54 protein-coding genes, 4 tRNA genes and 1 pseudogene (1 of these 59 cut by a window edge) are annotated in these 54,619 nt (G+C 67.1%); 27 read left to right on the top strand and 32 right to left on the bottom strand.

Annotated elements, in window-relative coordinates; translation table 11 throughout:
- The 7 genes and pseudogenes from AB7P10_RS05460 to AB7P10_RS05490 form a co-directional block, all read right to left on the bottom strand.
- A pseudogene (locus AB7P10_RS05460) lies at positions 1-1,049 on the bottom strand (ABC transporter permease); the annotation flags it as partial.
- A gap of 12 nt (positions 1,050-1,061) precedes the next feature.
- Entirely contained in the window at positions 1,062-2,279 is a 1,218-nt protein-coding gene (locus tag AB7P10_RS05465) for an ABC transporter substrate-binding protein (protein WP_428292832.1), read from the bottom strand.
- Between the two features lie 36 nt (positions 2,280-2,315).
- Complete coding sequence (locus AB7P10_RS05470; protein ID WP_428292833.1) at positions 2,316-2,807, bottom strand: DoxX family protein; 492 nt, start codon at positions 2,805-2,807, stop codon at positions 2,316-2,318.
- Positions 2,804-3,703: a putative DNA-binding domain-containing protein gene (locus AB7P10_RS05475; RefSeq protein ID WP_428292834.1), complete on the bottom strand. Its 900-nt coding sequence runs from the start codon at positions 3,701-3,703 to the stop codon at positions 2,804-2,806. Before AB7P10_RS05475 ends, AB7P10_RS05470 begins: the two co-directional genes overlap by 4 nt.
- Positions 3,700-4,593, bottom strand: coding sequence for a DUF692 domain-containing protein (locus tag AB7P10_RS05480; RefSeq protein ID WP_428292835.1), 894 nt, complete (start codon positions 4,591-4,593; stop codon positions 3,700-3,702). Before AB7P10_RS05480 ends, AB7P10_RS05475 begins: the two co-directional genes overlap by 4 nt.
- Positions 4,594-4,621: 28 nt before the next feature.
- Positions 4,622-4,903, bottom strand: a complete 282-nt coding sequence (locus AB7P10_RS05485; protein WP_428292836.1) for a DUF2282 domain-containing protein — start codon at positions 4,901-4,903, stop codon at positions 4,622-4,624.
- 145 nt (positions 4,904-5,048) lie between these two features.
- Complete coding sequence (locus AB7P10_RS05490; RefSeq protein WP_428292837.1) at positions 5,049-5,597, bottom strand: peroxiredoxin family protein; 549 nt, start codon at positions 5,595-5,597, stop codon at positions 5,049-5,051.
- 59 nt (positions 5,598-5,656) lie between these two features.
- On the opposite strand from AB7P10_RS05490, the gene AB7P10_RS05495 reads away from it, so the two are divergent.
- Entirely contained in the window at positions 5,657-6,241 is a 585-nt protein-coding gene (locus AB7P10_RS05495; protein WP_428292838.1) for a sigma-70 family RNA polymerase sigma factor, read from the top strand.
- Positions 6,238-6,447 (top strand): zf-HC2 domain-containing protein, encoded by a 210-nt coding sequence (locus AB7P10_RS05500; protein ID WP_428292839.1) that lies wholly within the window; start codon positions 6,238-6,240, stop codon positions 6,445-6,447. The genes AB7P10_RS05495 and AB7P10_RS05500 overlap by 4 nt, the downstream gene beginning before the upstream one ends.
- Positions 6,448-6,451: 4 nt before the next feature.
- Here the strand turns inward: AB7P10_RS05500 and ftsY are convergent, their stop codons facing one another.
- Positions 6,452-7,570 carry a signal recognition particle-docking protein FtsY gene (ftsY, locus tag AB7P10_RS05505; RefSeq protein ID WP_428292840.1) on the bottom strand — a complete coding sequence of 373 codons (1,119 nt, stop codon included), beginning with the start codon at positions 7,568-7,570 and terminating at the stop codon, positions 6,452-6,454.
- Positions 7,571-7,599: 29 nt separating this feature from the next.
- Between ftsY and AB7P10_RS05510 the strand changes: the two genes are divergently transcribed.
- Genes AB7P10_RS05510 through AB7P10_RS05530 form a run of 5 tightly spaced genes read left to right on the top strand, consistent with a single transcriptional unit; the run spans position 7,600 to position 11,926 of the window.
- Entirely contained in the window at positions 7,600-9,051 is a 1,452-nt protein-coding gene (locus AB7P10_RS05510) for a M16 family metallopeptidase (RefSeq protein WP_428292841.1), read from the top strand.
- Complete coding sequence (locus AB7P10_RS05515; protein WP_428292842.1) at positions 9,048-10,406, top strand: M16 family metallopeptidase; 1,359 nt, start codon at positions 9,048-9,050, stop codon at positions 10,404-10,406. The genes AB7P10_RS05510 and AB7P10_RS05515 overlap by 4 nt, the downstream gene beginning before the upstream one ends.
- 38 nt (positions 10,407-10,444) lie before the next feature.
- Positions 10,445-11,062 (top strand): 16S rRNA (guanine(966)-N(2))-methyltransferase RsmD, encoded by a 618-nt coding sequence (gene rsmD / locus AB7P10_RS05520; RefSeq protein WP_428292843.1) that lies wholly within the window; start codon positions 10,445-10,447, stop codon positions 11,060-11,062.
- Positions 11,063-11,098: 36 nt separating this feature from the next.
- Positions 11,099-11,617, top strand: a complete 519-nt coding sequence (gene coaD, locus AB7P10_RS05525) for a pantetheine-phosphate adenylyltransferase (protein WP_428292844.1) — start codon at positions 11,099-11,101, stop codon at positions 11,615-11,617.
- Positions 11,618-11,629: 12 nt separating this feature from the next.
- Positions 11,630-11,926 (top strand): YfhL family 4Fe-4S dicluster ferredoxin, encoded by a 297-nt coding sequence (locus tag AB7P10_RS05530; RefSeq protein WP_428292845.1) that lies wholly within the window; start codon positions 11,630-11,632, stop codon positions 11,924-11,926.
- On the opposite strand, the gene pth is transcribed toward AB7P10_RS05530, so the two are convergent.
- The 7 genes from pth to AB7P10_RS05565 form a co-directional block, all read right to left on the bottom strand.
- Positions 11,878-12,537, bottom strand: a complete 660-nt coding sequence (gene pth / locus AB7P10_RS05535; RefSeq protein ID WP_428292846.1) for an aminoacyl-tRNA hydrolase — start codon at positions 12,535-12,537, stop codon at positions 11,878-11,880. The genes AB7P10_RS05530 and pth overlap by 49 nt on opposite strands.
- Positions 12,538-12,617: 80 nt before the next feature.
- The gene (locus AB7P10_RS05540) at positions 12,618-13,253 is read right to left on the bottom strand and encodes a 50S ribosomal protein L25/general stress protein Ctc (protein ID WP_428292847.1); all 636 of its coding nucleotides are present in this window, start codon (positions 13,251-13,253) and stop codon (positions 12,618-12,620) included.
- Between the two features lie 102 nt (positions 13,254-13,355).
- Complete coding sequence (locus tag AB7P10_RS05545; protein WP_428292848.1) at positions 13,356-14,330, bottom strand: ribose-phosphate pyrophosphokinase; 975 nt, start codon at positions 14,328-14,330, stop codon at positions 13,356-13,358.
- Positions 14,331-14,427: 97 nt separating this feature from the next.
- Positions 14,428-14,504, bottom strand: a tRNA-Gln gene (locus AB7P10_RS05550).
- Between the two features lie 93 nt (positions 14,505-14,597).
- Positions 14,598-15,476 carry a 4-(cytidine 5'-diphospho)-2-C-methyl-D-erythritol kinase gene (ispE, locus tag AB7P10_RS05555; protein WP_428293088.1) on the bottom strand — a complete coding sequence of 293 codons (879 nt, stop codon included), beginning with the start codon at positions 15,474-15,476 and terminating at the stop codon, positions 14,598-14,600.
- Between the two features lie 14 nt (positions 15,477-15,490).
- The gene (locus AB7P10_RS05560) at positions 15,491-15,991 is read right to left on the bottom strand and encodes a lipoprotein insertase outer membrane protein LolB (RefSeq protein ID WP_428292849.1); all 501 of its coding nucleotides are present in this window, start codon (positions 15,989-15,991) and stop codon (positions 15,491-15,493) included.
- On the bottom strand, positions 15,988-17,775 hold the full coding sequence (locus AB7P10_RS05565; protein WP_428292850.1) for a tetratricopeptide repeat protein: 1,788 nt from the start codon (positions 17,773-17,775) through the stop codon (positions 15,988-15,990). Before AB7P10_RS05565 ends, AB7P10_RS05560 begins: the two co-directional genes overlap by 4 nt.
- 92 nt (positions 17,776-17,867) lie before the next feature.
- Here AB7P10_RS05565 and mutM point away from each other — a divergent pair, with 92 nt between their 5' ends.
- From mutM to mutY, 3 genes are all read left to right on the top strand, one after another.
- Complete coding sequence (gene mutM, locus AB7P10_RS05570; RefSeq protein ID WP_428292851.1) at positions 17,868-18,683, top strand: bifunctional DNA-formamidopyrimidine glycosylase/DNA-(apurinic or apyrimidinic site) lyase; 816 nt, start codon at positions 17,868-17,870, stop codon at positions 18,681-18,683.
- A gap of 112 nt (positions 18,684-18,795) precedes the next feature.
- Positions 18,796-20,742 carry a dynamin family protein gene (locus AB7P10_RS05575; RefSeq protein ID WP_428292852.1) on the top strand — a complete coding sequence of 649 codons (1,947 nt, stop codon included), beginning with the start codon at positions 18,796-18,798 and terminating at the stop codon, positions 20,740-20,742.
- Positions 20,739-21,839 carry an A/G-specific adenine glycosylase gene (gene mutY, locus AB7P10_RS05580; protein WP_428292853.1) on the top strand — a complete coding sequence of 367 codons (1,101 nt, stop codon included), beginning with the start codon at positions 20,739-20,741 and terminating at the stop codon, positions 21,837-21,839. Before AB7P10_RS05575 ends, mutY begins: the two co-directional genes overlap by 4 nt.
- Here the strand turns inward: mutY and rapZ are convergent.
- The 3 genes from rapZ to AB7P10_RS05595 are packed head-to-tail and all read right to left on the bottom strand — an operon-like array spanning position 21,836 to position 25,394.
- Positions 21,836-22,762 (bottom strand): RNase adapter RapZ, encoded by a 927-nt coding sequence (gene rapZ, locus AB7P10_RS05585; RefSeq protein WP_428292854.1) that lies wholly within the window; start codon positions 22,760-22,762, stop codon positions 21,836-21,838. The two genes, mutY and rapZ, sit on opposite strands and share 4 nt — an antisense overlap.
- 15 nt (positions 22,763-22,777) lie before the next feature.
- A complete protein-coding gene (gene recN / locus AB7P10_RS05590; protein ID WP_428292855.1) occupies positions 22,778-24,421 on the bottom strand; it encodes a DNA repair protein RecN in 1,644 nt (547 codons plus the stop codon).
- A 55-nt stretch (positions 24,422-24,476) separates the two neighbouring features.
- Entirely contained in the window at positions 24,477-25,394 is a 918-nt protein-coding gene (locus tag AB7P10_RS05595; protein ID WP_428292856.1) for an NAD kinase, read from the bottom strand.
- A gap of 94 nt (positions 25,395-25,488) precedes the next feature.
- Here AB7P10_RS05595 and hrcA point away from each other — a divergent pair, with 94 nt between their 5' ends.
- The 4 genes from hrcA to greB all read left to right on the top strand — a co-directional run bounded on the left by hrcA (position 25,489) and on the right by greB (position 27,375).
- Positions 25,489-26,508, top strand: coding sequence for a heat-inducible transcriptional repressor HrcA (gene hrcA, locus AB7P10_RS05600; protein WP_428292857.1), 1,020 nt, complete (start codon positions 25,489-25,491; stop codon positions 26,506-26,508).
- 48 nt (positions 26,509-26,556) lie between these two features.
- Positions 26,557-26,633 (top strand) — tRNA-Ile (locus tag AB7P10_RS05605).
- Positions 26,634-26,660: 27 nt separating this feature from the next.
- Positions 26,661-26,737: transfer RNA gene (locus AB7P10_RS05610), tRNA-Arg, on the top strand.
- A 62-nt stretch (positions 26,738-26,799) separates the two neighbouring features.
- Positions 26,800-27,375, top strand: coding sequence for a transcription elongation factor GreB (gene greB, locus AB7P10_RS05615; protein ID WP_428292858.1), 576 nt, complete (start codon positions 26,800-26,802; stop codon positions 27,373-27,375).
- 9 nt (positions 27,376-27,384) lie between these two features.
- On the opposite strand, the gene AB7P10_RS05620 is transcribed toward greB, so the two are convergent.
- The 4 genes from AB7P10_RS05620 to AB7P10_RS05635 form a co-directional block, all read right to left on the bottom strand.
- Positions 27,385-29,631, bottom strand: coding sequence for a RelA/SpoT family protein (locus AB7P10_RS05620; RefSeq protein ID WP_428293089.1), 2,247 nt, complete (start codon positions 29,629-29,631; stop codon positions 27,385-27,387).
- Between the two features lie 148 nt (positions 29,632-29,779).
- On the bottom strand, positions 29,780-29,983 hold the full coding sequence (gene rpoZ, locus AB7P10_RS05625; RefSeq protein WP_297652149.1) for a DNA-directed RNA polymerase subunit omega: 204 nt from the start codon (positions 29,981-29,983) through the stop codon (positions 29,780-29,782).
- A 29-nt stretch (positions 29,984-30,012) separates the two neighbouring features.
- Positions 30,013-30,633, bottom strand: coding sequence for a guanylate kinase (gene gmk, locus AB7P10_RS05630; RefSeq protein WP_428292859.1), 621 nt, complete (start codon positions 30,631-30,633; stop codon positions 30,013-30,015).
- A 2-nt stretch (positions 30,634-30,635) separates the two neighbouring features.
- On the bottom strand, positions 30,636-31,571 hold the full coding sequence (locus tag AB7P10_RS05635) for a YicC/YloC family endoribonuclease (RefSeq protein ID WP_428292860.1): 936 nt from the start codon (positions 31,569-31,571) through the stop codon (positions 30,636-30,638).
- A gap of 62 nt (positions 31,572-31,633) precedes the next feature.
- Here AB7P10_RS05635 and AB7P10_RS05640 point away from each other — a divergent pair, with 62 nt between their 5' ends.
- From AB7P10_RS05640 to hemW, 5 genes are read left to right on the top strand one after another with little or no spacing between them, the layout of a single operon-like run.
- The gene (locus AB7P10_RS05640) at positions 31,634-32,641 is read left to right on the top strand and encodes a serine/threonine protein kinase (RefSeq protein ID WP_066268004.1); all 1,008 of its coding nucleotides are present in this window, start codon (positions 31,634-31,636) and stop codon (positions 32,639-32,641) included.
- A complete protein-coding gene (locus AB7P10_RS05645) occupies positions 32,638-33,537 on the top strand; it encodes a PP2C family protein-serine/threonine phosphatase (protein ID WP_428292861.1) in 900 nt (299 codons plus the stop codon). The genes AB7P10_RS05640 and AB7P10_RS05645 overlap by 4 nt, the downstream gene beginning before the upstream one ends.
- Positions 33,538-33,556: 19 nt before the next feature.
- Positions 33,557-34,288 (top strand): ribonuclease PH, encoded by a 732-nt coding sequence (gene rph, locus AB7P10_RS05650; RefSeq protein ID WP_428292862.1) that lies wholly within the window; start codon positions 33,557-33,559, stop codon positions 34,286-34,288.
- 7 nt (positions 34,289-34,295) lie between these two features.
- Positions 34,296-34,919: an RdgB/HAM1 family non-canonical purine NTP pyrophosphatase gene (rdgB, locus tag AB7P10_RS05655; protein WP_428292863.1), complete on the top strand. Its 624-nt coding sequence runs from the start codon at positions 34,296-34,298 to the stop codon at positions 34,917-34,919.
- 20 nt (positions 34,920-34,939) lie between these two features.
- Positions 34,940-36,193, top strand: a complete 1,254-nt coding sequence (hemW, locus tag AB7P10_RS05660; RefSeq protein WP_428293090.1) for a radical SAM family heme chaperone HemW — start codon at positions 34,940-34,942, stop codon at positions 36,191-36,193.
- A gap of 28 nt (positions 36,194-36,221) precedes the next feature.
- Here hemW and AB7P10_RS05665 read toward each other — a convergent pair whose 3' ends face one another.
- A complete protein-coding gene (locus tag AB7P10_RS05665) occupies positions 36,222-37,604 on the bottom strand; it encodes a heavy metal sensor histidine kinase (protein WP_428292864.1) in 1,383 nt (460 codons plus the stop codon).
- Entirely contained in the window at positions 37,601-38,281 is a 681-nt protein-coding gene (locus AB7P10_RS05670) for a heavy metal response regulator transcription factor (RefSeq protein WP_428292865.1), read from the bottom strand. The genes AB7P10_RS05665 and AB7P10_RS05670 overlap by 4 nt, the downstream gene beginning before the upstream one ends.
- 214 nt (positions 38,282-38,495) lie before the next feature.
- Between AB7P10_RS05670 and AB7P10_RS05675 the strand changes: the two genes are divergently transcribed.
- Positions 38,496-38,963, top strand: coding sequence for a DUF4148 domain-containing protein (locus AB7P10_RS05675; protein WP_428292866.1), 468 nt, complete (start codon positions 38,496-38,498; stop codon positions 38,961-38,963).
- A gap of 166 nt (positions 38,964-39,129) precedes the next feature.
- Here the strand turns inward: AB7P10_RS05675 and AB7P10_RS05680 are convergent.
- The 8 genes from AB7P10_RS05680 to AB7P10_RS05715 all read right to left on the bottom strand — a co-directional run bounded on the left by AB7P10_RS05680 (position 39,130) and on the right by AB7P10_RS05715 (position 44,140).
- A tRNA-Ser gene (locus tag AB7P10_RS05680) sits at positions 39,130-39,217 on the bottom strand.
- A gap of 42 nt (positions 39,218-39,259) precedes the next feature.
- Entirely contained in the window at positions 39,260-39,937 is a 678-nt protein-coding gene (gene ureG, locus AB7P10_RS05685; RefSeq protein WP_428292867.1) for an urease accessory protein UreG, read from the bottom strand.
- Entirely contained in the window at positions 39,934-40,650 is a 717-nt protein-coding gene (locus AB7P10_RS05690; RefSeq protein ID WP_428292868.1) for an urease accessory protein UreF, read from the bottom strand. The genes ureG and AB7P10_RS05690 overlap by 4 nt, the downstream gene beginning before the upstream one ends.
- The gene (gene ureE / locus AB7P10_RS05695; RefSeq protein ID WP_428292869.1) at positions 40,637-41,191 is read right to left on the bottom strand and encodes an urease accessory protein UreE; all 555 of its coding nucleotides are present in this window, start codon (positions 41,189-41,191) and stop codon (positions 40,637-40,639) included. Before ureE ends, AB7P10_RS05690 begins: the two co-directional genes overlap by 14 nt.
- Positions 41,192-41,201: 10 nt before the next feature.
- Positions 41,202-42,920: an urease subunit alpha gene (ureC, locus tag AB7P10_RS05700; RefSeq protein ID WP_428292870.1), complete on the bottom strand. Its 1,719-nt coding sequence runs from the start codon at positions 42,918-42,920 to the stop codon at positions 41,202-41,204.
- A 13-nt stretch (positions 42,921-42,933) separates the two neighbouring features.
- Positions 42,934-43,239, bottom strand: coding sequence for an urease subunit beta (locus AB7P10_RS05705; RefSeq protein WP_428292871.1), 306 nt, complete (start codon positions 43,237-43,239; stop codon positions 42,934-42,936).
- Positions 43,240-43,249: 10 nt separating this feature from the next.
- On the bottom strand, positions 43,250-43,822 hold the full coding sequence (locus tag AB7P10_RS05710) for a HupE/UreJ family protein (RefSeq protein WP_428292872.1): 573 nt from the start codon (positions 43,820-43,822) through the stop codon (positions 43,250-43,252).
- A 15-nt stretch (positions 43,823-43,837) separates the two neighbouring features.
- Positions 43,838-44,140: an urease subunit gamma gene (locus AB7P10_RS05715; protein WP_428292873.1), complete on the bottom strand. Its 303-nt coding sequence runs from the start codon at positions 44,138-44,140 to the stop codon at positions 43,838-43,840.
- 179 nt (positions 44,141-44,319) lie between these two features.
- Between AB7P10_RS05715 and AB7P10_RS05720 the strand changes: the two genes are divergently transcribed.
- From AB7P10_RS05720 to urtE, 7 genes are all read left to right on the top strand, one after another.
- Positions 44,320-47,892 (top strand): hybrid sensor histidine kinase/response regulator, encoded by a 3,573-nt coding sequence (locus tag AB7P10_RS05720; protein WP_428292874.1) that lies wholly within the window; start codon positions 44,320-44,322, stop codon positions 47,890-47,892.
- A complete protein-coding gene (locus AB7P10_RS05725; RefSeq protein ID WP_428292875.1) occupies positions 47,876-48,904 on the top strand; it encodes a response regulator in 1,029 nt (342 codons plus the stop codon). Before AB7P10_RS05720 ends, AB7P10_RS05725 begins: the two co-directional genes overlap by 17 nt.
- Before the next feature lie 152 nt (positions 48,905-49,056).
- Positions 49,057-50,346 carry an urea ABC transporter substrate-binding protein gene (gene urtA, locus AB7P10_RS05730; RefSeq protein ID WP_428292876.1) on the top strand — a complete coding sequence of 430 codons (1,290 nt, stop codon included), beginning with the start codon at positions 49,057-49,059 and terminating at the stop codon, positions 50,344-50,346.
- A gap of 268 nt (positions 50,347-50,614) precedes the next feature.
- Positions 50,615-52,162, top strand: a complete 1,548-nt coding sequence (gene urtB / locus AB7P10_RS05735) for an urea ABC transporter permease subunit UrtB (protein WP_428293091.1) — start codon at positions 50,615-50,617, stop codon at positions 52,160-52,162.
- Complete coding sequence (gene urtC / locus AB7P10_RS05740) at positions 52,159-53,277, top strand: urea ABC transporter permease subunit UrtC (protein WP_428292877.1); 1,119 nt, start codon at positions 52,159-52,161, stop codon at positions 53,275-53,277. Before urtB ends, urtC begins: the two co-directional genes overlap by 4 nt.
- Positions 53,274-54,149 carry an urea ABC transporter ATP-binding protein UrtD gene (gene urtD, locus AB7P10_RS05745; protein WP_428292878.1) on the top strand — a complete coding sequence of 292 codons (876 nt, stop codon included), beginning with the start codon at positions 53,274-53,276 and terminating at the stop codon, positions 54,147-54,149. The genes urtC and urtD overlap by 4 nt, the downstream gene beginning before the upstream one ends.
- A 12-nt stretch (positions 54,150-54,161) precedes the next feature.
- Positions 54,162-54,619 carry the 5' portion of an urea ABC transporter ATP-binding subunit UrtE gene (urtE, locus tag AB7P10_RS05750; RefSeq protein WP_428293092.1) on the top strand. It continues 235 nt past the right edge of the window, so 458 of the gene's 693 nt are visible here — the first part of the coding sequence; the start codon lies at positions 54,162-54,164; its stop codon lies off the right edge, out of view.

Consider the following 54,619-nt stretch of genomic DNA (forward strand, 5'->3'; position numbering starts at 1 on the left):
ACGTTGGACGAGCATCTGCATGCCACCTGATGCCAGGCCGCCAGCGTCCAGGACTGCGGCCAGATGGCGGGAAAGGCCCACACGCCGCTGACGCTGCCCAGCGCCAGCGCCAGCAGCACCGCGACGTACAGGCCGCCGAGCAGCCACAGCCCCGCGGACACCGTGGCCGGTGCCGCGCGGCGCGCATCGCCCCGCCGCCCGCGGCCGTGGGCCAGCGCCCGCTGCGCGGCGCGCTGCAGGGCCAGCCAGAGCACGCTGCAGACCAGCACGGTCAGCGCCAGCCACACGCCTGCGGCGGCACCCCGCGCGTAGGTGGCGGGGTCCACGTCCTGCAGCCACTGCCAAGCGAGCACGGCCAGCGTGGGCGGCGCGGCCGGGCCGATGACCAGGGCCATGTCCACCACCGTGAGGCCATAGGCAAGCACGGCCAGCAGCGGCCAGCGCAGCCGGCGGGCGAGCTGGGGCCAGAGCACCAGCCAGAAGGCGCGCCGTGGCGCATAGCCCAGGGTCTGCGCCAGCGCGTGTTCGGCGCGCCAGCGCTGGCGCACGTCGTCGCGCTGCAGCTGCGTGGCCGCAGTCCAGAGCAGGAAGGGCGTCTCCTTGGCCACCAGCACCAGGATCAGGCCCAGGCCCCAGGGGTCCTGCGTGGTGACCCAGGGCGGCGGGCTCTCGAAGCCGGTGAGCCCGGGCGAGACCAGGCGCAGCAGCCAGCCGCTGGGCGCGATCAGGAACAGCAGGCCGATGGCCAGTGCCGCGTGCGGCGTGGCCAGCATCAGTGGCAGGCCGCGCAGCACCCGGTCCAGACGCTGGCGCACGAAGCCGCTGGCCAGCAACGCCGCCGCGCACCACCAGGCCAGCCCGGTGGACGCCAGACCGGTCCAGAGCGTGAGGGCGAGCGCGTGTCCTACGGACGGTTCTTCCAGCAGCGTTCGCCACGCGCCCGCGTCGCCTCCCGCGCGCAAGGCCTCGGCCGCGGTCCACACCATCGGCGCTGCCGCGAGTGCGAGCAGCGCGGCAGCGCCCAGCCAGCGGAGTCCGGTGACAGACACGGGGCGGCGGGCTCAGGCGCCGTAGCGCTGCGCCCAGGCCTTCTCCAGCGGTTCGACCCAGGAGGCGTGCGGTTCGGGCAAGGTGGGCGCGGGCGCGCTCACCAGCCCCGGTTGTTGCCCGGTGCCGAACAGCGCGCGCTCGGCTGCGGGCAGGCGCGCGAGGTCGAGCACGGTGGGGTCGCCCCAGTGCGCGATGTCGGCCTTGCGCGCCTGCGCCGCCGGCGAGAGCAGGAAGTTGGCCACGACCTGCGCGCCGGCCTTGGCGCGCGCGTTGTACGGAATGGCCACGAAGTGCGTGTTGCCGATCGTGCCTTTCTCGAACTGCCAGCTCATCACCGTGGCGGGCAGGCGTTTGGCCGCGATCTCGTTGGCGGCTTCGTTCGGGTTGAAGGTGATGGCCAGCAGCAGCTCGCCATCGGCCATCATCTGGCGCACGGCGGCGGCGTTCTGCGGGAACTGTTTGCCGGCACGCCACAGGTGCGGGCGCAGGGCATCGAGGAAAGGCCAGAGCGCGGCGGTCTGCGCGGCGAAGGCGGCATCGGTGACCGGCTTCGCGAGCGCGGCGCGGTCGGGGGCGAACTCGACCAGTGCCTGCTTGACGAAGGTGGTGCCGTGGAAGTCGGGCAGGCGCGGGTAGGTGATGCGCCCGGGCTGGCGGCGCGCCAGCGCCAGCAGCGCCTGCATGCTTTGCGGCCGCTCGGGCAGGCGCTGGCTGTCGGCGAACAGGGTGAACTGCGCCATGCCCCAGGGCGACTCCATGCCTTCGGTGGGCACGGAGAAATCTTTGAGCGTGGTGGGCTTGCCCACGGTGTCGACCCAACGGAAGTTCGGCAGTGCCTCGGCCCAGGGACCGAACAGCAGGCCCTCGCGTTTCATGGCGGCGAAGTTCTCGCCGTTGATCCACACCAGGTCCACGGTGCCTTCGTTCGCGCCCCGGCCTGTGGCCTTCTCGGCGCGCACGCGCTTGACCACGTCGGCGGTGTCGGTGATCTTGACGTGCTGCAGGGTGATGCCGTGCGCCGTCTTCACCTGCTGCGCCACCCACTGCAGGTAGGCGTTGGTCTGCTCGCTGCCGGCCCAGGCGTTCCAGTACACCGTCTGGCCGCGCGCGGCTTTTTCGAGGTCGGCCCAGCCCGCTGGCGTCTGGGCCCAGGCCTTCGGCAGGGCGGCGCCGGCAGCGGCGGCCAGCAGCAGGTGGCGTCGCGAGAGGTGCGTGGTTTCGGGCGGCAAGGCGTGTCTCCAGGAAGTCGCAGCGGAAAGACAAGCTTAGTTCATGGCCATGCCGCCTGCATGCGAGCGCTTGAGGCGCGGATGGATCCAGGCGCAGTCGATCGACCACCGGCCCACGCCGTAGATCGCCAGACCTGCGAGCAATACGCCCCAGGTGATGTGCTGCTGCAGCGCGGCGGGCGCGATCTCGGCGAGGCTGATCACCGCGACGACATTCACCACCGACAGGCTCAGCGCCGCGAAACGGCCGGCGAGGCCGAACAGCAGCAGCACGGGCAACACCAGCTCACCCGCCGTGCCGGCCACCGCCGCGACCTGGGGCGAGAGCAGGGGCACGCGGTATTCCTCGGTGAACAGCAGGATCGTGGTGTCCCAGTCGCGCACCTTGGTCAGGCCGGCGAGGAAGAAGGCCTGTGCGAGGTAGAGGCGCGCGGCCATTGCGGCGGCGGGCTGCGCGAGGTCCAGCGCGCGGGTGACGAGGTTCCAGAGCGCGAGGCCGCGCTGCAGCAGGGTGGTGGGTGGGTTCATGGGGCTTCCTCGATGGTTGGGGTGTGTGAGGGGGCAAGGGCGTCGACCACGCCGACGACCAGACCCTGCTGCACCGCGTGGGCCAGCCAGGTGGAGAGGTCGAAGCTGTCGTCGCACGCGGTGGCCTGGGTCAGCGCGTCGGGCACGGGCCAGCCCTGCAGCAGCGCGCCGAGCCAGCGGGCCTCGGCGGCGGTGCAGCCGGCCACGCAGGGGCGCAGGCCCTGGCGCCAGACCACGGCGGATTCGCCCACGCCATTGCGCAGGCGGTCGGCCGCTGCGTCCAGATCAGGCTGGCCTTCGCGGTGTGCCGTCACCAGGCTGGCGATGGGCCATGCGCTGGTGAAGACGGCGGCGCCGGGGGCGAGCGCGAGCGTGAGCCCTTGCGGGTCTTCGTTCGCCAGGCGCGCAAAACTGCCCGCGTCGGTCTGCGCATCGGACGCACCGCTGGCCCCGTGCAGCGCCCATTCGACGCGCGCCACGTCGGCCAGCCAGGGCAGGTGGGCGAGTTGTTCCTCGTGTTCCAGGCAACTGGCGAACGCCCCCCCCCAATGGGCGAGATCGCCGCGCACCGGTGGCTGGCGGTGCCAGAGCTGGCGGGCCAGCGGTGCCAGGTTCTGTTCGCCCAGCATGGCGGTGATCACCGGGTAGGCGGCCTGCAGGGTGCGTTCGGCCAGCGCATGGCCATTGGACTGGTAGGCCGCGAGGCCGCGACCGTTGTGGGGCACGAGCCAGGTGTCCAGCGCCTGACGCGCTCGCGCCGCGCCGTCGCTGCCCGGTCGCTGGAACAGTGTGTCCAGCAGGGCCTGTTGCTGCAGGGCGAGCGTGTTCACTGGAGTGCACTCGCCCTGCGCGCTGCGGTGCGAGCTGGCTCGGGAACGGCCCGGCGCTGCGCTCATGCGGTCTCCTCCTCGCGCAGGGCAGCACCGGCATGGGTGCGCGCACTGGCGGCTTCGTCCAGCAGCACGTCCAGGTCGGGCACGTCGGTGTCCCATTCGATCAGCGTGGGCACGTCGCCGTAGCGCCGCAGCGCGTGGCGGTAGAGCGCCCAGACTTCGCTGCACACGCGGCTGCCGTGGTCGTCGATCACGATGTCGCCGCAGTGCGCGTGCCCGGCCAGATGCAGTTCGGCGACCGCGTCGGGCGCGATCGCGTCGAGCCAGCGGCGGCAGCCATCGAGCGGATCGGCCAGGCCGTCATTGAGTGCGTTCACGTAGACGTTGTTCACGTCCACCAGCAGGTGGCAGCCGGTGCGGCGGGCCAGTGCGTTGAGGAAGTCGGGTTCGTCCACGTCGGCGCCCTGCCAGCGCAGGTAGGCCGAGAGGTTCTCCACCGCGATGGGGCGGCGCAGCCGGTCCTGCACCTGTTGCACATTGCTGCACATCGCATCCAGCGCGGCGCGGGTGAATGGCGAGGGCAGCAGGTCGGACGCATGGACGGCCTGCGCGCCGGGCAGCACACCGCGCGCAAAGCTGGCATGGTCGCTGACCCGCACGGGTTCGATCTCCTGCACCAGCGCGGCCAGCTGGTCGAGGTGCCAGGGGTCGATGCCGCTGGCCGAGCCCAGCGACAGGCCGACCCCGTGCAGGCTCACCGGGTAGTGTTCGCGCCCGGCGCGCAGCACGGCGCGCGCGGCGCCGCCGGGGGCGAAGAAGTTTTCGGAGTGGACCTCGATGAAGTCCAGTGCCGGCCGCTGTTCGAGCAGCGCGGCGTAATGGGGATGCCGCCAGCCAATGCCCGTGGCACAGGCTTGAATCGCCATGGGCGCGGGCAGGGTGGTGGCGGTCATGGGGGCGTCTGTGCGCGTGAAGGACCGATCAGGACTTCTTCATGCCCATCTTGGCTTCTTCCATCGTCATGCCCTTCATGTCCTTGCAGGTGCCGGCGGGCACGTACTTCCATTCGCCCTTGTCGTTGTCGACCTTGGACTGGCCGGCGCACGAGTGGGTGCCCGCGAGGTTGGCGCAATCGTTCTGGCCGGCCTTGGCGATGCCGAAGCATTTTTCCTTGGCGGCGTTCTGTGCGAAGGCGGGGGACGACAACAGGGCCAGCGACATCAGCGAGGTGGCGGCGGCGGCGATCATGGTGCGTTGGTTCATGGAAATGCTCCTGGTGGATTGAACAAATTGACGGTAGGAAAGGAACAACCAGTTGCGCCGCTCGGGTTCCGGGCTTGCACGGACTGGTTGGGCGTTGGTCAGGCGGGCATCGGCTTTCTTACGCGATGTCGAGAAATTTTTTTGCTCACAGCAGGTCGGCGATGCGGTCCCAGGCTTGTGGGGGTACGCGTCCGTGGTGGCTCTCGACCACACGCCCGGACTTGTCCAGCAGGAACACTGCGGGCAACTGCCCGGGTGGGCCAAAGCTGTTGCGATGCTGGCTGTCACCCGTCCACAGGGAGGTGAAGCGCTGCGATTCGGGGACGGTGAGCTGGACGAGCCGGTGGTGCGTTTCGATGGCCGCTCGGTCGCGATCGGTGCTCACTCCCACCAGTTCGAAGGGCCGACCCTGCCAACCCTTGAGGTTGGCGCGCAACTCGGGCATCTTGTCGCGACACACTGCGCAGTCAGTGGACCAGAACAGCACCATCACGACCTTGCCACGCAGCGCGGCAAGATCGAAAGGCCGGCCGTCCAGCGTGGTGCCGCGCAGCTCGGGTGCCACCACAGCGGTCGTGTCGATCATGTCGGACGCCGCCCTGGCGAAGCCGGGTGGACCGCTCAGCGCCAGGGCGCAACAGAGCGCGAGCATGGCGGCACCGCCACGGTTGAAATGCGAACGACATGGGGACATGGGAACCTCCTGTGGTGCCGTTCGTCGACACCATGCCCGTTTCATTACACTCAGCCCCCATGTCCCAGCCCGCCGCCGCCCCGTTCGAACAGCAAGTGGCCGATCTGCGCGCGTACCTGCTCAAGTTCGCACGCCTGCAACTGCGCAACGACGCCTGGGCCGAGGACGCGGTGTCCGAAACGATGCTGGCCGCGCTCTCCAAACCGCAGGGGTTCCAGCAGCGCTCGCAACTCAAGACATGGCTGGTGGGCATCCTCAAGCACAAGATCATCGACGCGCTGCGGCACCATGGCCGCGAGGTCTGCGCGTCCAGCGGGTCGCCTGACGAACAGGCCGACCCGCTGGACGACATGGCGTTCCGTGCCAACGGGCACCATGCCGAGAAACCGGCCGACTGGGGCAACCCGGAGCAGGACCTCCACAGCCGCCAGTTCTTCGAGGTGCTCGAGGCATGCACCGACCGCCTGCCCGCGGTGCAGGCCCGCCTGTTCCTGATGCGCGAGTGGCTGGAACTCTCCAGCGAGGACATCTGTAAGGAACTGTCGCTGACACCGACCAATCTCTACGTTCAATTGCACCGCGCTCGCCTGAGACTGCGCGAGTGCCTGGAACTCAACTGGTTTGCCCGCCCGAAAACGCCATGAAAGTCGCCTACCCGCTTCGCCGCACCTGCAAGGAGGTCAGCGCCCTGCTGATCGCCCGGGAAGACCGCGCGTTGCCGCTGCTGGAGCGCGCGGCCCTGCGGGTGCATATGGCGATGTGCCAGGCCTGCCCGCGCTTCGAGCGCCAGCTGCTGACCATGCGCAACGCCATGCGGCAGTGGCGCGGCTACACCGAAACCGGCGAGTAGGCTCTCAGGCCAGCAGCGCTTGCGCGAACTCGCGCGCGTCGAAAGTCTCGAGGTCCTCGAGCTTTTCACCCACCCCGATGAAGTAGACCGGCACCGGCTTCTCGCGCGCGATGGCGCACAGCACGCCGCCCTTGGCTGTGCCGTCGAGCTTGGTGATGACGAGGCCGGTGAGCTGCAGGGCCTCGTCGAAGGCCTTGACCTGCGCGAGCGCGTTCTGGCCGGTGTTGCCATCAATCACCAGCAGCACCTCATGCGGCGGCAGCGATGCCCCCACGCTCCCCGCTTCGCGTGGTTCGCTGCCCCCCAAGGGGGCTGTGTCACCTTGGGGCGGCCCGGCGGTGCCACGTGCCTGCGTGTCTCCTGCTTTCTGAATCGTGCGCTTGATCTTGCGCAACTCATCCATCAGGTGCAGCTGCGTGGGCAGGCGCCCGGCGGTGTCGACCAGCACCACGTCGCGCCCACGCGCCTTGCCGGCGGTCACGGCGTCGAAGCTCACCGCCGCCGGGTCACCGCCCTGCTGGGTGATGATGTCCACCGTGTTGCGGTCGGCCCAGACCGCGAGCTGCTCGCGCGCGGCGGCGCGGAACGTGTCGGCCGCGGCCAGCAGCACGGTGGCACCGCCATCCGCCAGGTGGCGGGTGAGCTTGCCGATGGAGGTGGTCTTGCCCGCGCCGTTGACCCCGGCGACCATGATCACGGTGGGTTTGTGTTCCCCGATCACCAGCGGCTTCTGCAGCGGCGTCAGCAGGTCGGCGATGGCGTCGGCCAGCAGGCCCTTGACGGCGGCGGGCTCGGTGGTCCTGCTTTCTTTCACGCGGCGCTTGAGATCGGCCAGCAGGTGGGTGGTGGCCTTCACGCCGGTGTCGGCCATCAACAGGGCGGATTCGAGTTCCTCGTACAGCGCGTCGTCGATCTGCGTGCCGGTGAACACCGTGGCGATGCCGCTGCCGGTCTTGCGCAAACCGCTCCTGAGCTTGTCCAGCCAGCCCTGGCGGGCGGTGGGAGGTGTGGCCTGCGCCGGGGCCGGACCGGCTGGCACCGCTTCGGGCGCGGGAGCCTGCAAGGCAGCAGGCTGGGCGGGGGCGGGTGGGGCGGAGGTTTTTTTTCGGAAGAACGAGAACATTGTTCAATCTCTAGAATCCATCGCATTCTATGAAACGCCCCTTGCGCCCTGCCGGCATGCGCCGCGCCCTGCCCCTGCTGCTGGCCCTGGCGTTGCTCGGATGCGCCGCACCGGGCCGTACACCCCCACAGCCCGTTGCCCATTCCCAGGGGGCAGGAGACACCGCCTACAGCCAGCTAGCGCGCGTTTTCACGCTCTCCAACGGCATGACGCTGATCGTGCGGCCCGACCACCGCGCGCCCACGGTGGCGCACATGGTGTGGGTGCGCGTGGGCTCGATGGACGAAGTGGACGGCACCTCGGGCGTGGCGCACGCGCTCGAGCACATGATGTTCAAGGGCACACCCGACCTCAAGCCCGGCGAGTTCTCGCGCCGCATCGCCGCGCTGGGCGGGCGCGACAACGCCTTCACGTCCCGCGATGCCACGGCCTACCACCAGCAGGTACCGGCCCACCAGCTCGAAGCCGTGATGCAACTGGAGGCCGACCGCTTCGCGCGCAACCAGTGGGCCGACGAGGAGTTCCGGCGCGAGATCGAGGTGATCAAGGAAGAGCGTCGCCAGCGCACCGAGGAGTCGCCGCGCGCGCGCATGTTCGAGGCGCTCAATGCCATGGTCTTCCAGGCCAGTCCGTACCGGCGACCGGTCATTGGCTGGATGAGCGACATCGAGTCCATGACGCCCGACGACGCGCGCGCATTCTTCCAGCGCTGGTACGTGCCGGCCAATGCCGCCATCGTGATCGCGGGCGACGTGGACGTGGCGCAGGCGAGAGCCCTGGCCGAGAAGCACTTTGGCCGCATTCCCGCGCGCGCCGTGCCTGATCGCAAGCCGCGCGAGGAGCCGCCGCAGCACGGCCCGCGCCGCCTCGAGTACCGTGCGGTGACCGACCAGGCCATGGTGGCACTGGCCTACAAGGTGCCGAAGTGGCGCGGCGCCGACGTCGACAGCGATGCCGATCGCGATGCCCTGGCCCTGGCGGTGCTCTCGGCCGTGCTCGACGGCTACGGCGGTGCGCGGCTGGGGCGGGCGCTGGTCCAGGGCTCGGGTGGTGGTGGCAAGCGCATCGCCGACAGCGCGAGTGCCTCGTATGGCCTCTTGGGGCGAGGACCGCAACTGTTCACACTCAGCGCCGTGCCCGCGCGCGGTGTGTCGCCGGAAATGGCCGCGGCCGCGCTGAAATCCGAAGTCGAGCGCATCGGCCGCGAAGGCGTCAGCGAGGTCGAGTTGCAGCGCGTGAAGACGCAATGGATGGCCAGCGAGGTCTACAAGCTCGACTCGGTATTCGGCCAGGCGCGCGAACTCGGCAACTACTGGATCAACGGCATGGCCCCGGACACGGGCGAACGCCTGATGGAACGGCTGCGCGCGGTCACTCCCGCGCAGGTGCAGTCGGTGGCGCGGCGCTACTTTGGTGATGGGCAGCTCAACACCGGGGTGTTGGTGCCTGAGTCGCCTCGCCGTGACGGAGGCGCCCCATGAACCAGCGCATGTCCTGGCGGTTCCGTGCACCACCGATGGCGTGGGGGCTGTTGCTGCTGGCCGCGCTGATGCTGCCAGCGCAGGCGCGGGCGGCCATACCCATCGAACACTGGATGCATGCCAGCGGTGCGCGGGTTTACCTCGTGTCCAGTCCATCGATCCCGATGCTCGATGTGCAGATGGACTTCGATGGCGGCAGCCGCCGCGATTCCGCGCCGCAGGCCGGTCTGGCGAGTGCCACGGCGGGACTGCTCTCGGGCGGGGTCCGGGCGCAGGGCGATCTGCCCGCGCTGGACGAGAACGCGCTCAGCGAGGCCTGGCTGGATCTCGGTGCCCAATTCGGCGCCCAGGCCAGCACCGACCGTTTCAGTGTCAGCCTGCGCACCCTGACCGAACCCGATCTGCTGGAACGGGCGGTGGCGCTGGCGGCGCGCCAGCTGGCCGCGCCGGCCTGGCCCGCGCGCGTGTGGCAACGCGACCGCGAACGCATGCTGGCGGCGCTCAGGGAAGCCGACAACCGCCCCGGCACGATCGCGAGCAGGCGTTTTGCCCGCGCGGTGTATGGCGACCACCCTTATGGCTACCAGACCGCCGCCGCCTGCCTCCTTGCCATGGTGGTGGCCGACATGCTGGCCTTCTTCCGGCGCCACGTGGTGGCGTGTCGCGCACTGGTGGTGCTGGTCGGCGCGATCGATCGCGCCCGCGCCACCCGCATCGTCGACCGGCTGGTGTCGGCGGTGGCGCCCCATGGTTGCGCTCTGTTGCCCGCTGTGCGGGACGTACAGCCGCTCGCACAAGCGATTGACGAACGCATTCCGTTCGCGGCCGCGCAGGCCCAGGTGTTGATCGGTCAGCCCGGCGTTGCGCGCGACGACCCCGATTTTTTTCCCCTGTTCGTGGGCAACTACATCCTGGGTGGCGGCGGCTTTGTCTCGCGCCTGACCACCGAGGTGCGCGAGAAGCGCGGTCTGAGCTACAGCGTGTACAGCTACTTTTCGCCCGGTCGGCACGCCGGCGCGTTCCAGATCGGCCTGACCACCCGTCCCGACCAGGCGGCGCAGGCGGTGGACGTCTCGCGCGGCGTGCTGCGCCGCTTCGTCGAACAGGGGCCGACCGAGGCAGAACTGCGCGCGGCCAGGGAATTTCTCGTCAACGGTTTCGCACTGCGCATCGACAGCAACCGCAAGCTGCTCGACAACGTGGCCAACATCGCCTGGAATGGCCTGCCACTCGACTATCTCGACACCTGGAGGCAGCGGGTGGAGCAGGTTAGCGTGGCCGACATCCGCCGCGCGTTCGCGCGTGTGCTGCAGCCTGATCGCATGGTCACCGTGGTGGTGGGCGCGCAACCCTGAGCGCGGCGCGGTCACACCGCTCGCGTAAGCTCTCCGCCATGAAGAAGACTGCTGCTGCCTCCGCTGTCCGCGCCACCGTCCGTGCCCCGCACGAGGTGCGCATCATTGGAGGCCTCTGGAAACGCACGAAGCTGCCCGTGGCCGACCGGCCTGGCCTGCGCCCGACTCCCTCTCGTGTGCGCGAAACGCTCTTCAACTGGCTGGGCCAGGATCTCGCGGGCTGGCGCTGCATCGACGCCTTTGCGGGCACGGGCGCACTGGGCCTCGAGGCGGCCTCGCGCGGCGCCACCGAGGTGGTGCTGGTCGAACAGGACAGTGCCTTGCTGGCGAATCTCAGCCGCATCACCACCCAGCTCAAGGCCACCGCCGTGCGCGTGGAGCGCGGCGACGGCGTGGCAGCGCTGCGCCAGCGCGCCGGGCAGGGCTGGGACGGGGTGTTCCTGGACCCTCCATTTGGCGAGGGTCAGAACGAATCCCTGTATTTCGCGGCGCTGGCCGCTGCGCGGCAGGCGGTGCGCGAGGGCGGCCTCATCTATCTCGAAGCGCCCCGGATGTGGGGCGATGACGAACTGGCCCGGCTCGGCCTGCAATTGCATCGCCAGGGCAAGGCGGGTGCGGTGGCCTTTCACCTGTTGCGGCCATTGCCCGCACAGTGAGGCGAGCCTGCGAGGCCCTCGCGCATAATCTTGCGCATGAGTTCAGCCCTTGCCACATCTGGCGCCACGGGCCGCCTGGCGGTCTACAGCGGCACCTTCGACCCCATCACTCTGGGTCACGAGGACGTGACGCGCCGCGCCGCGCAGCTGTTCGACGAGGTGGTCATCGCGGTGGCGATCGCGCACCACAAGAAGACCCGCTTCACGCTGCAGGAGCGGCTGGACATGGTGGCCGAGGTCGCCGCGCGCATGCCGGGGCGCGTGCGCGTGCTGCCCTTCGAAGGGCTCATCATGGACTTCTGTCGCCAGCAGGGCGCCTGTGCCGTGGTGCGCGGCATTCGCAACATCACCGACTTTGACTACGAGGCCCAGATGGCGGCGATGAACCGCAAGCTGCATCCGGCGGTGGAGACAGTGTTCCTGTTGCCGCAGGCCGAGTTGCAGTGCATTTCCAGCACGCTGGTGCGGGAGATCTCGCAGCTCGGTGGCGATGTCTCGCAAATGGTGAGCGCACCCGTGGCGGCGCGGCTGGCGCCCAGACCTTTGCAAGCCTAGGGGGCGGCACTCATGGCCTTGCTGATCACCGACGAATGCATCAACTGCGACGTGTGCGAGCCCGAGTGCCCGAATCAGGCCATCCACATGGGCGAGGAGTTCTACGAGATCGATCCGGCGCGCTGCACCGAGTGCGTGGGGCATTTCGACGAGCCGCAGTGTGTGCAGGTTTGCCCGGTGAACTGCATCCCGATCAACCCGGAACACATCGAGTCGCGCGAAACGCTGTGGCAGAAGTACCAGCGCTTGCAGAAGGATGCTCAGGCTTTGTCCACGGGGGGTGAGGCGCCGCCGCCTGCCTCGACCTGAGTCGCCAGGCCGGCGGGCCTGGGGGGCTTCGGCCGCGGGGGCTTGCTGGTGTGGATCAGTGCCGTCGCCTTGTCCATCTCGCCCGCGATCAGGTGTGGCAAGGCCCTGAGTGAGCGGTCCAGCGCCTGCGCGATCGCGATGCGGTCGTCCGGCGACGGTTTCTTCAGCACCCAGTTCGCGACTTCGTTCTTGTTGCCGGGGTGCCCGATGCCCACGCGCAGGCGCCAGTAGCCCGCGCTGCCGAGCTGGGCGTGGATGTCGCGCAAGCCGTTGTGCCCCGCGTGGCCACCGCCGCGCTTGAGCTTGACCTCGCCGGGGGGCAGGTCGAGTTCGTCGTGCACCACCAGCACTTCTTCCGGGGCGATCTTGAAGAACCGGGCGACCGACGCCACCGACTTGCCAGACAGATTCATGAAAGTCTGCGGTTCGACCAGCCACACGCTCTGCCCCGCCACACTGGCGCGTGCGACCAGGCCGAAATGGCCACGTTCCATCTGCAGCGATACCTTGAGCTGGCGAGCGGCCTCGTCCACCCACCAGAAGCCGGCGTTGTGGCGCGTGTGTTCGTAGTCCGGCCCCGGGTTGCCCAGGCCGGCGATGAGCTTGATCATGGCTGGAATTATCGGCGCAGCGATGGAAAACAGAACGGCCCGCACTGGGCGGGCCGTTGCTCAGGAACATGGGGGCGAGATTACTTCTTGCCCTTGCCCTTGGCGGCCTTTTTGTCGTCCGCTGGTGCGGCGGCCACGGGTGCGGCCACCACTTCTTCCACCGGCTCGACCACAGTGGCCACGGTGAGGTTCTTGCGACCGTGCGTCACGAGCTTCACGCCCTTGGCCAGCTTGATGTCGCCGGTGTGCACGGTGGCGCCCTTGACGACTTCACCCAGGTCGACCTCGATGTGCTCGGGCAGTTGCGTGGCCAGGCACTCGATCTCGATGTCGTTCATCACGTGGCTGATCACGCACTTGTCGACCTTCACGGCAGGCGAGTTCTCGGCATTGACGAAGTGCAGCGGCACCTTCTTGCGCAGCCGGGTTTTTTCGTCCACGCGCTGGAAGTCCACGTGCAGCACTTGCGGCTTGTACGGGTGGTATTGCACGTCGCGCAGCAACACCTTTTGCACCTTGCCTGCCAGTTCCATGTCGAGGATGGACGAGTGGAACGCTTCCTTCTTCAGGGCGTGCCACAGGGCGTTGTGATCGAGTTCGATCGTGGTGGCCGGCGTGTCACCACCGAAAACGATACCGGGCGCGCGACCGGTGTTGCGCAGACGGCGGCTCGCACCCGTTCCCTGCTTGGCGCGCTCAAAAGCGACAAATTGCATGACATTCTCCAATGGAGGGGTTCCGCGACCAGAACGCCTCTGTTTCAAAAGAGCGGCCCCCACCATGGAGGCCGCCCGCTTTTTGCTGCCTTCAGTGTCTTCTCAGAAGAGGTTGTCCTGATCGGCAAACAAACTCATGACCGACTCACCCGACGCAATGCGCGCGATGGTTTCGGCCATCAGCGGTGCCACGGAGAGCTGGCGAATCTTGGAACAGGCCTGAGCGGCCTGCGACAGGGGGATCGTATTCGTCACCACCACCTCGTCCAGGGCGCTGCCCTTGGCGATGCGTTCGATGGCCGGGCCCGAGAAGATCGGATGCGTGCAGTAGGCATACACATTCTTCGCGCCACGTTCCTTGAGCACCTCGGCGGCTTTGACCAGCGTGCCGGCGGTGTCGATCATGTCGTCCATGATCACGCAGTTGCGGCCTTCGATGTCGCCGATCACGTGCATCACTTCCGACACGTTGGCCTTGGGGCGGCGCTTGTCGATGATGGCCATGTCGCAGTTGAGCTGCTTGGCCAGTGCGCGGGCGCGCACCACGCCACCCACGTCGGGCGAGACGATGAGTACGTCGGGGTAGTTCTTCTGGCGCAGATCGCCCAGCAGCACCGGCGAGGCGTAAATGTTGTCGACCGGGATATCGAAGAAACCCTGGATCTGGTCGGCGTGCAGGTCCATCGTCAGCACGCGGTTCACACCCACAGTCTGCAGCATGTTGGCCACCACCTTGGCACTGATCGGCACGCGGCTCGAGCGCGGGCGGCGGTCCTGGCGGGCGTAGCCAAAGTACGGGATGACGGCGGAGATGCGTTCGGCCGAGGCACGCTTGAGCGCGTCAACCATGATGAGCAGCTCCATCAGGTTTTCGTTGGTCGGCGAGCAGGTGGACTGCAGCACGAACACATGGCGCGCGCGCACGTTCTGCGTGATCTCGACCGTGACTTCGCCATCGGAGAAGCGGCCCACATTGGCCGCGCCGAGCTGCGTGCCCAGGTGCTGCGCGATTTCGGAGGCCAGTACCGGGTTGGCATTGCCGGTGAAGATCATGAAATCCGGGGGCTGAACTTGCATGGTGGTTCCAGCGGTAAGAACGACGGCCCCAGGGGATCACCGTCAATAAAAAGGCCATCCGGGATGGCCGTTCCGGTACGTGTTTCGGTTGAACGGGTGGCAGGGGAGGAAGGACTCGAACCCTCGCATGCTGGAATCAAAATCCAGTGCCTTTACCAACTTGGCGACTCCCCTACGCAGGTCAACTGTGCGGCGCGAAGCCAGACAACCAACCCAAAAAACGTCGCTGGTTGCACAACCACTGCCCCGGGCTGCGCACCGCCGATTCTAATCGGGGCACCAGTCGAGCAATGGATGGGCATCCATGTTGCTGCATTCGCGAATCAGCCAGTCGCCAGGGGCGCCCGTCAGATTCGTTGCATGCGGCAGTTGCGCAAATACCGCGGTACCCGAACCGGTCATGCGCCCCTGCAATCCCAGGCCATCGAGCCACCGGATGCATTGCCCCATTTCGGGGCACAGCGCCTGCGCCACGGGCTGAAGGTCGTTGTGTCCGAAGGCCAGAATCTTCTGGAGATCGAGCGCCGCGCCCTCACGCGAGTCGTTTGCAGCAAAGCCTTGGATTGTAGCAGTTTTTGTGTCCCGCTTGAGCTCTTGTGCACTGAAGATGCGTTGCGTGGAAGCGCCGGCCGGCGGCTTGACCACGACGAAGCGCGCAGGCGGCAGGGACACCGGGGTGAGCCGTTCGCCCACGCCTTCCACCCAGGCATTGCGCCCTCCGATGAAGAACGGCACGTCGGCACCGAGTTGCAGGCCGATGGCAGCCAGTTGCGCACGGTTCAGGCCCAGACCCCACAAGCGGTTGAGCGCCAGCAAGGTGCTGGCTGCGTCGGAGGAGCCGCCGCCCATGCCGGCCTCGGCCGGCAGGCGCTTCTCCAGACCGATGTGCACGCCGAGACGGCAGCCGGTGGCCTGCTGCAGTGCGCGCGCCGCGCGCACCGCGAGATCGTCGGCCGGCAAGGGGCAGGGCGTGAGGTCCTCGCGGCTGACGCCACCATCCTTGCGACATTCAAAATGCAACTGATCGCACCAGTCGATCAGCATGAAGACCGACTGCAGCAGGTGGTAGCCGTCGGTGCGTCGGCCCGTGATGTGCAGGAACAGGTTGAGCTTGGCCGGGGCGGGTACGTCCAGCAGGCGGTGCAGGGGGGTGGCCCGCGTCATGGCTGAAAGATCACGCGCAGTTCGGCGGTGGGCAGGGGTGAGGAGCGCCGTGCCGTGATGCGCCCTTGGGGCTGCCTCGACAGATCGGCCTGCCAGCCGGGTACGTCACCTTGCTCCCCGCGCAGCCAGCCGAACAGCGCGGCCACGGGAACCGCCGTACCGCTGAGTTCGGTGGTGAGTTCGTCCAGGCTGCCGCGGCGTGTGATCTGGCTGCCCTGGCGCAACTCGGCACTGCCGGGCGTCCAGACCACGGTGGCCAGGGTGTTGCCCAGGGGAGAGCTCAGTTGCAGCTCGCCCGCCGAGGGTGCGCCGCGCAAATCGAAGGTGGATGAAAAAGACTGAGGCGGGGTGCTGTCCACTTGCAGCGACAGGCGGCCGCTCCAGACCGCCTCGCCGCCGGGCTCCATCGGGTGGCGCGTGGCGCAGGCCGCGAGCAGCAAGGCCGTTACCAAGACGCAGCCCATGCTGCGCAGGCCGCGCCAGGCAGGCGGGTTCATGGCTGGACTTGCAGGCGCTTCAAGGTTCCCTGCAGGGTTTCGTTGTCGGCCGAGAGCAGCAGGCCTTCACGCCAGATCTTCAGGGCCTGTTCGCGTTGACCCGTGACCCAGAGAACCTCGCCGAGATGCGCGGCAATTTCCGGATCGGGCCGCTTGCCGTAGGCAGCTTGCAGGATGGCCAGCGCCTGCGCGGTGTTGCCCATGCGGAATTCCACCCAGCCCAGACTGTCCTGGATGTAGGCATCGCCCGGTGCCAGGGATACCGCCTTTTCGATGAGTTCCTTGGCCTCGGGCAGGCGCTGATTGCGATCGGCCAGCGAATAGCCCAGGGCGTTGTAGGCGTGGTGGTGGTCAGGATTTGTGGCAATGAGCTGGCGCAGCAACCGTTCCATGTCCGCCAGCTTGCCGGCCTTCTCGGCCATCATGGCCTGGTCGTAGATCAGGTCCGTGTCCTGCGGGAAGCGGGCGGCGGCTTCGCTGTACACCTCGTAGGACTGCTGCCAGTTCTTGAAATCCCGCAGCAACTGGGCCTCGGCCACGAGCTTGAGGCGGGCGTCCTCGGGGCGGCGCTCGGGCTGGCTGCGCAGCAGCTCGCGGGCCCGGGCCATCTGACCCTGTCGAGCCAGAAGTGAGGCACGTCGCATCTGGGCAGCCAGGATGTCGTCCACGTTCTCGATGCGGTCCAGCCAGGCGTTGGCTGTCTGGAAGTCCTGCTGTTGTTCCGCAATCTGGGCCATCAGCAGATAGGCTTGCGTGAGGCCACGGGCCGAGCGTTCATCGCCGGCCTGGCGCGCCAGTGCCATGTACTTCTGCAGCGACGCACTCGCCTGCGGCAGGGCGTTTTCCTGCAACTGCAGCGAACCCAGCAGCAGCCAGGGCTCGGGCTGTTCCGGTTGGCGCGTGCTGAGGGACTCGAGTTGGGTGCGCGCATCGCTGTTGCGTTGCAGGTCGACCAGGATGCGGGCATAGGCCAGCGCCACTGCGGTGCTGTTGGGCGACGGTGTGCCGCTGCCAGCCTGCAATTGCTGGCGCACCAGCGCTTCCGCGCCGGTCTGACCGCGCTCCATCAGTTCCAGGGCCAGCAACGCGGGGAAGGGCGAAGCCGGGTCGATGATGTGCCCTTCGCGCGCCGCAGCCAGCGCCTGCGTCAACCGGCCCTGGGCGAGTTCCATGCGACCGAGGGTGGTCCATGCCGCCGCCGCGTGAAAAGGCTGTTTGAGCGAGGGCTCCAGGGCCTCGCGCACCACCTGGGCGGCGAGTGCCTTGTCGGTCACCCGCCCATAGGTTTGCGGAATGGCGTTGATGGTGTCGTTGCGTTCGATCACCGGACTGGCCTGCAGGATGGCCTGAAGCACGGGTGCCGTCTCAGCGACGCGGTTGAGCGCCAGCAGGATCTGCAGCACAAAGCGGTTGGCTTGCGCGCTGGAAGGCAGCTCCTGGGCCCAGGCACGCGCCGCGGTCAGAGCCGCCTCGCCCGAGCGTGCCTGCAGGGCCACGTCGACCGCACGGCGGTAGAGGTCAGCGTCCTTGCGTTTGCGAGCGGCGTCGAGCAGCAGCGAGTACCCGGCGCCCGGTTCGCCGCCCACCACGTTGATCTCACCCAGCAGCAACTGGTAGAAAAGCGATGCGTTCAGGTCGGAGTTCACCACCGCCGGTTCGCTGGCGGTAGGGAGGGCCGCAGGAGCAGTGCCAGTGCTGAGGGTGGTGGGGGCGACGGACTGCGCGCACGCGCCAAAGGCCAGGCCCAGCACAACAATGATCGCGGAGCGCTGCAAGGTGTTCATCGGGTCATGATAATGGCTGAGGTTGTCGGGCATTGCCGTGTGATCCGAAGACCGCACCGCCGTTCCGGCACCGCGCAGGAAATTCACCCCACATGCCCGAATTGCCCGAAGTCGAAGTTACCCGGCGCAGCTTTGCTGGTCGCATAGCAGGCGCGCAGGTGCTCTGCGTGACCTTGGGCAAACCGCTGCGTTGGCCGCTGGGCTGTGAGCCCGCTGCGCTGGCTGGGCGTCGGGTGATTTCAGTGGCGCGGCGCGGCAAGTATCTTCTGATACATCTGGATCAAGGTCTGCTGCTCGTGCATCTGGGCATGTCGGGCAGTCTGCAGTTCGCGCCCGACCTGGAACCGCGTGGCAAGCACGACCATTTCGAACTGCAGACCAGCCAGGGCGTGTTGCGCCTGCACGACCCGAGGCGCTTCGGTGCCGTGGTGCACGCGCGTTCTCTGGATGACGCAAGCGCGATCAAGCTGCTGGGCGGTCTGGGGGTGGAGCCCCTGGAGGCCGGTTTCGACCCGCTGGGGTTCCACCGCGCGCTGCGCCTTCGACGTGCCGCCATCAAGCAGGTGCTGTTGATTGGTGACATCGTGGTGGGCGTGGGCAATATCTACGCCTCGGAAGCGCTGTTCATGGCTGGCATACATCCCGCGCTGCGGGCCGACCGCCTGAGCAAACCCCGCGCCACGCGTTTGCATGGAGCCATCGTCTCGGTCTTGCAGCGGGCGGTGTCGCTCGGGGGCAGCACGTTGCGCGACTTTTCGAGTGCCGAGGGGCAGAGCGGTTACTTTCAGCTTGATGCCATGGTCTATGGACGCGAAGGCCTGCCGTGCAGGGTCTGCGGTACGACGGTCAAGGCCATGCGGCAGGGACAGCGGTCCACCTTCTTCTGCCCGACATGTCAGAAAAAATGATGCGCTGACCGGCCGTACAAGCCTGCTGCCGCCCGGCTGTCGGGCTCAAACACCGGTCGGCTTTCTCCCGCGTGCCGATGCTATATTGACCGATTCTCAGAGAATCAGGCCCATGAGCTTCAATCAGGAATTTGATCAGCACGGTGTGTGGCGCAAACAGTTCGCCTTGCGTCTGAAGCTGTTGTCTGAGTGGCTGACCGATCACGACCTGATGGAGTCCGGTGTGCGCGAGCGGCTGGACCAGCTCCATGCGCAGGTCAAGAACGACAAGATCACAGTGGCATTCGTGGCCGAGTTCTCGCGTGGCAAGTCGGAGCTGATCAATGCGGTGTTTTTTGCGGGCTATGGTCGCCGCATCATGCCGGCCAGCGCCGGACGCACCACCATGTGTCCGACCGAGCTGGGTTACGACGCTGAAGTCCCTCCGTGCTTGCGCCTGCTGCCGATCGAGACCCGCTTGCAGCCGCAGTCTTTGCTGGACTGGCGCAACGCGCCGGACAAATGGGAGCGCGTCGACCTGGACGTGAACAACCCCAAACAGCTGGCGCGCGCCATCGAGAAAGTGGCCGAAGTGCGCCGCGTCTCGCAAGCCGAGGCCGCGGCGCTGGGTTTCTGGCACGACGAAGTGCCCGAGGACAACCCCTTGCCCGGTCCCGATGGACTGATCGAAGTGCCGAAATGGCGCCATGCCCTGATCAATATGGCCCACCCCCTGCTCAAGCAGGGCCTGGTGATTCTGGATACGCCAGGGCTCAACGCCATCGGCGCCGAGCCCGAGCTCACGGTCAGCCTGCTGCCCCAGGCCCATGCGGTGGTGTTCATCCTGGCGGCAGACACCGGGGTGACCAAGTCCGACCTGACGATCTGGCGCCAGCACCTGTCCGTGCTAGGCGAAGGGCGCGAGTCGCGCCTGGTGGTGCTCAACAAGATCGACACCATGTGGGATGCGCTGAGTTCGCCCGAGCAGGTGCAGTTGCAGATTGCCTCGCAGCGCACGGATTCGGCCGAGATCCTGGGCCTGTCGCCGCGGCAGGTGCTGGCGGTGTCGGCGCAGAAGGGCCTGCTGGCCAAGGTGCACCGCGACAAGAAGCTGCTGGCGGCGAGCAACCTGATGGAGCTGGAAACCGCGCTCGGCGAGGACCTGCTGGGCCAGCGCCGCAAGATCCTCGGTGCGGCGGTGGCCAATGGCATCCAGGCACTGCGCACGGAAACCGGCCGCATGGTGCACACGCGGGCGCGCGACCTGGTCGAACAGATCCAGGAACTTGAAGGCCTGCGTGGCAAGAACACCGGTGTGATCAAGCAGATGCGGTTGCGCATCGAGCAGGAGCAGGCCGACTTCGACGCCAGCGGCGCCAAGATCCAGGCCGTGCGCTCGGTGCACCTGCGCCTGCTCAAAGACCTCTTCGCCATGCTCAGCGCCTCGCATCTGAAGGCCGAGGTGGCGACACTGGGCAAGGCGTTGAAACAGCCCGGCATCAAGCTCGGCGTGCGCCGTGCCTACGACCACACCTTTGACCGGCTGCGCACCGACCTCGCGAAGGCGGATCGCATGGCAGGCGATATCCAGTCCATGCTGGAAGGCAGTTTCAAGAACCTCAATGCCGAATACGGTTTCTCCCTGCAGGCACCCACGCCGCCCCGGTTGGGCCAGTACGCCAGGGATCTCGACCTCATCGAGAAGAGCCACCTGCAATACCTCAGCCTTGGCAATGCGCTGCGACTGGCACAGCCCGAATTCGCCGAACGCCTGGCGCGCGCGCTCATGAGCCGGCTTCGGGTGGTTTACGACACGGCGGTCAACGAGGTGGAACTCTGGAACAAGTCCGCGGCCGCTCAGCTCGACGCGCAGCTGCGCGAGCGCCGTCGCAACTTCAGTCGCCGCATCGAGGCGGTTTCGCGTATCCAGCAGGCCGCCGGAGGCCTGGATGAGCGCATTCGCGAACTGCAGGCACACCAGGCGGAACTCAATCAACTGGATGCCAAACTGGCCGAACTGACCGACCACCTGCTTGCCGCTCCCGAGGAAGAGTCCGCCGACGAAGCCCTGGCGGCATGAGTCGCGCGGGCGGGTCGTTGGGGACCGCCGGTGGCCTGGTGGTGCCGGATGCGTTCGCTCCCTTGCTCATCGAGTGGCAGCGCCGGGCCGGCCGCAGCGGCTTGCCCTGGCAACACACGCGCGATCCGTATCGCGTGTGGTTGTCCGAGGTCATGCTCCAGCAGACCCAGGTCAGCACCGTGCTGTCCTACTACCCGCGTTTCCTGGCACGATTCCCCGATGTCACCAGTTTGGCCAGAGCCACCGCCGACGAGGTGATGGCCTTGTGGAGCGGCCTGGGCTACTACAGCCGGGCGCGCAACCTGCACCGTTGCGCGCGGGTGGTGGTGAGCGACCATGGTGGCGCATTCCCCACGACGGCCGAGCAACTGCAGACCCTGCCGGGTATTGGCGCTTCCACGGCTGCGGCCATCGCGGCCTTCTGCCACGGTGAACGTGTCTCGATCCTCGATGGCAACGTGCGGCGGGTACTGTCCCGCCTGCTGGCATTCGACGGCGATCTGGCGCAAGCAGGCCCGCAGCGCGAGCTGTGGTCCCTGGCCCAGGCGCTGTTGCCGCAGGCGCCCACGCCCAGCGACATGACGGCTTATACGCAAGGTCTGATGGACCTGGGGGCCACAGTGTGCCTGCGCACCAAACCCACCTGCGAGCGTTGCCCGGTGCACACGGTGTGCCTCGCCCGCGAGTCGGACCAGATGCAGCGGTATCCGGTCAGGACGCGTCGGGTGCCGCGCCGCTTCGAGACCTGGTGGCTGCTGGTGGCGCGTGGCGGGACAGGTGAAGGGCAACGCCACTTCTGGCTGGAGCGCCGCCCACCGGTTGGCATCTGGGCGGGCTTGTACTGCCCACCCGTGTTTGCCGACGAGGCGGCCCTTCTGGACTCACTGGAGGCCCCGATGCGTGAGCGCTTGCAGGCCCTGGAGCCCGTGGCGCACAGCCTGACACACCGCGAACTGCGGTTGCATCCGTTGTTGCTCGATCTGGACGTGGCGGCCCGGACTGGGGGATTGCCGCCCGGGCGGTGGGTGGACGCGGCGGCGTTGACCGCGCACGGCCTTCCCACGCCCGTGCGACAGCTTCTCTCGACCCTGGTCTAGGTCGGGGCGGTGGCGCGGCTGGCCGCCCCGGGCCAGTGTTCGTCTTCGCGATGGCGCACGCGCGTGGACCACTCGTGGGCAAAGGCGCTCGCCAGTCGCTCCACCAGATAGACCGAGCGGTGCTGACCGCCCGTGCAGCCGATGGCCACCGTGACATAGCTGCGGTGGTCGCGCAGCATCTGGGGCAGCCAGTGGCGCAGGAAGGTGGTGATCTGCTGCTCCATCTGCATCACCTCGGCCTGCGCCGCGAGGTATTGCGCCACTGGTGCATCCAGTCCGGTGAGGGGTTTGAGTTCGGGTTCGTAGTGCGGGTTGGGCAGCATGCGAACGTCGAACACGAAATCGGCGTCCATGGGGATGCCACGCTTGAAGGCAAAGGATTCGAACACCAGGGTCATTGGCGCCTGCGTGGCGCCCAGCAGGTCCTTGATCTGGCTGCGCAGGCGTGCGGGCCGGATCAGGCTGGTGTCGAGCACCAGCGCCTGATCGCGCAGTTCCGCCAGCAACTCGCGTTCGTGCTCGATCGCGTCGGTCAGGACCTGGTGCTGATCGTGCGCCTGCCTGAGCGAGAGAGGGTGCAGGCGGCGGGTTTCGGAGAAGCGGCGCACCAGGGTCTCGGTGGTGGCATCGAGGAACACGGTGGAGAGCTGGACGGGGCGGCTGGCGCGCTGCTGCAGTTGCACCAGCCGGCGAGGCAGGCCGGGCAGGGAAGCGGCGCTGCGCACATCCATGGCAATCGCCACTTTGGGGGCGTTGTGGCTTTGCTCCAGCTCGACGAAGGATTCAAGCAGCTCCGGCGGCAGGTTGTCGACGCAATAGAAGCCCACGTCCTCCAGCGCCGTGATGGCAACCGATTTGCCGGACCCGGACATGCCGGTGATGATGACCAGTTGAAGGGGAAGCTCGGCGGCGGGTGTTGTCATCGTCGTGGCACCCGATCAGGCGTCCAGCATCTCGCGGGCGTGGGCCAAGGAAATCTCGGAGCGCTCGCCACCGCCCAGCATGCGTGCGAGTTCGAGCACGCGCGCCTCGGTGGCGATGGCCTCCACCGTGCTCAGGGTCTGGTGGCCAGCGGCCTGCTTGCTCACGAGCAGGTGGTGGTCGGCGCAGGCGGCCACCTGGGGCAGATGCGTCACGGCGAGCACCTGTCGGTCCCGGCCAAGCTGGCGAAGCAACTGACCGACGGTGTGCGCCACCGCGCCACCGATGCCCGCGTCCACCTCGTCGAAGATCAGCGTGGGAGCCTGCCCCAGCCGACTGGTGACGACGGAAATGGCCAGTGCGATGCGCGAGAGTTCACCACCCGACGCAACTTTGCCCACCGGCTTCGGTGTGGTGCCCGCGTGCCCCGCAACACGGAACTCGACCTGTTCCGCTCCATGGGCCTGGGGGTCGTCCAGTGGGAGCAGGGCCACTTCGAACACGCCGCCCTGCATGCCCAGTGTCTGCATGGTGGCGGTGACCGCCCTGGAGAGTTTCGGGGCGGCCTTCTTGCGTTCTTTTGTGATCGTCTGCAGCGCACTCGTGAAGCTCTTCCAGTCAGCTTGCTCGGCGCGCTGCAAGGCTTCGATATCCAGCGCCTGGTCAACCTGGGCGAGTTCGGCCTTCCATTGCACCAGCGTCTCGGCCAGTTCCTCGGGCGTGCGGCGGTAGCGCCGCGCAAGCGAAACCCATTGCGACAGGCGTTGGTCGAGCGCTTCCAGGCCGTCAGGGTCCTGTTCTGCGTGGCGACCGTACTGGTGCAGGTCATGCACGGTGTCCTGCACCTGAGCCAGCGCGGCTTGCAACGCCTCGATCGCACTGGTGAACCGAGGTTCTATGTGGGCCTGGGCTTGCAGCGCCGCAAGCGCGCGATGGATCAGGGCTGCGGCATTGGCTTCATCTTCGTCCAGGGCGTTTGCAGCGCTCTGCGCCGCGTCGAGCAGGGCCTGGGCATTCGCCAGTCGACCGTGTCGCGCATTGAGTTCTTCCCATTCCCCGGGCTGGGGAGCGAGCCTGTCAACTTCGGCAATCTGCCAGGACAGGCGCTCGCTCTCCTGCCGCAGCGTGTTCTGTTTTTCCGTTGCTGCGTCCAGCGCCTTGCGCCGCTGTCGCCATTGCGCCCAGGCCTGCGCGGCCGGCGTGGTGTCAACACTGGCATAGGCGTCGAGCAGGTCGCGCACCGCATCAGCGCGCGTAAGGCTTTGCCAGGCATGTTGTCCGTGGATGTCGACCAGCCCGTCGGCCAAGGACTTGAGCTGGCTCACGGTGGCCGCGCTGCCGTTGATCCAGGCCCGGCTGCGCCCGTCGGTGTCAACGGTGCGGCGCAGCAACAGGTTGTCCTCCATAGGGAATCCTTGCGCTTCCAGCCAGGGCGCGAGCGACGCGGGTGCATCGAACTCCGCTGCGATGTCGCAGCGGGTGGCGCCCTCGCGCACCACGCCACTGTCGGCGCGGGCGCCGAGCGCGAGTTGCAGTGCATCGATCAGGATGGACTTGCCCGCGCCGGTTTCTCCGGTCAGCACGCCGAAGCCGCTGCCAAGTTCCAGGTCCAGGGACTGCACGATGACGAAGTCGCGCAAAACGATGCGTCTGAGGCTCATGAAGTGGGGCGGTGCGGCTGGTGGGGAATGGGCAGGCCGTATTCTGAATGGTCGCTCAGGTGCCTTCGTTCCAGTGCAGCTTCTTGCGCAGGGTGTCGAAGTAGCTCCAGCCCACGGGATGCAGCAGGCGCAGCGCGTGCTCGGAGCGGCGCACCACGATGCGGTCGCCGTGCAGCAAGCTGGTCAGCGACTGCATGTCGAAATTGGCGCTGGCGTCGCGGCCGGAGACGATTTCTACCGCGATCTCGCTGTGCGAGGGGATCACCACCGGCCGGTTGGACAGCGTATGGGGCGCGATCGGCACCATCACCCAGCCACCGATCCCGGGGTGCAGCAGCGGCCCGCCGGCCGAGAGGGCATAGGCAGTGGAGCCTGTGGGCGATGCAATGATCAGGCCGTCGGCACGCTGGTTGGCCACGAAATGGCCGTCCACTTCAACCCGCAGCTCGATCATGCTGGCCACGCCCCCGCGGTTGACCACCACGTCGTTGAGGGCCGTGGCCTCGAACACGCAGCGGCCGTCACGCCAGACCGTGGCGGCCATCAGGGCGCGGGCGTCCTCCGTGAACTCGCCTCGCAGCATGGGGCGCAGCGTGTCGGCGTAGCTGTCGAACGGAATATCTGTGATGAAGCCCAGGCGGCCCTGGTTGATACCGACCAGGGGCACGCCGTAGCGCGCGAGCTGGCGACCAATGCCCAGCATCGTGCCGTCGCCGCCGACCACCAGCGCCAGGTCGCAGGCCCGACCGATCGCGGGCACGTCCAGCGCCGGGTATTGCTGCAGACCTGTGTTGGCCGCGGTGTCCTGCTCCAGCGACACGTCGCAGCCCTCGCCGTTGAGGAACTGGGCGATCTCGTCAACCGCGCTCCGCGCGCCAGGCGCGTGGTACTTGCCCACGATGGCGACATGCGCGAAACGCAGCGGCCGGCTCCAGCGGGAAGGTGCGGACCGGGTGTCTGGGGGCAGGCTCATGCGGAAATTACAACACAGCTTCCCCGTGGCGAATTGCCACAAAACCCTTGCCGTGGACGGCCTGTCGAGGGCCGTACTTCCTTAGAATGAAGCCATGTTGGATGACCGCGCCAAGCTGCTGCTCAAAGCCCTCGTCGAGCGATACATCGCCGACGGCCAGCCCGTGGGGTCGCGCACGCTGGCCAAGGCGGCGGGCATGGAACTGTCGCCGGCCACCATCCGCAACGTCATGAGCGACCTGGAGGAACTGGGGTTGATCGCCAGTCCGCACACGTCGGCCGGACGCATTCCCACGGCACGCGGCTACCGCCTGTTCGTCGACACCATGTTGACCGTGCGGCGCGACAGCATTCCCGCCATGAGCGACATGCCGACACCCGGCATCGAGGCCGGGCAGCCACACCGCGTCATCAGCAATGCGGCGCAGATGCTGTCCAACCTGTCGCAGTTCGTCGGGGTGGTCATGGCGCCGCGACGCGCGTCCGTGTTTCGTCATATCGAGTTCCTCAGCCTGTCCGAGCGGCGCGTGCTGGTGATCATTGTTTCGCCCGATGGTGATGTGCAGAACCGCATCATCCACACCCAGGTCAACTTCACGCAACCGCAACTGCTGGAGGCGGCGAACTTCCTGAATGCGCACTACTCGGGCCTGACCATGGAGGCGGTGCGTGAACGTCTCAGGACCGAAGTCGACGTGCTGCGTGGCGAAATCGCCGACCTGATGAAGGACGCGGTCAACATCGGCGCGGAAGAGGGGGAAGCGCGCGACGAGGTGGTGGTTTCCGGGGAGCGCAACCTGTTGTCGGTGAGCGAGTTCTCCAGCGACATGGGCAACCTGCGCCGCATGTTCGATCTGTTCGAGCAGAAAACGCAATTGATCCGCCTGCTCGATGTGTCGACGCAGGCGGACGGGGTGCGCATCTACATCGGCGGTGAGAGCCAGGTCGTTCCCTACGAGGACCTCTCGGTGGTGACCGCGCCCTACGAGGTGGATGGGCACGTGGTTGGCACACTGGGCGTGATTGGCCCGCAACGCATGTCCTACGAACGCATGATCCAGATCGTGGACGTCACTGCCAAGCTGGTGGGCAACGCGCTGAGCCACCACAAGTAATACGATGGGCCAGTCGCGCGGCCGTCGACCTCTACAATCCTTCGGGTCGGGCCGTTAGCTCAGTTGGTTAGAGCAGAGGACTCATAATCCTTTGGTCGTTGGTTCAAGTCCAACACGGCCTACCAAAAAACCCTGCTACAATGCGAGGCTTCGCGGCTGTAGCTCAGTTGGATAGAGTACTTGGCTACGAACCAAGGGGTCGTGGGTTCGAATCCTGCCAGCCGCACCACTATGAAAACCCTGTAGCCAAAAGCTGCAGGGTTTTTTCTTTCCTGTCGAGGTTCTGCCCCCATGAGCAAGGCATTCACCCGCGAGAGCGACGGGGGCGATGAAGACGACGATGGCATCGCGGCTGCAGCACCCGCGCCGGGCGGCAAGAACTACATCACCCGGGATGGCTACGAGCGCCTGCGTGCCGAGCTGTTCTCGCTCATGGATGAAGAACGGCCGAAGATCGTCGACATCGTGCACTGGGCGGCCAGCAATGGCGACCGTTCGGAGAATGGCGACTATCTCTATGGCAAGAAGCGCCTGCGCGAGATCGACCGCCGCATCCGTTTTCTGACGCGTCGACTCGAAATCGCCGAGGTGGTTGACGCGTCGCTGCACTTTGGCGGCGACCAGGTCTTTTTCGGGGCCACGGTGACTTACGCCGACGACAGCGGCGCGGAGACCACGGTGACGATTCTTGGGGTGGATGAAGCCGACAGCGCCCAGGGGCAGGTGAGCTGGGTGTCTCCGGTGGCGCGCGCGCTGCTCAGGGCCCGTGTGGGTGACGTGGTGCGCCTGGTGGTGCCCGATGGCGTGCAGGAACTGGAGGTGCTGGCGGTGCAGTACCCGATCCCGGCAAGCAGTGCTGATCACTGAACTGAACGTTCAGGGCTTGTAGCGCTGCGCCTTGATCACCGAAGTGGTGCGTTTGAGGCTGCGCAGCACATCGGCCAGGTGCTGCCGGTCTCGCACGGCCACCTGGAAGCGGATGTCGGTCGCGGTCTGCGCGGGCTCGTCGCCCATGTCGACGTGCGTGATGTCCGCCTCGGTCGCGGCGATGCTGGAGGCCACGCGGGCAAGCACCCCTTTGCCATTGGCGACGGTGACTACCACCGTGGTGTCGAACGAGCGCACGGGCTCGTCGGCCCACTCAACTTCCAGGAAGCGTTCGCCATCGCGGTGCAGCAGCCGTTTGCCAACCGGACAATCGTCCGCGTGCACCACCAACCCTTCGCCGCGCCCCAGGTACCCGACGATGCGGTCGCCGGGAATGGGCTTGCAGCACGGGGCGTACTGCACCGACACGCCCTCGCTGCCATCGAGCGTGACCACGCCCTGTGACACGGCCTCGTCGTGTCCGCTGGCGTACCGTTCTGTGCTGATCAACAAAGCGTCCGGCTTGAGACCGGTCTCGGCCAGCAGCACTGCGAGCTTCTTGCCCACCATGCTGGCGATGCGCTTGCCCATCCCGATGTCGGACAACAGTTCGTCTCGGGTCTTGTTGCCCGTGAAGCGCAGGAGCTTCTCCCAGGGTGCCTGGTAGGCACCTTCTTCGGCCGGCAGTGTGGAAATCCCCTCGGAGCGCAGCGCCTGGCTGAGCATGCGTTCTCCCAGTTCGTGCGACTTCTCCTGCGCCACGGTTTTCAGGTGATGCCGGATCTTGGAACGTGCGCGCCCCGTCTTGACGAACGACAGCCAAGCCGGGTTGGGCTCGGCCTGGTCCGCAGTGACGATCTCGACCACGTCGCCATTGGCCAGTTCGGTGCGCAGCGGTCGCTGTTCACCATTGATGCGGGCCGACACCGTGTGGTTGCCAACGTCGCTGTGGATGGCGTAAGCGAAGTCCATGACGGTGGCGCCGCGCGGCAGCGCCATGATCTTGCTCTTGGGTGTGAACACGTAGACCGCATCCGGGAAGAGGTCGATCTTGATGTGATCCCAGAACTCGGCCGCGTCGCGCGTTTCCTGCTGGATGTCCAGCAGGGACTGCAGCCATTGCGTGCCCAGGCGCTGCGACATGTCGCTGTTGGGCTCACTGGCCTTGTAGAGCCAGTGTGCCGCCACGCCGGACTCGGCCACCACGTCCATCGAATGGGTGCGCAACTGGAACTCGATGTTGGTCCCGAAGGGACCTATCAGCGTCGTGTGCAGCGACTGATAGCCATTGACCTTGGGGATGGCCACGTAGTCCCGGAACTTGCCCGGCAGCGGCTTGTAGAGCTGGTGCAGCACCCCCATGCCGGTGTAGCAGTCGGGCAGTTCGGGTACGACGATGCGAAAGCCGTAGATGTCGGTGACCTGGGAAAAGGAAAGGTGCTTGCTGTCCATCTTGCGATAGACCGAATACAGCGTCTTCTCGCGACCCATGATGCGCACGGGCATGTCGTGTCGCACGAACTCGGCCTCAACCTCCCGCTGCACGCGCGCGATCAGGTCGCGGCGGCGGTGGCGCGATTTGTTTAACGCCTTGGACAGCACCTCGTATCTCCAGGGGTGCAGGAATCGGAATGCCAGATCCTGCAGTTCGCGGTAGGTGAAATTCAGGCCCAGGCGGTGCGCGATCGGGGCGTAGATTTCCAGCGTTTCACTGCTGATGCGCTGCCATTTGGAGCGCGGCATGTCACCCATGGTGCGCATGTTGTGGGTGCGATCGGCGAGCTTGATCAGGATGACGCGCACATCCTTGGCCATGGCCAGCAGCATCTTGCGAAATGACTCGGCCTGGTTCTGCTCTCGTGTGTCAAATTCCAGCTTTTCCAGCTTGGTCAATCCGTCCACCAGCTCGGCCACCGGCGCGCCGAAACGCTCCACGAGTTCTTCCTTGGTAACACCACAGTCCTCGATGGCGTCGTGCATCAGCGCAGCCATCAGGGCTTGCGCGTCCAACTTCCATTCAGCGCACTGGGCCGCGACCGCGATCGGATGGGTGATGTAGGGGTCGCCATTCTTTCGCAGCTGACCCAGATGCGCCTCGTCCGCGAAGCGGTAGGCTTGGCGGATGCTCTCGATGTCGGCGGGCCCCAGGTAGTCCAGCTTGCCCAGCAGCGCGGCAAAGCTGGCCGCAGCAGCGCTGGCGGCCGGGTGCGCCTGCTCGGCGGTGGGCTGGAGGGTGCCGTTGTCGGCCTCGGTCATCATCCTAGTACTTTAGCGCGAGACCGCGCATCCTGCTGAATGCGTGCGCAAGCCAGGCACAGCCGGAAGAGAAGCGTTCGCACGCGCAGGGCAAAAAAAAACACCGCCGTGCGGTGTTTTTCTGTTCATGCCGAACGCCTCAAAGGCTTCAGATCGGCACCTTCTTGAGCATCTCCAGGCCGACTTTGCCATCGGCGATCTCGCGCAAGGCGGTCACACCGGGCTTGTTCTTGCTCTCGATCTTGGGCGCATGGCCCTGGCTGAGCATGCGCGCGCGGTAGGTGGCGGCCAGCACGAGCTGGAAGCGGTTGGGAATCTTTTCCAGACAGTCTTCGACGGTGATGCGTGCCATGTGCGGGCCTTCAGGAAGTGAGCGATGGATCAAAGAATGTTGAGCGCCTTGAAGGTATCGCCGCGGGCGATACGCTGGGCGGCAAACTTGAGCCGCTGGGCATGGACGATGGCCTTGAGGTCAAACAGGGCCCGCTCGAACAACTCATTGATTATAACGAAGTCGAACTCCCGGGCATGGGCCATCTCGCTCGCCGCGTTCTGCAACCGCAGCTCAATCACCTCCGCCGAGTCCTCAGCCCGGCGCTCCAGGCGAGATCGCAGCTCCTCCCAGCTGGGGGGCAGGATGAAGATCAGCACGGCATTGGGAAAGATGCGCTTGACCTGGATGGCACCCTGGAAATCGATCTCGAGTACCACGTCCGCTCCCTGGGCCATGCGCTGCTCGATGGCCATCTTGGAGGTGCCGTAACGGTTGCCGTGCACCTTGGCCCATTCCAGGAAGGCCCCCTGGACGACCATCTGGTCGAAGGTTTCATTGCTGACAAAGTAGTACTCGCGGCCATGCAGCTCCTGGCCGCGCGGGGAGCGGGTGGTGTGCGATACCGAGGGCACAACGCGCGAGTCGAGTTCCATCAAGGCCTTGACCAAGCTGGACTTGCCCGCTCCGCTGGGGGCTGCCACGACAAACAGGTTTCCGGGGTATTCCATGCTTACTCTATGTTCTGCACCTGCTCGCGCATCTGTTCGATGAGAACCTTCATGTCCACCGAAATGCGCGTCAGTTCGAGGTTGGATGACTTCGATCCGAGGGTGTTGGCCTCGCGGTGCAGCTCCTGGATCAGGAAGTCCAGGCGTTTGCCGATGTCGCCACCCTTCTTCAGCAGGCGCTCGATCTCGGTCAGGTGGGAGTCGAGCCGCGTGAGCTCCTCGGCCACGTCGATGCGAATGGCGAAGGCCGTGGCTTCGGCCAGCGCGCGGTCTTTCGCCACGTCCGAGGACACCGCGTTGCCCGAGGTCGCCGCTGACGTGCCCACACCAAGCGCTTCGTTCCAGCGATCCAGGAAACGCTGGCGCTGTTGTGCGACCAGCTGGGGTATCAGGGGTTGTGCGTCCTGCGCGAGCCGGCCCAGCTGTCCCAGCCGGTCCTGCAGCATGGTGGAGAGGCGTTTGCCTTCGCGCTCGCGCGCGCCCATCAGGGCATCCAGGGCGGTCTGCGCGGTGGCCACCAGCGAGTCGGTGAGCTCGCCAGGGTTGCCTTGCTGGCGTGCAGTGAGTTGGAGCACGTCGGCCACCGAAAGCGCAGGCGCCCCGGGCAGCCATGCGCGCACGGTGTCCTGAAGACCGGCGAGCTTCTGCAAGTCGGCGGGGCCCGGCGAGCGTGGCACGGTGTCGTTGCGGCCCTCGACCCAGGCGCGCACCTCCACCTTGCCGCGTTTGAGGCGCGCGCCCAGCAACTCACGCAGCGTCGGTTCGGCGCTGCGCAGGTCGTCGGGCAACTTGAAAACGAGGTCGAGAAAACGGCTGTTGACGGAGCGGATTTCGACCCCCACGCCGGCCTGAGGCTCGCGGCTGGACTCGCCGCTGACCGGCGCCGCAGACCCGCCAGAGTGGGCCGTGGCGTAGCCGGTCATGCTGTAAACTGCCATTGAACTTTGCCCCGATGAGGGTGAATGGTCCAAAACGAGGCGTTCCGGAATCCATCCGAATTATGTCAAAGGTCAAACCCGCACCGCTGCCGCCGGACACCGTGATTGGTGGTTACCGCATTGTCCGCAAGCTGGCGGCGGGGGGCTTTGGCGTGGTGTACCTGGCCGTGGACACCGAGGGCCAGCAGGTTGCGGTCAAGGAATACCTGCCTTCGTCGCTCGCCTCGCGCGGCCCTGGTGAGTTGCTGCCGCAGGTGCAACCGGAAAAGCTCTCGCTGTACCGGCTGGGTCTCAAGAGTTTCTTCGAAGAGGGCCGGGCGCTGGCGCAGATCTCCCACCAGTCGGTGGTGAGCGTGCTCAACTTCTTCCGCGAGAACGAGACTGTCTACATGGTCATGAACTTTCTGGAGGGCGCGTCCCTGCAGGAATTCATCATCACCGCGCGGGAACTCAAGAAGCAGAAGGTGTTCCGCGAGTCCACCATCCGCTCGCTCTACGACGAAGTGCTGCGCGGCCTGCGCATCGTGCACCAGCACAAGATGCTGCACCTGGACATCAAGCCGGCCAACATCTTCGTGACGGACGACAACCGCTCGGTGCTGATCGACTTCGGCGCGGCGCGCGAGGTGCTGAGCAAGGAAGGCAACTTCATCCGCCCCATGTACACGCCCGGTTTCGCCGCCCCCGAGATGTACCGGCGCGACTCGTCGATGGGCCCCTGGACGGATATCTACGCCATCGGCGCCTGCATCTACGCGAGCATGCAGGGTTATCCACCGAACGACGCACCGCAGCGGCTGGAGAAGGACAGGCTTTCGCTGGCGCTCTCACGCCTGCGCGGCGTTTACTCCGACAACCTGATCGAGGTGGTCGAGTGGTGCATGTCGCTGGACCCGCTGTCGCGCCCGCAGTCGGTATTCGCACTGCAGAAGGAACTGAGCCGGGAGACCGAGCGCAGCTACACCAAGCTCACCGTGGCCGAGAAGATGCGGCTGCAGTTCGACAATATCGTGTCGGACAACAAGAAATCCCTGCGCAAGTCCACCAACGCCGCGACCAAGTTTCGATGAAGTTCTCGGTCTACCAGATCAGCCGCCAGGGGGGCCGGGAGCGCAACGAAGACCGAATGGGCTATGCCTACACCCGGGAGTCCGGCTTGTTCGTTCTGGCCGATGGCATGGGTGGGCACCCGGAAGGTGCGATGGCCGCGCAACTCGCGCTGCAAACTTTTTCCGCGTATTTCCAGAAAGCCGCGAACCCGACGGTTCGCGAGGTGCCCGAGTTCCTCTCAAGCGCGCTCATGGCCGCGCACCACCAGATCATCCGCTATGCCGCCGAGAAGGGCATGCTCGACACGCCGCGCACCACGCTGGTGGCCGCCGTGATGGAGCGCAACCACGTGCACTGGGTGCACTGCGGCGACTCGCGCCTCTACGTGGTGCGCCATGGCGAGATGCTGACCCGCACGCGCGACCACTCCTACATGGAGCAGCAACAGCACCTGGGCCGCTCCACCGACCACATCAACCGCAACATCCTGTTCACCTGCCTGGGGTCGCCCGCCAAGCCGGTGTTCGACCTCTCCGGCCCGGTGCACCTGTTGCAGGGTGACCGCGTGCTGCTGTGCTCCGACGGTCTGTGGGGCACGGTCAACGACGAGGAGATCACCTCCGAGCTGTCCAAGCGACCGCTGGAGCAGGCGGTGCCCGAACTGGTCGAGATGGCGCTCAAGCGCGGCGGTCCGCGCTGCGACAACGTGACCGTGCTGGCCATGGAATGGGAGACCGCGGACGAATTCCAGTCCACGCGCGTTTCCACCGAGGACATCGACGACGGCGTGTTCGCGTCCACCATCCAGTCGGGCATTCCCGACCCGTCCGTCGAAGACATGGACGATGCCGCAATCGAGAAATCGATTGCCGAGATCAATGCCGCGATCCGCCGCACGGCCGAGCGCAATTCCTGAACTCTCTCCGAGGTTTCCCATGAGCGATACGTCCCGACCCGGCCAACGGGCCGCCGATGCCCTGCGTCCTGTGCGCGTCACGCGCGACTTCACCATCCATGCCGAAGGCTCCGTGCTGATCGAGTTCGGACAGACCCGCGTGCTGTGCACCGCGTCGGTGGAAGAAAAGGTGCCGCCGCACAAGCGCGGCAGCGGCGAGGGCTGGGTGACCGCCGAGTACGGCATGCTGCCGCGCGCCACCCATACCCGCAGCGACCGCGAAGCCGCCAAGGGCAAACAGAGCGGGCGCACGCAGGAGATCCAGCGCCTCATCGGCCGCTCCCTGCGCGCGGTGTTCGATCTCAAGGCCCTGGGCGAGCGCACCATCTCGCTCGATTGCGACGTGCTGCAGGCCGATGGCGGCACGCGCACGGCCAGCATCACCGGTGCGTTCGTGGCAGCGCACGACGCTGTTTCGAAGCTGATGGCCGGCGGCAAGCTGACGGCCACGCCGATCAAGGACCATGTGGCCGCCATCTCGGTCGGCATCCTGGATGGCCGTGCCTTGCTCGACCTCGAATACGTCGAGGACGCTGCCTGTGACACCGACATGAACGTCGTCATGACCGGTGCCGGTCACTTCGTCGAGGTGCAGGGCACCGCAGAAGGCGCGGCCTTCACGCGGCGCGAGATGGACAGCTTGCTCGCGCTGGCGGAAAAAGGCATCGCCGAGCTGGTGCTCTTGCAGAAGCAGGCGCTCGGACTGGCCTGACCCGCGCATGCAACTCGTCCTCGCCTCGAACAACGCAGGCAAGCTTGCCGAGCTGCAGGCCTTGTTCGCGCCGCTGGGTGTGGAGCTGGTGCGCCAGGCTGATCTGGGCATCCCCGAAGCGCCCGAGCCGCACCGCACCTTTGTCGAGAACGCCCTGGCCAAGGCGCGCCACGCCGCGCGCGAGAGCGGCCTTCCCGCGCTGGCCGACGATGCCGGCCTTTGCGTGGAGGCCTTCGGTGGCCTGCCGGGTGTGGACACGGCCTACTATGCGACGCAATTCGGTTACGAGAAGGGCGACGCCAACAACGTGCGTGCCTTGCTGGAGCAGATGGTCGACGTCGCCGACCGCCGCGCCGCGCTGGTCAGCACGCTGGTGGCATTGCGCAGCGCGGACGATCCCGAACCGCTGGTGGCCACGGGCCGCGCGCCCGGTTTGATCACCAGGGAGCCGGTCGGCGACAAGGGCTTCGGTTTCGACCCGGTGATGTACCTGCCCGCGTTCGGAAAAACCTTTGCGCAGTTGCCCACCGAGGTGAAGAACGCCAACAGCCACCGCGGTCGCGCAGCGCGCCAGATGCTGGCGTTGATGCGTGAGCGCTGGTTTGCGCCAGCAGTCGCGGAACCATCATGAGCGAGCGCGAGGGCGTGCCGATGTCCTGGCCGGGCGATTCGCCGGCAAAGGAGGGGCTGGCGGACCCCGCATGGAACGATGTGCGCCAGTGGATGCGTCCGGGGACATTGCAGCTGCAGAGCCTGCCACCGCTGGCGCTCTACGTCCACCTGCCCTGGTGCCTGAAAAAGTGCCCGTATTGCGACTTCAATTCCCATGAATGGACCGCTACGGCCGCGCCGGGGGAAGTCTTGCCCGAAAGCGCCTACCTGGACGCCCTGCGTGCTGATCTTGCGGCCTCGCTGCCGCTGATCTGGGGCCGCACGGTGCACAGCGTGTTTATCGGCGGTGGCACACCGAGCCTGTTCTCCCCAGCCGCAATCGACAAACTGCTGGGCGACGTGCGCGCGATGTTGCGACTGGAGGCCGATGCCGAAATCACGCTCGAGGCCAACCCCGGAACTTTCGAGAAGGACCGCTTCCGCGCCTTCCGCGAGGCCGGCGTGACGCGCCTGTCCATCGGTGTGCAGAGCTTCAACGACGTGCACCTCAAGGCACTGGGCCGCGTGCACGATCGCAGCCAGGCCATGGCCGCGGTGGAGGAGGCGGCGCGGTCCTTCGACACCTTCAATCTTGACCTCATGTACGCCCTGCCGGGGCAGACGCTGGCCGACTGCGAGGCCGACGTGCGCGCCGCGCTGTCGTTTGCGCCACCGCACATCTCCATCTACCACCTCACGCTCGAGCCCAACACGTACTTCGCCAAGTACCCGCCGGCGCTGCCGCCCGAGGACGAGGCATGGGACATGCTGGACCGCATCACGGAAATGACGGATGAGGCCGGGCTGCAGCGCTACGAGGTATCGGCCTACGCGCGCCACGGGCACCGGTGCGCGCACAACCTGAATTACTGGCAGTTCGGTGACTACCTGGGCATCGGGGCCGGCGCGCACAGCAAGCTGAGCTTCGCGCACCGCGTGGCCCGCCAGGTGCGCGTGCGCGAACCGCGCCAGTACATGGAGCGCGCACTCGCGGGCAGCCCCGTGGTGAGTGCGGACGAGGTGCCGCGCAAGGCCCTGCCGTTCGAGTTCATGCTCAATGCCTTGCGCCTTCGGGATGGCTTCACACTGCAGCAGTACATGGAACGCACCGGCCTGCCGCTCTCCAGCATCGAGCCCGCACTGGCACGGGCCGCGCAACAAGGCCTGGTCGCACGCGATGCGGCGCGCGTGTGGCCCACGGCGCGTGGTTTCGATTTCCTGAGCAATCTGCAGGGCCTGTTCCTGCCTGATTGATCGCGAGGAGGCCGTTGGCCTGGAAGGCTCAGGAGATGGCTTGCAGCGTGAAGCCCACGCGCGTGGTGCCGGCGCTGGATTCGGCCATCGGGGCGCCATCGTGCATGCGCGCGATCGCCGCGACGATGGACAGGCCCAATCCATGGTGCGGTTTCTCCATTTCGCAGCGCGCGGCGTCCGCGCGGAAGAACCTGTCGAACAAGCGGGGCAGGTGCTCTGGCTCAATCGACGGCCCGGTGTTCTCGACCCACAGGCGGGCGCCGCCATGGGCCGTGTCCGTGATGCGCACGCAAAGCCGGGAGTTGGCATCGGCGTAGCGGATCGCATTGCCCAGCAGGTTGGAAAGGGCGCGCTTGATCAAGGGTTCGTCCACGGGCAGGCGCGCATCGCCCTCGACGCTCACGCTCAGACTGCGTTCCTCCATGGGCGCCTCGTGGAACTCCACCACCTGCTGCACCAGCTCGGCCAGGCTCACCGGCGCGCCGCGCCGCGCCTTCACGCCGCGGTCGGCCTGCGCGAGGAACAGCATGTCGTTGACGATGGCCGCCATGCGGTGCAGCTCTTCCAGGTTGGAGTGCAGCGTTTCCTCCAGTTCGGTGACGCTGCGTTCGCGGCTGAGTGCCACCTCGGTGTGGCCGATCAGGTTGGCAAGCGGTGTGCGCAGCTCGTGCGCCACGTCGGCATTGAAACCTTCGAGCTGTGCATAGGTGCGCTCGACGCGGTGCATCAGGCCGTTGAACTGGTCGATCAGCGGCTGCAGTTCCTCCACCGGCTCGGCCAGCGACAGCCGCTGCCCCATGCGGCGGGCATCGATGGCCTTGGTCTGTCCGGCCAGGTCCAGCAGCGGCCGCAGGCTGCAGCGCACGCGCCAGAAGGTGCCCCAGCCGACCAGCGCCGCACCCGCGAGCACCGCGCCCACCAGCAGCAGTGCCATGCGTTTGGCGGTTTCAGCATCCCGAGAGCAGTCCAGCACCAGCCGGCCTTGCAGCACCTCGCCACTGGACAAGGGCACATTGAAATCCATGCCGCGGGAACTGGCCTTGGTGACGTCGAAGGTGGTCACGGCGTCGCGGTAGAACGTGCTGCCGTCGGGACGCAGCAACTGCACGAAGGTGCCGGGGCGGCGCTCCGCGATCCAGGCCATCTTGGCCCTGACCTCGTCCTCGCCGCCGTGGGCGTCCGCTTCGCGCGCCACGTCGACCAGGACGGTGGAATAGCTGCGCAGTTCCTCGTCGTGCTTGGCGGAGAACAGCATGGTGGTGGCGCCGTAGATCACGGCCAGCAGCACGCCCAGGCCAATCACGGTCTGGATCGCCAGCAGCAGCGAGAGCCTGCGGCCGATCGAGTACGCGCAGGGCGTTTCCTGCGCACGTTCCGGCGCCAGGGAACCCAGTGCTTCGGCGCTGTTCATGCGCGCTCCTCCAGCACATAGCCCATGCCACGCACGTTGTGCAGCAGCTTGGGCTTGAACGGATCGTCCATCTTCGAGCGAAGACGACGCACGGCGACTTCCACCACGTTGGTGTCGGAGTCGAAGTTCATGTCCCAGACCTGCTCGGCAATCGTGGTGCGAGAGAGGATCTGGCCCTTGCGCCGCGCCAGCAGGGCGAGCAACGAGAACTCCTTGGCGGTGAGATCAAGTCGCTGGCCCGCGCGCCAGGCCTTGCGGCTGAGCAGATCCATCTCCAGGTCGCTCACCGCCATGCGTGTGGTGGCCACTTCGGTGGCTGCCGGGCCGCGGCGCAGCAGGGCCGCCACGCGCGCCAGCAGTTCGGAAAACGCGAAGGGCTTGACGAGGTAATCGTCGGCACCCGACTGCAGCCCTTGCACGCGGTCTTCGACGCGGTCTCGTGCCGTGAGCATCAGCACCGGCGTGTTGCGCTTCTCGCGCAAGGCGGCCAGCACGCCGAAGCCATCGATGCCGGGCAGCATGATGTCGAGCACCACCAGCTGGTAGTCGCCCTCCAGGGCGAGGTAGCGGCCCTCGATGCCGTCGCGCGCGACGTCCACGGTGTAGCCGGCCTCGGCGAGGCCGCGCTTGACGTAGTCCGCCAGCTTGGATTCGTCTTCGATGACCAGCACGCGCATGAGAGGGCTTCTGTGTCGGGGTGGATGGGGCAACGGGGCCGCGGGCCTCGTCGGGTGACACCGAATTGTCGCGGAATCGGCCGTTTTCATGCATTACGAATCGGTAATTCTCGCGTTCGGAAAACGACAGATGCGCTTTCTACAGTCTCTCCTGTGCCGAACACGAAGCGGCACACCAGCCCTTCCAGCCCCCTCTCACAAGGAACCTTTCATCATGAATCTCTCGACCCGCATTCTTCTTCCCCTCGTCCTCACCGCCACGGCCGGTGCCGTCATGGCACAGAGCGCGCCCCTGACCCGCGCTGAAGTCCAGGCACAGGCCATCGCCGCCCGCGATGCCGGCCAACTGGGCGACAAGAACGTTTCGACCTACAAGGCACCTGTGCGCGCCGCCAGCTCCACGCTGACCCGCGCCGAAGTCCAGAGCGCGGCCATCGCCGCCCGCGACGCCGGCCAGCTGGGCAACCAGGAAAGCCCCGAACTCGTGATCGCCACCGGCAGCAGCAAGACCCGCGCGCAGGTGGTGGCCGAAACCGCTGAAGCCCGTCGCCTGGGCCTGCTCGATGTGAGCGACAGCGAATTCCCCAAGATCGCCACGGCGGAACAGGCCGAGCAAGTGCGCCAGGCCGGCCTGCGCGTGCTCGGCAGCTCCACCACCGTCGTGCAACTCCATCAGCAGTGATGGCGGCCCGCTGCGGTGAGATGGTTTGGTTGCCCTGACTGACCTTCCAAGCCATCTCACCGGGGTTTGTTACCACTGCGATTGAAAGGCGGTGCCCATGAAGGCACTTCATTGCCAAGCAAAAACACCAACGGGCCTCACAAGGGCCCGTTGGTGTTTCTGTATCTGGCGGAGACGGTGAGATTCGAACTCACGGACCCTTGCGGGTCGGCAGTTTTCAAGACTGCTGGTTTAAACCGCTCACCCACGTCTCCAGGTGCGATTGCAAGGCGTGGATTTTAGCCTGTGCCCCGGTTTCAGGCCGGCGCCGGTTCCGCCGCCTCGCTGCGCAGCATGCCGCGCTGCTCGATGAATTGCACCACCTCGTCCACCCCCGCGAGGGTCTTGAGGTTGGTCATCACCCAGGGCCGGCGCGCGGCGTCGGGGCGCATGCGTGCGGTGTCGGCCTTCATGACGTCCAGGTCGGCGCCCACATGGGGGGCCAGGTCGGTCTTGTTGATGACGAACAGGTCGCTCTTGGTGATGCCCGGGCCGCCCTTGCGCGGGATCTTCTCGCCCGCGGCCACGTCGATGACGTAGATCGTGAGGTCGGAGAGTTCGGGGCTGAAGGTGGCGGCCAGGTTGTCGCCGCCCGATTCGATGAACACCACGTCCGCGTCGGGGAACTGTTCGAGCATACGGTCGATGGCCTCGAGGTTGATGGATGCGTCCTCGCGGATGGCGGTGTGCGGGCAGCCACCGGTTTCCACGCCCATGATGCGCTCGGCCGGCAGCGCGCCGCTGACGGTGAGGATGCGCTGGTCCTCCTTGGTGTAGATGTCGTTGGTGATGGCCACGAGGTCGTACTGCTTTCGCATGGCCTTGCACAGCATTTCCAGCAGCGTGGTCTTGCCCGAGCCGACCGGGCCACCGATGCCCACGCGCAGTGGGGGCAGGGACTTGGTGCGGTGGGGGATGTGGTGCAGGGTGGTCATGAGCGGAACAGGCGTGAGTACTGGGTTTCGTGGCGGGCGGAGTGAATGGCCAGCAAGGGCGTGAAAGCCTGCCGGTCATTGTCGGACAGGGCGATGGCCTGGTCCACTGCAAGCGGAATCTCCCCTGCCAGCAGGGCCAGCGTGCGCTGCCCCGCGCTCTGGCCCAGGGGCACCGACTTGATCGCCGCCTGCACCATGTTCTCGGCCCAGCCAAAGGCGTAGCCCAGCAGGCTGTCGCGCACGCTGGCGTCGGCGCTGGCGGCGGCGCAGGCGCAGGCCACGGGGTAGGTGGGCGGGTTCAGGTCGGCGGCTTGCAGTCGCTCGAACACACCGGCACCCAGTGGCCCGAGCTGGCGCGCCCATTCGAGCAGCGAGCGCCCCATCTGCTCGGTCTGCAGGCGCAGCTCGTGCGTTTCGCGGGTCTGCAGCACCCAGTGGTTGAGCGCGCGGATGCGTGCCACGTCATCGGCGCGCCAGGCCGGAATGGCCTGCGCCTCCACCGCCAGGTCGCTGCGGGCCAGCGCCAGATGGAGCTGGTCGCCCAGCCACTGCGCAGCGCTGGTCTCGTCGTGCACGTGGCCCGCGTCCACCGCCGCTTCCAGGCCTTCGGAATAGGAGAAACCTCCCACCGGCAGGGCCGGGGATGCCAGCCAGAGAATCTGCAGCAGGCTGGCGGCCGAACGCGCCGCAGCGTTCGCTTCAACCGTGGTCATGCCCGTGCGCGTGGTGGCTATGGCCGTGACTGTGACTGTGGTCGAAAGGGTGATGGCCGTGTCCGTGGGACGCCCCCTGGGCGCCGTAGGCGCCGCCTTCGGGCTCGAACGGTTCCCGCGCTTCCACCACCGTGAGGTGCATGTCGCGCAGCATGTCTGCCAGCACGTGGTCGGGTTCGATCTTCAGGTGATCCGGCCGCAGCTCGATCGGCACGTGGCGGTTGCCCAGGTGGTAGGCCGCGCGCATGAGGTCGAAGGCCTGTTCCGGCGCGGGGTGGTCGGGGCAGGCGGTGATGCGCATCACCGGCTGGGGCGCGGCCACCACGCGCAGCAGCGAGCCGTCCTGGGTGAGCAGCACGTCGCCGCCACGCACGACCGTGCCCCTCGGCAGGAACACGCCCACATGGCGTTCGTCGGAGGCGGTCGCGTCGAAGCGGCTCTTCTGGCGCACGTCCCAGTCCAGGACGAGCTGGGCCGCGCGCTGCACCAGCGGCTTGGCCAGCCCCTGGCCTTGTGGAATGAGCTTGGAGACTTGCAGCATGGGAAGGCAGTCAGAAAAGGAAATAGCGCTGTGCCATGGGCAGCTTCGTGGCGGGCTCGCAGGTCAGCAGCACGCCGTCGGCGCGCACGGCGTAGGTCTGGGGGTCGATCTCCATCTTCGGCAGCAGGGCGTTGTGCACCATGCCGGCCTTGGTCACGCCGCGGCAGCCCTGCACGGCCGACAGCGTCTTGCGCAGGCCGTAGCGCTCGCCCACGCCGGCGGCCAGCGCGGCCTGCGAGACGAAGGTGAGGCTGCTGTGCGCCATGGCGCCGCCGAAGCTGCCGAACATGGGCCGGTAGTGCACTGGCTGGGGCGTGGGGATGGAGGCGTTGGGGTCGCCCATGGCGGCCAGCGCGATGCTGCCGCCCTTGAGCACCAGCGCGGGCTTGACACCGAAGAAGGCCGGCTTCCAGACCACCAGGTCGGCCCACTTGCCCACTTCGAGCGAACCCACGATGTGCGAAATGCCGTGCGCGATGGCCGGGTTGATCGTGTACTTGGCGATGTAGCGCCTGACGCGGAAGTTGTCGTTGCGCGACGAGTCTTCGGGCAGCGTGCCGCGCTGCTGTTTCATCTTGTCGGCGGTCTGCCAGGTGCGCAGGATGACTTCGCCCACGCGGCCCATGGCCTGGCTGTCGCTGCTCATCATGCTGATGGCGCCCATGTCGTGCAGGATGTCCTCGGCCGCGATCGTCTCGCGGCGGATGCGGCTCTCGGCGAAGGCCAGGTCCTCGGCAATGCCCGCGTCGAGGTGGTGGCACACCATCAGCATGTCGACGTGCTCGTCCAGCGTGTTGACCGTGTAGGGCATGGTCGGGTTGGTGGAGGAGGGCAGGAAGTTGGCCTCGCCGACCACGCGCAGGATGTCGGGCGCATGGCCGCCACCGGCGCCCTCGGTGTGGAAGGCGCAGAGCGTGCGGCCCTTCGTGGCTTCGATCGTGTTCTCGACGAAGCCCGATTCGTTGAGCGTGTCGCTGTGGATGGCGACCTGCACGTCGGCTGCTTCGGCGACGTCGAGGCAGTTGCTGATGGCGCTGGGCGTGGTGCCCCAGTCCTCGTGCAGCTTCAGGCCGATCACGCCGGCGTTCACCTGCTCGTGCAGCGCGGCCGGCAGGCTGGCGTTGCCCTTGCCCAGAAAGCCCAGGTTCATCGGCAGGCCGTCGGCCGCTTGCAGCATGCGCTCGATGTGCCAGGGGCCGGGCGTGCAGGTGGTGGCGAAGGTGCCGGTGGCCGGGCCGGTGCCCCCGCCGAGCATGGTGGTGATGCCCGAGGTCAGCGCCTCGTCCACCTGTTGCGGGCAGATGAAGTGGATGTGGCTGTCGATGCCGCCGGCGGTCACGATGCTGCCTTCGCAGCTGATCACCTCGGTACCCGGGCCGATGACGATGTCCACGCCCGGCATGGTGTCGGGGTTGCCGGCCTTGCCGATGGCCACGATGCGCCCGTCCTTCAGACCGATGTCCGCCTTGACGATGCCGCCGTGGTCGATGATCACCGCATTGGTCATCACCGTGTCCACCGCGCCCTCGGCGCGCGTGCGCTGGCTCTGCGCCATGCCGTCGCGGATGGTCTTGCCGCCACCGAACTTCACCTCTTCGCCGTAGCCGCCCGCGGCCAGGGTGAAGTCCTTCTCGATCTCGATCACCAGCCCGGTGTCGGCCAGGCGCAGGCGGTCGCCCACGGTAGGGCCGAACATGTCGGCATAGGCGCTGCGGGGAATGCTTGCCATGAGAGTGTGTTCCTCAGAGTGCGCTCTGCGTGAGCCCGCGAAAGCCGTAGACCACGCGATCGCCCGCGTAGTCCACCAGCTCGACGGTGCGCTGCTGACCCGGCTCGAAGCGCACGGCGGTGCCGCTGGCGATGTTCAGCCGCATGCCGCGCGCGGCGGCGCGGTCGAAGTCGAGTGCGCCATTGGTCTCGGCGAAGTGGTAGTGCGAGCCGACCTGGATCGGCCGGTCGGCGCCGTTCTTCACCACCAGGGTGAGCGTGCGCCGGCCCGGGTTGAGTGCGTGTTCGCCGCCGTCGGTGATGAGTTCGCCGGGGATCATGGTGTGCTCCTCAGCCCGCCAGCAGCGACCAGCCCATGTTCAGGCCCATCAGGGCGACCACACCCCCCGCCACGCGCGGCAGCCAGTGGCTGGTGCGCCGCAGGCCCAGGCCGATGCCGATGCCCGCCGCATGCAGCGCCGCCGTGCCCAGCACCATGCCGGCCAGCGCCGCGCCGTCCGCGAGTTCCTGACCGTGTGCCGCGCCATGGAACAGCGCGAAGGCGCCCACCAGCACCGCACCCGCTGCCTCGGGCAGCCTGACCTGCGCGGCCAGCAGCAGGCCCACCACGAGCATGGAGGCCGCGATCATCGGCTCAATCGCAGGGAATGCCACGCCCGCCTGCGCCATCAGCGCGCCCGCCAGCAGCAGGGCGGCGAAGGCCACCGGCGCGATCCACAGGCGCTTCGTCGTCATGGCGCTCCAGACGCCCACGGCCAGCATGGCGGCGAGGTGGTCCAGGCCCGTGATGGGGTGCAGGAAACCGGTGAGCAGGCCGCCATGCGCGTGGTCGCCGCCCACATGGGCGAAGGCGGAGCACGACAGGGTGGCGAGGACGAGAGGCAGCAGGTGTTTGCATTTCATGGGCGGGTCTCCTGATCAATTGATGGGCTGGTGCACCGTGACGAGCTTGGTGCCATCGGGGAAGGTGGCTTCCACCTGGATGTCGGGGATCATCTCGGCGATGCCGTCCATCACGTCGGCGCGCGTGAGCACGCTGCGGCCTTCGCTCATGAGCTGCGCCACGGTCTTGCCGTCGCGCGCGCCCTCCATCACGGCCGCGCTGATCAGCGCCACCGCTTCCGGGTAGTTGAGCTTGAGTCCGCGCGCCTTGCGCCGCTCGGCCAGCAGGGCGGCGGTGAAGATCAGCAGCTTGTCTTTTTCACGCGGGGTCAGTTCCATGGTTTGCTTTGCTCGAATGGCGCGTGTGGCCGCAAGAGCCGGCCGAACGCGGGGGTCAGTGCGGGTGGGTGCGCGGTCGTTGGTGGTGCGAGAGCATACAAGCCGCCCTTGAATCAGCAATTCCCGTGCCCTGGCCCGCCGACGCTGCGGGCATGGCATGAAAGCTGCAAAAACCCGGTGTGAACACCACCGCGCCCGAACTGCCGCCCCTGCCCGCCCAGCCGCAGGCAGGGCAGGACGCGCCGCAGCGCATCATCAAGGTGCGCCGCGACTACAACAGCTGGGTCGGCAGCGAGACCATGGAGGACTACGCGCTGCGCTACACGCCGCAGCGCTTTCGCAAGTGGAGCGAATGGCGCGTGGCCAACACCGCGTTCGGTGCCGCGTCCTTCCTGATCCTGGAGGCGGTGGGCGCCACGCTGCTGGTGCAGTACGGCTTCGTCAACGCCGCGCTGGCCATCCTTTGCACCGGCCTGATCATCTTCCTGGCCGGCCTGCCCATCAGCGTCTACGCCGCGCGCCACGGGGTCGACATGGACCTGCTCACGCGCGGCGCGGGCTTCGGCTACATCGGCTCGACCATCACCTCGCTGATCTACGCCACCTTCACCTTCATCTTCTTCGCGCTCGAGGCCGCGGTGATGGCCTACGCGCTCGAACTGGCGCTGGACATTCCACCAGCCTGGGGTTACCTCATCTGCGCGCTGGTCGTCATTCCCCTGGTGACGCACGGCGTCTCGGTCATCAGCCGCTTCCAGGTCTGGACCCAGCCGCTGTGGCTCGTGATGATGGTGGTGCCTTTTGGGGCGGTGGCCTGGATGGCGCCCGAAACGTTCACCAATGTGGTGCGGTATGGCGGCGAATCTGGTGCGGGGACGGTGTTCGACTGGCACCTGTTTGGTGCGGCACTCACCGTGGGCATCGCGCTGATCACCCAGATGGGCGAGCAGGCCGACTACCTGCGCTTCATGCCCGCGAAGGAGCCGGGCAAGGCTCTGCGCTGGTGGGCCGGCGTGCTCGCCGGCGGGCCGGGCTGGGTGGTGCTGGGTGTGGTCAAGATGCTGGGTGGCGCGCTGCTGGCCTACCTGGCCATCACCCACATGGTGCCCACCGATCGCGCGGTGGATCCGAACCAGATGTACCTGGCGGCCTACGAATTCGTGTTCTCCGACTACGGCTGGGCGGTGGCGGCCACGGCGCTGTTCGTGGTGGTGTCGCAGCTCAAGATCAACGTCACCAACGCCTATGCCGGCTCGCTGGCCTGGAGCAACTTCTTCTCGCGCATCACGCACAGCCACCCGGGGCGCGTGGTGTGGGTGGTGTTCAACACGCTGATCGCCTTCATGCTGATGGAGATGAACGTGTTCCAGGCGCTCGGCGAGGTGCTGGGCCTGTACTCCAACATCGCCATTGCCTGGATCATGGCCGTGGTGGCCGACCTGGTGATCAACAAGCCACTGGGCTGGAGCCCCAAGGGCATCGAGTTCAAGCGCGCCTACCTATACGACATCAACCCCGTCGGCGTGGGCGCGATGGGCCTGGCCTCGGCCTTGTCCATCGTCGCGCACATGGGACTGCTGGGGCCGGGGGCGCAAGCGTTCTCGGCGGTGATCGCGATGGTGACGGCACTGGTGGCAGCACCAGCAATCGCGTGGTTGACCAAGGGGCGCTACTACATCGCCAGGAGCGGTGGCGTGCAAGGGGGCGCCATGCCAGGAACACCGCGGATATGGCTTCGCCAGGCCGCTGGTGTTGCCCCTCTTCAGGGGGGTGACGCCGCAGGCGGTGCGGGGGGTGTTCTCAAGTGCGTGATCTGTGAACGCGAATACGAAGGGCCGGACATGGCCCACTGCCCCGCCTATCAGGGCCACATCTGTTCGCTCTGCTGCACGCTGGATGCGCGCTGCGGGGACCTGTGCAAGCCGCATGCGCGCCTGTCCGAACAGTGGATGGCCGCGCTGCGGCGCGTGCTGCCGCGCGGTGTGTGGCCCTACCTGGAAGCCGGACTGGCGCACTACCTGCTGCTCATGATGATTGTCGCGCCCGTGCTCGCGGCGGTGCTTGGTCTGCTCTACCGGCGGGAGGTGGAAGGGCTGCGGCTGGGGCTGGGCGTGGCGGCCAACACCCCGCTGCTGGACGCCGCGCTGCGCTCGGGCTTCGTGCGCGTGTACGCGGTGCTGCTGCTGATCGCCGCCACCGTGGCCTGGTGGCTGGTGCTGGCGCACAAGAGCCGCGAGGTGGCGCAGGAAGAGTCGAACCGCCAGACGCGACTGCTGATGCAGGAAATCGAATCGCACCAGCGCACCGACGAGGCGCTGCAGCAGGCGCGCCGCGCGGCCGAGCAGGCCAACCAGGCCAAGACGCGCTACATCAGCACCATCAGCCACGAACTGCGCACGCCGCTCAACAGCATCCTGGGCTATGCGCAACTGCTGCAGGAAGACGGTGGTGTGGCGCCGCACCGTGCGCAGGCCGTGCGCGTGATCCACCGCGGCGGGGAGCACCTGCTCTCGCTGATCGAGGGCACGCTGGACATCGCGCGCATCGAGTCCGGCAAGCTCGCGCTGGACGTGCGGCCCATGGCCTTTGCCGGTGCCATGCAGGAGGTGGCCAGCATGTTCGAGCTGCAGGCCGCGGCCAAGGGCCTGCGCTTCGTCTTCGACACCGGTAGCCGCCTGCCGGACACCGTGCGCGCCGACGAAAAACGCCTGCGCCAGATCCTCATCAACCTGCTGGGCAACGCCGTCAAGTTCACCCGCAGCGGCGAGGTGCGCCTGCGCGTGGCGCACGCGCGCGAGATGGCGCAGTTCGAGGTGCACGACACCGGTCCCGGCATGGGCCAGGCCGAACTCGAGCGTGTGTTCGAGCCGTTCGCGCGCGGGCAGGGCGAGGCCGGCGCGCAGGGTGGGCCTTCCACCGGCACCGGCCTGGGCCTGACCATCGCCAAGATGCTCACCGACCTCATGGGCGGCGAGATGACGGTGCGCAGCACGCCGGGCGAGGGTTCGGTGTTCACCGTGCGGCTGTTCCTGCCCGAGCTGCACGGCGTGCAGCTGCCGGCCCCCGCCGCGCAGCCTCAGCACGTGGGCTACAGCGGGCCGCGCCGGCGCGTGCTGGTGGTGGACAACGAGGAGGCCGACCGCGAACTGCTCTCGCGCTGGTTCGCACCGCTGGGCTTCGAGGTCATGCTGGCCACGAGCGGGCTGGACGCGCTCGCCCTGCTCGACGGCCTGCAGCCGGGTGACGCGGGTGCGCCGCACGCCATCTTCATGGACCTGGCCATGCCCGGCATCGACGGCTGGGAAACGCTGCGCCGCCTGCGCGCGCGCGGCTGGGGCCCGGTGCCACTGGCCATCGTCTCGGCCAACGCCTTCGACAAGGGTCTGGACAACGACCTCGACCACAAGCCGCAGGACTTCTTCGTCAAGCCCGTGCGGCGCGACGACCTGCTGGCCTGGCTGGGCCAGCGTCTATCGCTCGAATGGATCGCGGACGCCGCGACCGCACCTGCCGCCGCACCCGTGGCCGCTGCGGCGCCTGCCACGCGTGCCACGCGCGCCGAACTCGAACCCCTGCTCGAACTCGTGCGCCTGGGCTACTACAAGGGCATCGTGCAGTGGCTCGACGAGTGGGTGCAGCGCCGCCCCGAACAGGCCACGTTCGCGCAGGGCCTGCGCACGCTGGCGCGCGAGTTCCGTTTTGATGCCATCGAACAGCAACTGCTGCTGCAAAGCCATGTCGCTACCCGTTGAACCCTCCGTGCCTGCAGCGCCTGCCCTGCCTGCGGCGCTGCCCCTGACCGACGCGCTGGTCGTGCTCATCGTCGACGACGTGCCCGATAACGTCGCGCCGCTGCACGACGCGCTGGACGAGGCCGGGTACACCGTGCTGGTGGCGCTCGATGGCGAGAGCGCCCTGCGCCGCGCCACCCAGGCCTTGCCTGACGTGGTGCTGCTCGACGCGGTGATGCCCGGCATCGACGGCTTCGAGGTCGCGCGCCGCCTCAAGGCGCAGGCGGCCACCGCGCACATCCCCATCATCTTCATGACCGGCCTGACCGACACCGAGCACCTCGTGGCCGCGCTCGATGCCGGCGGCGCCGACTACGTGACCAAACCGATCAAGCCGCGCGAGGTCATGGCGCGCATGGGCGTGCACCTGCGCACCGCGCGCCACGTGCGCCAGGGCGCGGTCGAACGCAGCCAGGCGCGCAACGCGCTCGACGCCTTCGGCTACGCCACCATCACCGTGCGCGAGCGCGACGGTCGCCTGATGTGGCAGACCCCGCTGGCGCGCGACCTGCTGCGCCACCACTGCGGCACCGAGGCGCCCACCACCCCCCCGGCCGTGCTGCAGTGGCTGCGCCGCCACCTGGGTGATGCCCTCGCGCAGCGCGAGCCGCCGCGCCTGACGCTGGAAAACGGCCCGCGCCGCCTCACCTTCCGCCTGCACCAGTGCGTGGGCGACGAAGTCAACGGAGAAGGTGGCGACTGGCTCATCGTCATGCAGGAAACCTCGGACGCCAGCGTGCTCTCGGCCCTGGCCGGCGCTTTCGGCCTGACTGCGCGCGAGGCCGAGGTGCTGTACTGGGTGGTCAAGGGCAAGATCAACCGCGACATCGGCGACATCCTCGGCGCCAGCCCCGCCACGGTGAAGAAACACCTGGAGCGCATCTACGCCAAGCTGGGCGTGGAGACGCGCACCGCAGCGGCGGCCATGGCGATCAACCGGGTGCCGTTGCTGCAGCCGCAGCATGGGGGGTGAGCCATACGCCTCCACGTACGCCACCCGGCGTACATACGCCCCCAAGGGTCTTCCCTAGCATCCAGTTGTCCGCTGTGCCACGTCCGAAGAGGGCAGCCGGCGGCGCCAACACCCACCCCATCACGGGACCACAGGAACACTGGAGAAGCGCCATGTCAAAGACCCCCCAATCAGCCCGCCGGTTCACCCTCAAGACCCTGGCCGCCGCCGCCACGGTTGCCACGCTCGGCTTCACCGGCCTGAGCGCCCACGCGCAGGAGACCATCAAGGTCGGCGTGCTGCACAGCCTCTCGGGCACCATGGCCATTTCGGAAACCGTGCTCAAGGACACGGTGCTGATGGCCATCGACGAGATCAACGCCAAGGGCGGCGTGCTGGGCAAGAAGCTCGAGCCCGTGGTGGTGGATCCGGCCTCCAACTGGCCACTGTTCGCCGAGAAGACCAAGCAGCTGCTGACGCAGGACAAGGTCGCCGTCATCTTCGGCTGCTGGACGTCCGTTTCGCGCAAGTCGGTGCTGCCGGTGGTGGAAGAAGCCAACGGCCTGCTGTTCTACCCCGTGCAGTACGAGGGTGAGGAGCTGAGCAAGAACGTGTTCTACACCGGTGCCGCGCCCAACCAGCAGGCCATTCCCGCCGTGGAGTACCTGATGAGCAAGGACGGTGGCTCGGCCAAGCGCTGGGTGCTGCTGGGCACCGACTACGTGTACCCGCGCACCACCAACAAGATCCTGCGCGCCTTCCTCAAGAGCAAGGGCGTGAAGGAAGAGGACATCATGGAGGAGTACACCCCCTTCGGTCACTCCGACTACCAGACCATCATCGCCAACATCAAGAAGTTCGCTTCTGCCGGCGAGAAGACGGCCGTGGTCTCCACCATCAACGGCGACTCCAACGTGCCGTTCTACAAGGAACTGGGCAACGCCGGCCTCTCGGCCAAGGACGTGCCGGTGGTGGCCTTCTCGGTGGGTGAGGAAGAGCTGCGCGGCGTGGACACCAAGCCGCTGGTGGGCCACCTGGCCGCCTGGAACTACTTCATGAGCATCAAGAGCCCGGCCAACACCGAGTTCGTGAAGAAGTGGAGCGCCTACGCCAAGGCCAAGAACATCCCCGGACACAAGGACAAACCCCTGACCAACGACCCCATGGAAGCGACCTACATCGGCATCAACATGTGGGCTCAGGCCGTGGCCAAGGCCAAGTCCACCGACACCGACAAGGTCATCGCCGCGATGGCTGGCCAGACCTTCAAGGCACCGGGCGGTTTCACCAGCACCATGGACAAGGAAAACCACCACCTGCACAAGCCGGTGTTCATCGGTGAAGTCAAGGCCGACGGCCAGTTCAACGTGGTGTGGAAGACGCCGGGCCCGGTGGTTGCCGATCCGTGGAGCGACTACATCGCCGAGAACAAGGGCAAGAAGAACGTGGCGATGGTGAAGTAACGACTCCCCCCTGCGCCGCTGACGCGGCTTCCCCCCTCCGTGGCGCGCCTTCGGCGCTTCGAGGGGGACGGCATCTGGGGCCGGCGGAGCCGTCCCTCGATGCCTCTTGATCGGGCGAGGGTTGGCGTGGGCCGACCGCGTCTCGGTCGTGGGGTGGTCCGCTCCCTCTCCCGCTGGGAGAGTGTGGGCGTGAGGGCGGTTTTTTCGTTGAGGGATTGACATGACGTTTCGTGGGCTCCGGTTGCTGGGGTTGGGGGTGGCGCTGTGGATGGGCCTGGGTACAGCCCAGGCGCTGACCGCCGCCGACGCGCTGGCCGTGGTCGAAGGCGATACGGACGCCCGCATCGAGACCATCAACCGCCTGGCCGCCGAGCCCGACCCGCGTGCCACCGCGCTGATCCGTGCCATGGCCGACGAGGCCGTGCGCGTGCAGGGTGAGCGGGTGTTCATCGTCGAGGGCGAAGGCGCCATCGACGCCGTGACCGGCGAGACGCTGGCCACGCTGCCCGAAGATGCCGGCGACGTGATGATCAACAACCGCCTGCGCAGTGCCATGGACAACGCGCTGGCTGGCATGGAACTGCTGGGCGCGCCGCCCGATCGCCAGCGCGAAGCCGCGCGCACCCTGCAGCGCTCCGCCTTCGAGGAACCCGACCCGAGCCAGCTCGCGCTGATCGACAAGGCGTTGTCCGGCGAGCTGGATGCGCAGGCGCGGCAGAGTCTGGAGTTGGCCCGGGCGGCGGTGCTGCTGGCCAGCGAAGACCCGGCGCAGCGCCTCTCGGCCGCGCAGAAGCTGGGTGAAGCCAAGCTGCCCATCGTGCGGCCCTTGCTGCAACAGCAGATCGACCAGGAGAGCGACGCGGGCGTGAAGGCCGCGCTGCTCGATTCGCTCAAGGGCATCGACCGCATGCTGGCCGTGGGCAACGCCCTGGCCCAGGCCTTCACCGGCATCAGCCTGGGCAGCATCCTGCTGCTGGCGGCGCTGGGTCTGGCCATTACCTATGGCCTCATGGGCGTGATCAACATGGCGCACGGCGAGCTGATCATGATCGGCGCCTACGCCACCTGGCTCGTGCAGTCCTTCTTCCGCGCCTCGCTGCCCGAGTGGTTCGACTGGTACCTGCTGGTGGCCATGCCGGTGGCCTTCATGGCCTCGGCGCTGGTGGGCGCGGCCATGGAGCGCTCGGTGATCCGCTTTCTCTACGGCCGCCCGCTGGAGACGTTGCTGGCCACCTGGGGCATCAGCCTGGTGCTGATGCAGGCGGTGCGCAGCCTGTTCGGCGCGCAGAACGTGGGCGTGGAGAACCCGTCGTGGATGAGCGGCGGCATCACGCTGCTGGGCAACCTCAACCTGCCGTGGAACCGCATCATCATCATCGGCTTCGCGCTGGCGGTGCTGCTGGGCGTCACGCTGATGATCGGCAAGACGCGCCTGGGCCTGTTCGTGCGCGGCGTCACGCAGAACCGGCCAATCGCTTCCTGCATGGGCGTGAACACCGCGCGCATCGACACCTACGCCTTCGCGCTGGGCTCGGGCATCGCCGGGCTGGCGGGCTGCGCGCTCAGCCAGATCGGCAACGTCGGCCCCGACCTGGGGCAGAACTACATCGTGGACTCGTTCATGGTCGTGGTGCTCGGTGGTGTGGGCCAGCTCGCGGGCACGGTGTACGCGGCGCTGGGCCTGGGCATGCTCAACAAGTTCATCGAAGGCTGGGCCGGCGCCGTGCTGGCCAAGATCGCGGTGCTGGTCTTCATCATCGTCTTCATCCAGAAGCGGCCGCAGGGCATCTTCGCCATGAAAGGGAGGGAGGTATGAGCGCCCCCGCCACGTTGCCCACACCGGGCCCGCTGCTCACCCGCACCGGCTGGAGCGCCTTCGTGGTCGCGCTGCTGGGGGTCTGCGCGGTCGCGCCGCTGCTCAACCTGTTCGTACCATCCGACAGCGCCTTCCACCTGAGCGACTACATGGTCGGCCTGCTGGGCAAGATCATGTGCTACGCCATCTGCGCGCTGGCCATGGACCTGATCTGGGGCTACACCGGCATCCTGAGCCTGGGCCATGGCCTGTTCTTCGCGCTCGGTGGCTATGTGATGGGCATGTACCTCATGCGCCAGATCGGGCTGGACGGCAACTACAAGAGCGAGCTGCCCGACTTCATGGTGTTCCTGGACTGGAAGGAACTGCCCTGGCACTGGGCGCTGTCCGACAGCTTCATTGCCACGCTGCTGCTGATCGTGCTGGTGCCCGGCCTGGTGGCCTTCGTGTTCGGCTACTTCGCGTTCCGCTCGCGCATCAAGGGCGTGTACTTCTCCATCATCACGCAGGCGCTGACCTTCGCTGCGCTGCTGCTGTTCTTCCGCAACGAGACCGGCTTTGGCGGCAACAACGGCTTCACCGATTTCAAGCGCATCCTGGACCTGCCGATCGCCACGCAGGGCATGCGCATGACGCTGTTCGTGATCACCGGCCTCACGCTGCTGGGCTTCTACCTGTTCGCGCGCTGGCTGGTGGGCAGCAAGTTCGGCCGCGTGCTGCAGGCCGTGCGCGACGCCGAGAGCCGCGTCATGTTCTGCGGCTACAACCCGCTGCCCTACAAGCTCACCATCTGGACCATCTCGGCCGTGATGTGCGGCGTGGCCGGCGCGCTGTACGTGCCGCAGGTCGGCATCATCAACCCGGGAGAGATGAGCACCGCCAACAGCATCGAGATCGCGATCTGGGCCGCGGTGGGTGGGCGCGCCACGCTGGTGGGGCCGATCATCGGCGCCTTCATCGTCAACGGAGCCAAGAGCTGGCTTACCGTGACCTTCCCCGAGTACTGGCTCTACGTGCTGGGCGCGCTGTTCATCGTCGTCACGCTCTACATGCCGCAGGGCGTGGTGGGTCTGGTGAAGAAGCTGCGGCCAGCGAAGGAAGGGGGCAAGGCATGACGCCCGACCTGATGGAAGAAGGCGCCCAGCGCTACGAGCGGGTGGCCATTGCCGGGCACACCGGGGCCACCGAGTCCGGTGGACGCCAGGCGGGCTTCTCGCGCCTGCTCACGCCAGGTGAAGTCGACACCACGCACGGCCGCATCCTGTACCTGGAAGACGTGAGCGTGAGCTTCGACGGGTTCAAGGCCATCAACAAGCTGAGCCTGGACATCGCACCGGGCGAACTGCGCTGCATCATCGGGCCCAACGGCGCGGGCAAGACCACGATGATGGACATCATCACCGGCAAGACCCGGCCCGACGCGGGTCAGGTGTTCTTCGGCAGCACGATCGACCTGCTGCGCTACCGCGAGGCCGAAATCGCGGCCATGGGCATTGGCCGCAAGTTCCAGAAGCCCACAGTGTTTGAACACCTGAGCGTGTTCGAGAACCTGGAGCTGGCGCTGGCCACCGACAAGCGCGTGCGCCGCTCCATGGTGTTCCGGCTCACGGGCGAGGAAAAGGACCGCCTGGGCGAGGTGTTGCAGACCATCCACCTGGCCGACAGCGCCGCGCGCCTGGCCGGGCTCCTCAGCCACGGCCAGAAGCAGTGGCTGGAGATCGGCATGCTGCTGATGCAGGACCCGAAACTGCTGCTGCTGGACGAGCCGGTGGCGGGCATGACCGACGAGGAAACCGAGCGCACCGCGCAGCTTTTCCTCACGCTCAAGGGCCAGCACTCGCTGATGGTGGTGGAACACGACATGAGCTTCATCCGCACGATCTCGGAGAAGGTGACGGTGCTGTGCGATGGCGCGGTGCTGGCCGAGGGCACGCTCGACGAGGTGCAGGCCGATGAGCGGGTCATTGAAGTCTATTTGGGAAGGTAAGCGGAGATGAGCCTGCTCAATGTCAAGGACATCAACCAGTACTACGGCGGCAGTCACATCCTGCGCAATGTGAGCCTGCAGGCCGAGCTGGGCCAGGTCACGGTGGTGCTGGGCCGCAACGGCGTGGGCAAGACCACCTTGCTCAAGTCGCTCATGGGCCTGGTGCCGATCAGGAGCGGCGGCATCGAGCTCGACGGCGTGCCGATCCACAAGACCACGCCCTACGAGCGCGCGCGCATGGGCGTGGGCTTCGTGCCGCAGGGCCGCGAGATCTTTGGCCGCCTCACGGTGCAGGAAAACCTGCTCATGGGCCTGGCCACGAAGAAGGGCGGCACGCCTATCCCCGCCGAGCTGTTCGAGCTGTTCCCCGTGCTCAAGCAGATGCTGGGGCGCCGGGGCGGTGATCTCTCGGGCGGCCAGCAACAGCAACTGGCGATCGCGCGCGCGCTCGCGGCTGGCCCGAAGCTGCT

It is taken from the genome of Hydrogenophaga sp. (assembly GCF_050182545.1).
Lineage (GTDB): Bacteria > Pseudomonadota > Gammaproteobacteria > Burkholderiales > Burkholderiaceae_C > Hydrogenophaga.

What these genes read in the sequence shown, in the direction of transcription:
- AB7P10_RS05500 (WP_428292839.1), top strand. Translation starts at nt 6,238, where the DNA reads ATGAAAGTCGCCTACCCGCTTCGCCGCACCTGCAAGGAGGTCAGCGCC.
- AB7P10_RS05490 (WP_428292837.1), bottom strand. Translation starts at nt 5,597, where the DNA reads ATGTCCCCATGTCGTTCGCATTTCAACCGTGGCGGTGCCGCCATGCTC.
- ureG (WP_428292867.1), bottom strand. Translation starts at nt 39,937, where the DNA reads ATGACCACCCTGCACCACATCCCCCACCGCACCAAGTCCCTGCCCCCA.
- AB7P10_RS05675 (WP_428292866.1), top strand. Translation starts at nt 38,496, where the DNA reads ATGAATCTCTCGACCCGCATTCTTCTTCCCCTCGTCCTCACCGCCACG.
- rdgB (WP_428292863.1), top strand. Translation starts at nt 34,296, where the DNA reads ATGCAACTCGTCCTCGCCTCGAACAACGCAGGCAAGCTTGCCGAGCTG.
- urtC (WP_428292877.1), top strand. Translation starts at nt 52,159, where the DNA reads ATGAGCGCCCCCGCCACGTTGCCCACACCGGGCCCGCTGCTCACCCGC.
- AB7P10_RS05665 (WP_428292864.1), bottom strand. Translation starts at nt 37,604, where the DNA reads ATGAACAGCGCCGAAGCACTGGGTTCCCTGGCGCCGGAACGTGCGCAG.
- pth (WP_428292846.1), bottom strand. Translation starts at nt 12,537, where the DNA reads ATGATCAAGCTCATCGCCGGCCTGGGCAACCCGGGGCCGGACTACGAA.
- rpoZ (WP_297652149.1), bottom strand. Translation starts at nt 29,983, where the DNA reads ATGGCACGCATCACCGTCGAAGACTGTCTGGAAAAGATTCCCAACCGC.
- AB7P10_RS05470 (WP_428292833.1), bottom strand. Translation starts at nt 2,807, where the DNA reads ATGAACCCACCCACCACCCTGCTGCAGCGCGGCCTCGCGCTCTGGAAC.
- rph (WP_428292862.1), top strand. Translation starts at nt 33,557, where the DNA reads ATGAGCGATACGTCCCGACCCGGCCAACGGGCCGCCGATGCCCTGCGT.
- AB7P10_RS05725 (WP_428292875.1), top strand. Translation starts at nt 47,876, where the DNA reads ATGTCGCTACCCGTTGAACCCTCCGTGCCTGCAGCGCCTGCCCTGCCT.
- gmk (WP_428292859.1), bottom strand. Translation starts at nt 30,633, where the DNA reads ATGGAATACCCCGGAAACCTGTTTGTCGTGGCAGCCCCCAGCGGAGCG.
- hrcA (WP_428292857.1), top strand. Translation starts at nt 25,489, where the DNA reads ATGTTGGATGACCGCGCCAAGCTGCTGCTCAAAGCCCTCGTCGAGCGA.
- AB7P10_RS05645 (WP_428292861.1), top strand. Translation starts at nt 32,638, where the DNA reads ATGAAGTTCTCGGTCTACCAGATCAGCCGCCAGGGGGGCCGGGAGCGC.
- AB7P10_RS05640 (WP_066268004.1), top strand. Translation starts at nt 31,634, where the DNA reads ATGTCAAAGGTCAAACCCGCACCGCTGCCGCCGGACACCGTGATTGGT.
- AB7P10_RS05515 (WP_428292842.1), top strand. Translation starts at nt 9,048, where the DNA reads ATGAACCAGCGCATGTCCTGGCGGTTCCGTGCACCACCGATGGCGTGG.
- AB7P10_RS05690 (WP_428292868.1), bottom strand. Translation starts at nt 40,650, where the DNA reads ATGACCACGGTTGAAGCGAACGCTGCGGCGCGTTCGGCCGCCAGCCTG.
- rapZ (WP_428292854.1), bottom strand. Translation starts at nt 22,762, where the DNA reads ATGACAACACCCGCCGCCGAGCTTCCCCTTCAACTGGTCATCATCACC.
- urtA (WP_428292876.1), top strand. Translation starts at nt 49,057, where the DNA reads ATGTCAAAGACCCCCCAATCAGCCCGCCGGTTCACCCTCAAGACCCTG.
- AB7P10_RS05510 (WP_428292841.1), top strand. Translation starts at nt 7,600, where the DNA reads ATGAAACGCCCCTTGCGCCCTGCCGGCATGCGCCGCGCCCTGCCCCTG.
- mutY (WP_428292853.1), top strand. Translation starts at nt 20,739, where the DNA reads ATGAGTCGCGCGGGCGGGTCGTTGGGGACCGCCGGTGGCCTGGTGGTG.
- AB7P10_RS05485 (WP_428292836.1), bottom strand. Translation starts at nt 4,903, where the DNA reads ATGAACCAACGCACCATGATCGCCGCCGCCGCCACCTCGCTGATGTCG.
- recN (WP_428292855.1), bottom strand. Translation starts at nt 24,421, where the DNA reads ATGAGCCTCAGACGCATCGTTTTGCGCGACTTCGTCATCGTGCAGTCC.
- ureE (WP_428292869.1), bottom strand. Translation starts at nt 41,191, where the DNA reads ATGCTGCAAGTCTCCAAGCTCATTCCACAAGGCCAGGGGCTGGCCAAG.
- AB7P10_RS05560 (WP_428292849.1), bottom strand. Translation starts at nt 15,991, where the DNA reads ATGAACCCGCCTGCCTGGCGCGGCCTGCGCAGCATGGGCTGCGTCTTG.
- AB7P10_RS05705 (WP_428292871.1), bottom strand. Translation starts at nt 43,239, where the DNA reads ATGATCCCCGGCGAACTCATCACCGACGGCGGCGAACACGCACTCAAC.
- AB7P10_RS05540 (WP_428292847.1), bottom strand. Translation starts at nt 13,253, where the DNA reads ATGCAATTTGTCGCTTTTGAGCGCGCCAAGCAGGGAACGGGTGCGAGC.
- mutM (WP_428292851.1), top strand. Translation starts at nt 17,868, where the DNA reads ATGCCCGAATTGCCCGAAGTCGAAGTTACCCGGCGCAGCTTTGCTGGT.
- AB7P10_RS05620 (WP_428293089.1), bottom strand. Translation starts at nt 29,631, where the DNA reads ATGACCGAGGCCGACAACGGCACCCTCCAGCCCACCGCCGAGCAGGCG.
- AB7P10_RS05480 (WP_428292835.1), bottom strand. Translation starts at nt 4,593, where the DNA reads ATGACCGCCACCACCCTGCCCGCGCCCATGGCGATTCAAGCCTGTGCC.
- rsmD (WP_428292843.1), top strand. Translation starts at nt 10,445, where the DNA reads ATGAAGAAGACTGCTGCTGCCTCCGCTGTCCGCGCCACCGTCCGTGCC.
- coaD (WP_428292844.1), top strand. Translation starts at nt 11,099, where the DNA reads ATGAGTTCAGCCCTTGCCACATCTGGCGCCACGGGCCGCCTGGCGGTC.
- AB7P10_RS05575 (WP_428292852.1), top strand. Translation starts at nt 18,796, where the DNA reads ATGAGCTTCAATCAGGAATTTGATCAGCACGGTGTGTGGCGCAAACAG.
- AB7P10_RS05475 (WP_428292834.1), bottom strand. Translation starts at nt 3,703, where the DNA reads ATGAGCGCAGCGCCGGGCCGTTCCCGAGCCAGCTCGCACCGCAGCGCG.
- ftsY (WP_428292840.1), bottom strand. Translation starts at nt 7,570, where the DNA reads ATGTTCTCGTTCTTCCGAAAAAAAACCTCCGCCCCACCCGCCCCCGCC.
- ureC (WP_428292870.1), bottom strand. Translation starts at nt 42,920, where the DNA reads ATGGCAAGCATTCCCCGCAGCGCCTATGCCGACATGTTCGGCCCTACC.
- hemW (WP_428293090.1), top strand. Translation starts at nt 34,940, where the DNA reads ATGTCCTGGCCGGGCGATTCGCCGGCAAAGGAGGGGCTGGCGGACCCC.
- AB7P10_RS05495 (WP_428292838.1), top strand. Translation starts at nt 5,657, where the DNA reads ATGTCCCAGCCCGCCGCCGCCCCGTTCGAACAGCAAGTGGCCGATCTG.
- AB7P10_RS05635 (WP_428292860.1), bottom strand. Translation starts at nt 31,571, where the DNA reads ATGGCAGTTTACAGCATGACCGGCTACGCCACGGCCCACTCTGGCGGG.
- urtD (WP_428292878.1), top strand. Translation starts at nt 53,274, where the DNA reads ATGACGCCCGACCTGATGGAAGAAGGCGCCCAGCGCTACGAGCGGGTG.
- AB7P10_RS05565 (WP_428292850.1), bottom strand. Translation starts at nt 17,775, where the DNA reads ATGAACACCTTGCAGCGCTCCGCGATCATTGTTGTGCTGGGCCTGGCC.
- AB7P10_RS05710 (WP_428292872.1), bottom strand. Translation starts at nt 43,822, where the DNA reads ATGAAATGCAAACACCTGCTGCCTCTCGTCCTCGCCACCCTGTCGTGC.
- AB7P10_RS05545 (WP_428292848.1), bottom strand. Translation starts at nt 14,330, where the DNA reads ATGCAAGTTCAGCCCCCGGATTTCATGATCTTCACCGGCAATGCCAAC.
- AB7P10_RS05595 (WP_428292856.1), bottom strand. Translation starts at nt 25,394, where the DNA reads ATGAGCCTGCCCCCAGACACCCGGTCCGCACCTTCCCGCTGGAGCCGG.
- AB7P10_RS05530 (WP_428292845.1), top strand. Translation starts at nt 11,630, where the DNA reads ATGGCCTTGCTGATCACCGACGAATGCATCAACTGCGACGTGTGCGAG.
- AB7P10_RS05670 (WP_428292865.1), bottom strand. Translation starts at nt 38,281, where the DNA reads ATGCGCGTGCTGGTCATCGAAGACGAATCCAAGCTGGCGGACTACGTC.
- greB (WP_428292858.1), top strand. Translation starts at nt 26,800, where the DNA reads ATGAGCAAGGCATTCACCCGCGAGAGCGACGGGGGCGATGAAGACGAC.
- AB7P10_RS05715 (WP_428292873.1), bottom strand. Translation starts at nt 44,140, where the DNA reads ATGGAACTGACCCCGCGTGAAAAAGACAAGCTGCTGATCTTCACCGCC.
- urtB (WP_428293091.1), top strand. Translation starts at nt 50,615, where the DNA reads ATGGGCCTGGGTACAGCCCAGGCGCTGACCGCCGCCGACGCGCTGGCC.